This window comes from Pseudomonas sp. B28(2017) (assembly GCF_002113025.1).
Taxonomy (GTDB): domain Bacteria; phylum Pseudomonadota; class Gammaproteobacteria; order Pseudomonadales; family Pseudomonadaceae; genus Aquipseudomonas.
Window position 1 is genome coordinate 1 of the sequence record NZ_NEJH01000009.1, and the last position, 57017, is coordinate 57017.

Below are 57017 nucleotides of genomic sequence, written 5' to 3' on the forward strand. Positions count from 1 at the left end.
CTGCAGCGTCGCATCGGTGCTGCCATCGTCGACGACGATGATTTCGTAGGATTCATCGGCCAGCGCCACGCGGATTTCCTCAAGCAACGGCTTGAGGTTGTTCGCTTCGTTTTTGGCGGGAATCAGTACGGATACAAAAATGTCTTGGCTCATGGGGTCTCTCTCGCCTTTTTTGATTTTTTCGAGATCAGAGGCGAACGCTTCAAATCTGATAGAACTGCCGATACCACTTCACAAACTCGCCGACGCCGGTTTCGAGCGTCACCTGCGGGCTGAAGCCCACCCACTCGGCCAGTGCCGAGACATCGGCCCAGGTCTTGACCACATCACCGGCCTGCATCGGCAGGTAGTTGCGCCGGGCCTGCAGGCCCAGGGCGGACTCCAGGCAGTCGACGAAGTCCAGCAACGCCACCGGCATGCCACGCCCGATGTTGAAGAGCCGGTTGACCCCGGTGGCGGAGCCTTGCGGCACCGGCGGCTTCGGGCGCAGTCGGGCGATACCTTCGACAATGTCGTCGACGTAGGTAAAGTCCCGCGACATCTGCCCCTGGTTGTAAATGTCGATGGGCAGGTCTTTGAGGATGGCGTCGGTAAACTTGAACAGCGCCATGTCCGGGCGGCCCCATGGACCATAGACGGTAAAAAATCGCAGGCCACTGGCTTTCAGGCCGTACAGATGGCAGTAACTTTCGGCCAGCAGTTCATTGGCGCGCTTGCTGGCGGCGTACAGCGAAACGGGATGTTCGACAGGATCCTCGACACTGAACGGCATCTTGCTGTTGGTGCCGTACACCGAACTGCTCGAGGCGTAGATCAGATGCTCGGGGCGATGGTGGCGACAGGCTTCCAGCACGTTGAGGAAACCCACCAGGTTCGATTGCCCATAAACATCCGGGTTGTCCAGCGAGTAGCGCACGCCAGCCTGAGCGGCCAGGTGCACCACCTCGGTAAATCGGTGTTCCTGGAACAGGCTCATCAGGGCCGGTTTATCGACGATGTCCATTTTCCGGAAGCGAAAACCCGGCAAAGTCTGCAGCACTTCGAGGCGCGCATGCTTGAGTTCCACGTCGTAGTAGTCGTTGAGGTTGTCGATACCGACAACGTCCTGACCTTCGCGGCACAAGCGCTGGACCGTATGAAAACCGATGAAACCGGCCGCACCGGTGACCAGCACGGTCATTGGGCGCACGCCTGCGACTGCGCCGCGATCGGCGCGAGATTACTGATCCAGACACTTGTCAGCTTCATGTGTAGTTCCTGCTCCTGGCGTCATTCCACGCATGGTTACGTTATGAAGCTTATAAAACAGAAACATTTCAGTTTCGATAAGGCCGTGCATGACTTCAGCAAAAAAAAAGATATTTGGCCGAAATAGCCGCTACTACTTGGCCGATCCGTCATGAGGCTTGTAAAACCGAAACAAACCGATATCCACGGTCCTGATGTACTCCTTGGCCCAATCCGGCTTGACGGTACGGTCATGGAAATACAGGGCACCCTGCGTGCGATCCGGCAGTTCCTTGTTCAGGGCCTTGCGCGCGATTTCCTTGGCCATGGCGTAAGGCACCTCTTCCTGCACCGAATCGGATTTGCCGTCACACCACCAGGAGAATTGGCAACTCCTGGTCTCGGAACCCTGCTTGACCACTTTGCACACCGTGTCCGGAAAACCCTCGTGGCCCAGGCGATTCATGACCACGTTGGCCACCGCCTCCATGTCGGCGGGGTCCTCGCCCTTGGCTTCCCAGTAAATCGAGCGGGCCAGGCACGTGATCGCATCGTCCAGGGGCGCGGCCCCCTTCGGGTCAACGGCCTGGACTTCGGACGGGGTTATGGCTTCAGCCTTGGGTACCGGTGCGGGGTTGCTGTTCTCGGCGGCTTTTTGCTCAAGCACCTCGGCCTTGTTCTCGGCTGCTTGTTGTTTTTGTGCTTGATCCCCGGCGGCTACCGGGCCAGCAAGCAACGTGAGGACGAGGCAGGTGGCCCCCCAGTCGAGACGCATGATCGGTGTCACTCGGAGAGTGGTTCGACTCAGTGTAGTACTGAAATGATTTCACCCGCCCCACTACACTCTGGATAAATCCGTTGCCCTGGATGGGCCAACTTCGCGCATCATGGGCGCAAACTGCTCAAGGGGGACTTTCATGGGTGTCATCTCATCCGCAATGCGTTTTGCCGGTTTGTCACTGGGTCTGGTATTCGCCGCCAGCGCCTCGGCGGCGGACGAATCGCAATTGATCGAATCGATCAACGTCTACCGCAGCCAACTGCAGCGCTGTGCCGGCCAGGTTTCCTCGGAGCTGCCGCCGCTGTCGGCCGACCCGCGCCTGGTGCTGACCGCCCCGAGCATCGGCAATCTGCAACAGGCCATGGCCACGGCGGGTTATCCCATGAAAAATGTGCAGGTCATCAGCCTGTCCGGGCCTCGCGATGCGGCGTCGGCGATGAAGGCGATTCAGGAGAGTTTTTGCCAGATCGTCCTCGACCCGCAATTCGTGGATGTCGGCGTCAACCGCCAGGACCGTGAATGGCGCATCGTGGTCGCGCGGCCGTTGTTGAGCGCACGCCTGGGCGACGCGCAGGCCGAAGGCCAGAAGCTGCTGACCGAAGTCAACGCTGCACGCACCCGGCCACGCCAGTGCGGTACGCAATCCTTTGCCGCCGCGCCAGCGCTGGCCTGGAACGCCACACTGGCCACCGCCGCCGAAAGCAACTCGCGCTCCATGGCCAACCATAACTACTTCGATCACAAGGACCGCGACGGCCGCACACCGGGTGACCGCGCGGAACTGGCCGGCTACGACTTCCAGCAGATCGGCGAAAACATCGCCGCCGGGCAAGACACGCCACACAAGGTGGTCGAAGGCTGGCTGGCCAGCCCCGGCCATTGCGCCAACCTGATGAACCCGCAGTTCCGCGAACTGGGCGCGGCGTATGCGACCGACCCGAAGAGCGATGCCGGGATTTACTGGACGGCGATGTTTGGGGCGCAGTAAAGACAAGACTCTGAATGGGTCGCGGGCGTGCCATCCAACGGGGCACCTGTAGGAGCGAGCCTGCTCGCGAAAAACGTCTGAACAACACGATCATTCAGGCAGCCCGCGTTATCGTTGACGTCCATCGTCGGAACGTCGCCCGGAGCAAGCTCGCTCCTACAGGGAAACGCGTTCAATTACGATCAGGCCGGCCTGTAGGCCGCCTCGCTTTGGCTTTTGATCTGCTTGCCCCCTCGAGAGGCCGAGCGCAGGTTCTGCGCAGTGGGCAACCCGGCATGGATGCCGGGTTAGCCGCGTACGGCCATGGATGGCCGATCGCGGCGGGCCCACGGAGCAGGACCGGAGCGAGGGGATGCCGAGCCTTGGCGAGGCACCGAACGTCAGGGGCAAGAGCCCTTTGGTTACTTTGGGGCTTTTCCAAAGTGACCCGCCGTAAGGGCGGAACCGTCAGCGGCCATTACCGCAGGAATGGATATTCACCCACGCCTCAAACTGAACTGGCCCCCTCAATGACTTGCCATCAATGACTACTCATCCCCGCCGCATGCATCAACATCCGCATTCCCCCCGCCACCCCCCCCAACCCGGCCACACTGCCCAACCAGATCACCACCAGCCACCCTAGGCGCTGGTACCAGCGTGCGGGAGCCGTTCGATTCGAATCAATGATAGCCATCGCCAATCCTCACTTTGCCGCGGAAAACGTAATAGCTCCAGACCGTGTACATCAGGATGATCGGCAGAATGAACAGCGCCCCGATCAGGATGAACAACTGGCTGGTCGCCGGTGACGCCGCCGCCCACAGGCTGATGGAAGGCGGCACGATGTTCGGCCAGATGCTGAACGCCAGGCCGATGTAGCCCAGAAACACCAGCATCAGGGTGAAGGCGAACGGCCAATGGGTGTGGCGCTGGCGCAGGGTCCTGAGCAGGCCGAACATCGCCAGCAACGCCAGCACCGCAAGACCACCGAACACCGCCAGGTGCGCATGGGCAAACCAGCGCGTGGCGATTTCCGGATGGAGAATCGGCGTCCACACACAGATCACGCCAATCACCGCCAACAGCAGCCACGCCAGGGGCCGGGTGAACAGGCGCATCCGCGATTCGAGCATGCCTTCGGTCTTGACCAGCAACCAGGTGCTGCCCAACAGCGCGTAGGCGATGATCAGGCCGACACCGCAGAACAACGGAAACGGTGCCAGCCAGTCCAGCGAACCACCGGCGAACTGCCGATCGACCACCGGAATACCGGCAATGTAGGTACCGATCACCACGCCCTGGGAGAATGTCGCCAGCAGCGAACCGCCGATGAACGCCATGTCCCAGATATGTCGCTTTTCAGGACTGGCCTTGAAGCGAAACTCGAACGCCACGCCGCGGAAGATCAAGCCGCACAACATCAGGATCAACGGCAGGTACAACGCCTCCAGAATCACCGAATAGGCCAGCGGGAACGCGCCGTACAGCGCCGCGCCGCCCAGCACCAGCCAGGTCTCGTTGCCGTCCCAGACCGGTGCCACGGTGTTCATCATCACATCGCGCTCCTTCGCATCCGGGATCAGCGGGAACAGAATGCCCAGCCCCAGATCGAAGCCGTCCATGATCACGTACATCATCACGCCGAAGGCGATGATCACACCCCAGATCAGCGATAAATCGATACCTTGAATACCCATGATTCAACTCCCTTCCTTCAATTGACGCGGGCGTCGGTTTCGAGGATTTCGGCGTCGGCAGACAGCGGCCGGCGCGGTGTGATCACCTGGTCGGAATGCCCGCCTGCGGAATGCCCGTGATGCGGCTGCGGCCCTTTGCCGACCAGTTTCATCATGTAGCCGATGCCCACCGTGAACACCGAGAAATAGATCACCACGAACAGCGCCAGCGAAATGCTCAACTGCGCGACACTGTGATTCGACGCGGCATCGGCGGTGCGCAGCAGGCCATACACCACCCAAGGCTGACGCCCGACTTCGGTGGTGATCCACCCGGCCAGCATGGCGATCAGGCCGCTTGGGCCCATCCACAGCATCAGGCGCAGGAACCCGCGGTTGCGGTAGATGGCACCGCTGCGGCGCAGGGCCAGGCCGAGCACGCCGGCCAGCACCATCAGCATGCCCAGCCCGGCCATGACGCGGAAACTCCAGAAGATCACCGTCGCATTGGGACGATCCTCTTTCGGAAAGCTCTTGAGCGCCGGGATCTGCTTGTCGAGGCTGTGGGTCAGGATCAGGCTGCCCAGGTAGGGAATCTCGATGGCGTATCTGGTCTTCTCGGCCTGCATGTCGGGGATGCCGAACAGCACCAGTGGCGTCGCTTCGCTACCGTTGTTTTCCCAGTGCCCTTCAATCGCGGCGATTTTCGCCGGTTGATGCTCCAGAGTGTTCAAACCGTGGGCATCACCGACCACTGCCTGAATCGGGCAGACGATCAACGCCATCCACAATGCCATCGACAGCATCTTGCGCACTTGCCGGGTGTCATTGCCGCGCAGCAGATGCCACGCCGCCGACGAGCCGACAAAGAACGCCGTGGCCACGAACGCGGCAATCGCCATGTGCGCCAGGCGGTACGGGAACGACGGGTTGAACACGATGGCCAGCCAGTCCAGCGGCATCACGCGACCGTCGACGATCTCGAAACCCTGGGGCGTTTGCATCCAACTGTTGGATGCGAGAATCCAGAAGGTCGAGATCAAAGTGCCGATGGCGACCATGACCGTCGAGAAGAAGTGCAAGCCACGCCCTACCCGGTTCCAGCCGAACAGCATGACCCCAAGGAAACCGGCCTCGAGGAAGAACGCCGTGAGCACTTCATAGGTCAGTAACGGCCCGGTGATGCTGCCGGCAAAGTCGGAGAAGCGGCTCCAGTTGGTGCCGAACTCGTAGGCCATGACCAGCCCCGAGACCACGCCCATGCCGAAGTTGACGGCGAAGATCTTCGACCAGAAATGGTAGAGATCACGATAGGTGTCGTTGTGGGTCTTCAGCCAAAGGCCTTCGAGCACCGCCAGGAAACTGGCCAGCCCGATGGTGATGGCGGGAAAGATGATGTGGAACGAAACCGTGAACGCGAATTGAATCCGCGCCAGGTCCAGTGCCTCCAGGTTAAACATGTCGATATCCTCATCGCGGCTGAAAAACGGCGGCACACGGCCGGGCCACCGTCAGGCCGGAGGGCCTGCAGCCAACACAAGTCAAAAGGTTTGCTGTGAGCGGATGCGGCACCGGGCCGCCCCGCTGCTATGCGGCGGTAGTCGAAATCAGGCTGCTGGCTTTCGCCTGCTCCAGCCGGATGGCAACGAACTTGGAAGTCGGGGTGAAGGTACGGTCACCGTAACTTTCCAATGGCACCAGCGGATTGGTCTCCGGGTAGTACGCCGCCGCCTGACCGGCCGGAATGTCGTAGGCGATCAGGGTGAAACCGCTGACCCGACGCTCGCGGTCGTCGTCCCACAGCGCCACCAGGTCAACCTTCTGCCCCGGTTCGAAACCCAGCCGGCGAATGTCCTGCTCGTTGGCGAACACCACGTCGCGCATACCGTACACCCCGCGATAACGGTCATCCAGGCCGTACAGCGTGGTGTTGTACTGATCGTGGGAACGCATGGTCTGCAAAATCAGGTGCGGCTTGACCGCCAGGTTGCGCACGCCCTCGCTGATCAGGTGCTGCGGCAACACGCTCGGGGTGAATCGGGCTTTGCCGCTGGCGGTTTTCCAGATGCGTCGGGCCGCGTCGTTGGGCATGTGGAAACCGCCCGGATGCAGCAAGCGCCGATTGAAATCTTCGAAGCCGGGAATGGTGTCGGCAATCATGTTGCGGATGCGGCCATAGTCGCCGATGGCCCAGTTCCAGTCGATCGGGTGCTTGCCCAGTGTGGCGGCGGCGATGCCGGCGATTATCGCCGGTTCCGACATCAGGTGTTTCGACTTGGGTTTCAGTTGACCGTGAGAGATGTGGATCATGCTGAAGGTGTCCTCCACGGTTACGCCCTGCGGGCCTTCTGCCTGCATGTCGATGTCGGTGCGGCCCAGGCACGGCAGGATCAGCGCTTCACGGCCGGTGACCAAATGGCTGCGGTTGAGCTTGGTGGCGATGTGCACGGTGAGGTCGCATTTGCGCAACGCAGCGTGGGTGCGCGGCGTGTCGGGGGTGGCCTGGGCGAAGTTGCCACCCAGGGCGATAAACACTTTCGAACGCCCCTGCTCCATCGCGCCGATTGCCATCACGGTGTTGTGGCCGTGCTCACGCGGCGGCTTGAAGGAGAAGCGTTTTTCCAGAGCATTGAGCAAGTCGGTGGGCGCCAGCTCATTGATGCCCATGGTGCGGTCGCCCTGCACGTTACTGTGACCGCGAACCGGCGACAGGCCCGCACCCGGACGGCCGACGTTGCCGCGCAGCAACATCAGGTTGATGACTTCCTGCAGCGTCGGCACCGAGTGCGTGTGCTGGGTCAGGCCCATCGCCCAGCACATGATCACACGCTTGGCCCGGGCGTACATGCGTGCGGCGAGCTCGATGTCGGCGAGGGTCATGCCCGACTGCTGTTCGATGTGCTCCCAGCTGGTCGCGTCGACTTCGGCCAGGTAGGCATCCATGCCCGAGGTGTGTTCAGCGATGAACTCATGGTCGAACACCGGTTCGCCGCCAGTGGCCTGAGCTTCGCGCTCCCACTGCAACAGGAACTTGACCATGCCGCGCATGACCGCCATGTCACCGCCAAGTGCCGGGCGGAAGTACGCGGTGTTGGTGGGCTCAGAGCCATTCATCAGCATTTCGATCGGGTGCTGTGGATGCTGGAAGCGCTCCAGCCCACGCTCCTTGAGCGGATTGATGCAGATCACCTGGGCACCGCGCTTGACCGCTTCGCGCAACGGTTCAAGCATCCGCGGGTGGTTGGTGCCGGGGTTCTGGCCAATGACGAAGATCGCATCGGCATGCTCAAGATCGTCGAACACCACGGTGCCTTTGCCCACGCCGAGGCTTTCGATCATGCTCACCGCGCTGGCTTCGTGGCACATGTTGGAGCAGTCCGGAAAGTTGTTGGTACCGTAAGCCCGGACGAACAACTGATAGAGAAACGCCGCCTCGTTGCTGGCCCGGCCCGAGGTATAGAACTCAGCCTGGTGGGGCGATTCCAGCGCGTTGAGGTGCCGGGCGATCAGCGCGAACGCTTCGTCCCAGGTGGTTTCCACGTAACGATCGGTGGCAACGTCATAGCGCATCGGGTGAGTCAGGCGTCCCTGATACTCCAGCCAGTAATCGCTCTGTTCGGCCAGCGCCGAGACGCTGTATTTGTTGAAGAAGGCCGGGTCAACCAGACGGCCCGTGGCTTCCCAGTTAACGGCCTTGGCGCCGTTTTCGCAGAATTTGACCATGCCGTTTTCAGGCGACTCGCCCCAGGCACAACCGGGGCAGTCGAACCCGCCGTTCTGGTTGGTCTTGAGCATGGCGCGAATATTCTTCAGCGCGTTTTCACTGCCCAGCCAGTTCCTGGTAACAGCGATCAGCGCGCCCCAACCGGCGGCGGCACCTTTATAGGGTTTGTAGCGGTCGACTTGAGACATGGTACTTCTCCGTGACAATGGACACAGGCTTCGACCCGATTCAGGTCATTGATCGTTTGACGGAGAAAGCATATGAACAGGGATTAATTACTGTCTAATCGCTATTTATGACCATATGATCGAGGATATTTATTATCGATTTTTATTGTTATTTTTCAATTATTTATAAAATTTAAACACTCATTTACGCAGCAACTTAATCCATCATAGATGCAGTCGATCAACCGGTTACTAATAGTGATTGGACGGCCTCTCAAGTTGCTTTTAGCCTGCGCTCAACAAATCCGTTATCAGCGCAATATCTGTAGGAGCTCGCTCCTGCAAAGACCAGATCCGCTTAACGGGACATTCATTCAATGCGTGCCAAGCGAGGGTGTCATGTCAGAACGAGTCTTGATCGATGGGTTCTCCCGGCGCGTGGACTATCTGCGGATGTCGGTCACCGACCGCTGCGATTTCCGTTGCGTGTATTGCATGGCCGAGGACATGCAGTTTCTGCCACGCCAACGGGTGCTGACCCTGGAAGAGATTTATCAACTGGCCGAAAGCTTCGTGACGCTGGGCACCCGCAAGATCCGCCTGACCGGAGGCGAGCCGCTGATCCGCCCAGGCGTGGTGCAGCTGTGCCAGAAGATCGCCGCCCTGCCCGGCCTGCGTGAGCTGTGCATGACCACTAACGGCTCGCAGTTGGCCAGACTGGCCGAGCCGTTGTTCGAGGCCGGGGTCAAGCGCCTCAACATCAGCCTCGACTGCCTGGACCCGCAACGTTTTCGCGAACTGACCCGCACCGGTGATCTGGCGCAGGTCATCAAGGGCATCGACGCGGCCAACCAGGCCGGATTCCGTAACACCAAGCTCAATTGTGTGGTAATGAAAGGCCGCAACGACCACGAGATCAACGATCTGGTGAGCTTCGCCATCGACCGCAACCTCGACATCTCCTTCATCGAGGAAATGCCGTTGGGCACCATCGACGAGCACAGCCGCGCGGAATCGTTTTTCGCAAGCAGCCAGGTCCGCGAGCGCATCGCCGAACGCTACACTTTGATTGATTCCGCCGAGTCGACCCAGGGGCCGTCGCGCTACTGGCGCCTGGCCGAGGCACCACAGATTCGCCTGGGGTTCATCTCACCCCACAGCCACAACTTTTGCGGCACCTGCAATCGGGTGCGGCTGACCGTGGAAGGACGTCTGCTGCTGTGCCTGGGCAATGAGCACTCGGTGGATCTCAAGGCTGTGCTGCGCAGCCACCCCGGACAGCCAGAGCGCCTGGAAAAAGCCATTATCGAGGCGATGAAACTCAAGCCTTATCGACACAACTTCGAAGTGAACGACGATGTACAGGTCATTCGCTTCATGAACATGACGGGCGGCTGAACCCCATGATCGTGAGACCCAAACCCAACCTGATCGGCGTCCTGACGTCCCTCAAGGGTTCGATCGCCAAGCGCATTGCCTGGCGCAGCCTGATGGTGACGCTGCTCGCCTCGGCCATCGTGCTCATTGAAACCCTGCATCCCAGTTACTTTTCCAAGGTCAGTGCTACCCCCTTCACGCTGCTGGGGTTGTCGTTGTCGATCTTCATGAGCTTTCGCAACAACGCCTGCTATGACCGCTGGTATGAAGCGCGCAAGGCGTGGGGCGAGGTGATCGTGGAAGTGCGCTCGATGATTCGTGAAACCCTGGTCATCAAGGACACGAATGAACGACACACCCTCCTCAGCAACCTGTGCGGCTTTGCCCATGCCCTCAATGCGCGGCTTCGCCGGGAAAACGAACTGGCCGCCAGTGGCGACTGGCTGCACCCGATGCCCACGGGCGACACCACGGACATCAGCGGGCAGATACTGATGCAGGTTGGCCAGCAGTGTTCGACACTCAACGAGTCCGGGGCGATCAACGACTGGCGCTACACGCTCATGGCCAACCACCTGGCCAGCCTGACCCACGCCCAGGCGGTCTGTGAACGGATCAAGAACACCCCGCTACCGTTCCCCTACACCCTGTTGCTGCACCGCACCATCTACCTGTTCTGCATCCTCCTGCCGTTTGCCATGGCCGAACCCCTGGGCTGGCTGACCCCGATTTTCACCGCGATTGTCAGCTACACCTTTTTCGGCCTGGACGCGATTGCCGATGAACTGGAAGACCCCTTCGGCCGCGACGAAAATGACCTGCCCACCGACGCCATCGTGCGCAACATCGAGCGTGATGTACTGGCAGCGCTGGGCGTGACGGAACTGCCGCCACAATTGGAGCCGGTGGATTTTGTGTTGAACTGACGCTCCGGATACACGCAAAACCTGTAGGAGCGAGCGGGTTCGCGAAGGCGTCAGCAAAAACAATACCGAATAATCAGGCCGCAGCAGGCACGCCGCTGTGAAAGCGAAACTCCACGTCCGGCGACTCGATCAGTTCCTGCTCGGCAGCCCGCACCTTGTCGATCACCTGGGCAATATCCCTGGCGTCGCCGTACTGGTATGCCAGTTTCAGGTAACCCTGGAAATGCCGGGCCTCGCTCTTGAGCAGACCGAAATAGAACTTGCCGAGTTCTTCGTCCAGATGCGGTACCAGCGCTTCGAAACGCTCGCAACTGCGGGCCTCGATGAATGCCCCCACCACCAATGTGTCCACCAGTTTCACCGGCTCGTGGCTGCGTACCACCTTGCGCAGCCCCGACGCATAGCGCCCGGCGGACAGCTGGCGCAGCGCGATCTTGCGGCGTTTCATCAGGCGCATGACCTGTTCGTGGTGCACCAGCTCTTCCCGGGCCAGGCGCGACATCATGTTGATCAGGTCGACGTGGGAGTGATACTTGGCGATCAGGCTCAACGCGGTGCTCGCGGCCTTGAATTCGCAGTTCTTGTGGTCGATCAGCAGGGTTTCCTGATCGGCCAGCGCGGCTTGAACCCAGCCGTCGGGGGTGCGGCAGCCAAGGAACTCGTGAATTTCGGGAAGGATCATGGGGCTCACGGAAAAATAGGTTCAAAACGAAGGGCGCCGATTATACCGGCCTGCCCGCAGACCACCAGTCGCCAACCGTTGATATGCATCAAGTCCCCGAATCGCAGGCAGCAACTATAGTTGTGCAACGCCGTGCTTTTTTATTTTCAGGAGATCCCGATCATGCAAGCCGTACGCAGCATTCTGGTGGTCATCGACCCCGAACACTCCGAAAGCCTGGCGCTCAAACGGGCCAAATTGATTGCAGGCGTGACCCAGGCGCATCTGCATCTGCTGGTGTGCGACCCCAAGCATGATCACAATGGCATGTTGGGGGTGCTCAAGGCCGCTTTACTGGAGGACGGTTACAGCATCACCACTGAACAGGCCTGGAATCAGAGCCTGCATCAAACCATCGTCGATGTGCAGCAGGCGGAGGGCTGCGGTCTGGTGGTCAAGCAGCATTTCCCCGACAGCGCCTTGAAAAAGGCCTTGCTGACACCCGAGGACTGGAAATTGCTGCGCCAATGCCCATCCCCGGTACTGCTGGTAAAAACCGCCGGCTCATGGAAAGACAAAGTGATCCTGGCCGCTGTCGACGTCGGCAACACCGACCCCGAACACCGCCACCTGCACGACACCATCATTGATCATGGCTATGACATAGCAACCCTGGCCAAGGCCCACTTGCACGTGATCAGCGCCCATCCGTCACCGATGCTGTCGTCGGCCGACCCGACGCTTCAACTCAGCGAAACCATCGAGGCGCGTTACCGCGAGCAATGCAAGTCGTTCCAGATTGAATTCGACATCGACGATGAGCACCTGCACATCGAGGAGGGCCCGGCGGATGTGCTGATTCCGTTCATGGTGCATAAGCTGCAGGCGGCGGTGACGGTGATCGGTACCGTGGCCCGCAGCGGTTTGTCCGGAACCTTGATCGGCAATACGGCAGAAGTGGTGCTGGATGCGGTCGAGAGCGATGTGCTGGTGCTCAAGCCGCAGGAAATCGAGGATCATCTGGAGGAGATTGCCGGCAAGCATTGAGATCTGTGGCGTTTGGTAGATCGCCATCGCGGGCGAGTCCGCACAGTGATTGTGGCCGGCCGCAAGATTGGCATTCACTGAAGATCAAACTGTGGGAGCGAGCCTGCTCGCGAAGGCGGAGTGTCAGGCAATATCGCTGTTGGATGGCCGGCCTCTTCGCGAGCAGGCTCGCTCCCACAGGTATTTTGGCCGGTCGCAGGATTGGCATTCACAGGTTGTCCGGTGTATTCAGAACAGCTCGCGAAAGGGAATAAACCGCGCCGTGTCGCCCTCTGCCAAGGTGCAACCTTCCGGCACTTCCACCAACCCATCGGCCCAGGTTGCACTCAGCAACACGCCTGAGCTCTGGTTCGGATACAGCACCGCTTGACCGGCTTCGAGTTTTGCCCTGAGGTACTCGCGCCGACTCCCGGGTTTGGGCCAGGCAAAGCCGAGCCTGACCGGAAAGCTCAAGGGCTCCAGGTCTTCGACACCCTGAATCCGCAACAGGTAAACCCGGGCCAACAGGCCGAAAGTGACCAACGCCGATGTCGGATTACCCGGCAGGCCAATCACCGGCACGCGGCCGAAGCGGCCCACGGTCAATGGCTTTCCGGGTTTGATCGAGAGTTTCCACAGCAACGGCGTGCCGCACTCGCGCAGCACCTGACCGAGGCAGTCGGCGTCACCGGCGGACACGCCGCCAGTGCTGAGCATCAGGTCAGCGGCCTGTTGCAGCTGTTCGAGCTTGAGCCGCGTCTGGCGTGGCTCATCGGGGAGAATGCCGGCATCGATGACCTCGCAACCCAACGCACTCAACCAATGATTCAACAATGTTCGGTTGCTGTTGTAAATGCTGCCAGGCTTGAGTGGCGTGCCCGGATCGACCAGTTCATCGCCGGTGGACAGCAACGCCACCCGTGGTCGCCGCACGACCTGCACATGGGTGCAGCCCTGCGCCGCAGCGACCGCCAGTTCGAACGGACCAAGGCGCTTGCCGGCCCGCAGCAACACATCGCCGACGCGGTTTTCCTGGCCTTGTGGGCGAATGTTGCTGCCGGCGCTCAGTGGCTGCGTGAAGCGGATGCGTCCGTCATCCAGTACCTCGGTGTTTTCCTGCATCTCCACGCAGTTGGCACCCGGCGGAACAGGCGCGCCGGTAAAGATGCGCACGCAGGTTCCCAAAGCCAGGGCTTCGGGGGCATGCCCGGCAAACACCTGCTGCGACACGCTCAGTGGTTCCCCGTCCCAGCCGTCGACATTCAGGGCATACCCGTCCATGGCGCTGTTCGGCCACGGCGGCAGATCGAGGGTCGCCACCAGGTCATTGGCCAGCACCCGCTGCCTGGCGGCACTTAGCGGCACCGCTTCGCTGTCTTCGATCCTGTGTGCCTCGGCCATTGTCAGTAGCCGGTCGATGGCTTGCTCTACCGACATCAGCGCTGCAGCGCTCATCCCCGGGTCCCGCAGGTTTGCACAGGCTTGAGGTGCGGCACGAAATTGCACGGCCGGTGGCGAGCGTCGAGTTGCTCGGCGAGTATGCCTTCCCACGCGGTGCGGCAGGCGCCCGTGGATCCCGGCAGGCAGCAGACCAGCGTGCCATTGGCCAGCCCGGCCAGTGCCCGGCTCTGCACTGTGGAAGTACCAATGTCGAGGATCGAAATCGCCCGGAACAGCTCACCGAATCCATCGATCTGCTTGTCCAGCAAACAGGCCACCGCCTCGGGCGTACTGTCGCGGCCGGTGAACCCGGTACCGCCAGTGATCAACACCACCTGAATGCCGTCGTCGGCAATCCAGTTCGCCACCTGCGCGCGGATCTTGTACAGGTCATCCTTGAGCAGGTTGCGCTCACTGAGGGTGTGGCCGGCTTCAAGCAAACGACTGACGAGTAACTGGCCGGAAGTGTCATTGGCATATTCACGGGTATCGCTGACCGTCAGCACGGCAATATTCAAAGGGATAAACAACGCATCCGGTTTGACACTCATGGGATTCTCCGACAGATATTAATTAAATAACTTCCGGAGACTAAAGCGCCCCAGCAAACGCTGTCTAATCACTCTAACCAACCAGACTATCGAGCCGCTCTATCAATATAAACACAGGAAAAGACCATCGACGATAGAGCCCATCGATAACCCCTTAAATATCAGTGATTGGACGCACGCCAAAGACAGTGAGATCGTCCGCACCTCACGTTTGCGCCGCGCCTTGTGTCTTGCGTTCCTGAGTCAATACTTACCCTTCACTCCCCCGTCAGCAGGTGCCGTCATGGACATCAAACAACTCAAGTTCCTGATCGCCCTGGAACAGACCCGCCATTTCGGCCAGGCCGCCGCGCGATGCCACATCACCCAGCCCACCCTGTCCATGCGCCTGCGCAACCTCGAGGATGAACTGGACCTGGTGCTGGTCACCCGGGGTCAGCGCTTCGAGGGCTTTACCCAGGCCGGCGAGCGGGTACTGGCGTGGGCCAGAACCCTGCTGGCCGCCCACGACGGGCTCTTCGCCGAGGCCGCCGCGTGCCGGGGCCAGCTCGTTGGCAATTTGCGCCTGGGCCTGGTGCCGCTGAGCAGCTTCAACCCCGTCACCTACATTCAGGGCCTGTCCCGCAGCTTTCCCGAGCTCAAGTACAGCCTGTCCTCCCTGAGTTCCGACCAGATCATCGAGGGCCTGGGCAACAATCAGCTTGACCTGGGCGTGTGCTACCTCGATCACGTCAACCCGAGCTATTTCGAGTTTTTCGAGATTGGCGCAACCCGCGTCGGCCTGCTGTATGACACACGCCACTTCCATTTCGAGGGTGCGCAAATGAGCTGGGAGGATGCCGCCGAACTGCCGCTGGGGATGCTCAGCAACGGCATGCACTATCGCAAATCCATCGACCTGAGTTTTCGCAGCCGTGGACTGGACCCGCAACCAATCCTGGAAAGCGATTCGACTTACCAGTTGCTGCAGGCGATTCACGAAGGTTTCTGCTGCGCGATCATGCCGCTGGACAGCGGCCTGGAAGAACCCATCGAACACTTGTCGTTCATCGAATTGCCGGATGCCAGTGTGCTCGCCCCCCTGGGCCTGGTCATGCGCAAGACCGAACCGCGCTCGGCAATTGCCGAGAAGTGTTTCGCCGAAGCACGAACTTTATTCAACCGGACTTCCTGATCAAGTTTCGGTTTTTATACAAGACCATAAAGGATATGTTTTGCCAACCTGATAGACATCACCAATCGGCGCATCGGAACAAGCGATTGGACGCGTTGAAAAGTTACCCGTAGCCTGAATTTAATTCAGCGCTTCGAGGTTCTTTTCATGTTATGCCAAGTTGAACAAGCCGATATTCGAAGCGACACCAACGCCCCCGCACCCAAGCCGCTGAGTGTAAACTTTCGCGAATACGACAACACCGCGTCAGTCTGTCAGGCGGCCCTGGCTTCAGAGATTGCTCTGGCAATCACCTACAACGGTTTGAGTCAGGCCGTGATGATGGTGTCGCCGGGCAATCTCGAAGATTTCATCCGTGGCTTCAGCGTCAGCAACGACATAGTCGAAGACCAGAGCGAAATCTACGACCTGCGCCTCACCCGATTCGACCAGGCCGTTCAAGCAGACGTGCAGATCTCCAGCCGCGCGTTCTGGGCACTGAAGAACCATCGTCGGCAAATGGCGGGCACCAGTGGCTGCGGACTGTGCGGTGTGGAAGCGCTGGAGCAGGCCTTGCCGAAACTGCAGATCCTCGATCCGGTTCCCCTGCCGCCCGCCGAGCATTTCATCGACATTCGCGATCGCATCGAACAGGCACAACAGATGGCCCGCAGCAGCGGCGCGTTGCACGCGGCGCTGTACTTCGACCCCCAAGGCAACGCGCTGATCTGCCGCGAAGACATTGGCCGCCACAACGCGCTGGATAAATTGATCGGTGCCCTGCAACACGCCGGCATCGACAGCCGCAGCGGCTTCACCGTGGTCACCAGCCGTTGCAGCCTGGAGCTGATTCACAAAGCCGTCAGGGCCAGGCTGGGCACATTGGTCAGCCTGTCGGCGCCCACCGCCCTGACCGTGCAATGGGCAATCAAACATCGCCTCAACCTGATTCACGTACCCCACCGAAACGCACCACGCATTTACAGCCCGGCATGATGCCTTCACCTGATCACCGCGCTGGCAAGCGCAGGAACCTCACATGACAGACCTTTCAGATGCATCGCCCAATGGCCTGACCCACCTCGACCGGCAGGGTCGCGCCAACATGGTCGATGTCAGCGAAAAAACCTCGACGCAGCGTGAAGCCCAGGCTCAGGCCTGGGTGCGGATGCGCCCGGAAACCTTGAAGTTGATTCAAAGCGACGGCCACCCCAAGGGCGATGTGTTTGCCGTCGCGCGAATCGCCGGAATCATGGCGGCGAAGAAAACCCATGAGCTGATTCCGCTGTGCCACACCCTGCTGCTCAGTTCGATCCACGTCGAACTCAAGGCCTGCACACCGGACAGTGTGAAAATTGTCGGCACGTGCCGCGTAGAGGGCCAGACCGGGGTCGAGCTGGAAGCCCTGACCGCCGTCAGCGTGGCGGCGCTGACCCTCTACGACATGTGCAAAGCGGTGGACCGCGCCATGGTCATCGACGACATCCGCCTGCTGAGCAAACAAGGTGGCCGCTCCGGTCATTTCAAGTTCGAGGACGTACAATGATCCTGATCAACTACTTCGCCCGTTACCGCGAGCAGCTCAACCTGGGCGGTGAAAAACTGCCCCTGACCGACAGCCTCAAGACCATCGAAGACGTGCGCCAATTGCTGATGACTCGCGGAGAGGTGTGGAGCAACGTGCTGGGTGAAACCAACCTGATGTGTGCCCTGAACCAGGAGCTGTGCCATCCGGACCAGGTGATCGAGGACTATGACGAGATCGCCTTTTTTCCACCGGTCACCGGGGGTTGAGACATGTCGGTTAGGGTCCAGTGTGAAGCGTTCGACGTCGGCCGGTTGATCGACAGCCTGCAGGCGAACGATCCGGGTGTGGGTGCCGTGGTCAACTTCGTCGGCTACGTGCGCGACATCAATCAGGGTGAGACGGTCGCCGGGTTGTATCTGGAACACTACCCTGGCATGACGGAACGGTCGCTGCAGAACATCATCGACAACGCCAAGGCCCGTTGGCCGCTGCGGGCCGTGGAGATCGTGCATCGGATCGGCCCGTTGTCGATCAGCGAGCCGATCGTGTTTGTCGGCGTCAGCAGCGCCCATCGTCAAGCCGCTTTCGAAGCCTGTGCGTTCATCATGGACTACCTGAAAACCGACGCGCCGTTCTGGAAACGCGAAGACGTGGCATGCGGCGCACGCTGGGTCGATGCCCGTGACAGCGACCGATCAGCCGTCGCGCGCTGGGCAGATGCGCAGCATCAGGCGGTTATCCAACGCGCTCCGGCGTAGCTACAGTCATTGGCTCAAAGCGCCTGCGCACAAGGATTTTCCACTTGAGCCCCACGCCCTCCCCGATCACGGAACAGGATGCGCCACTACCCCCGATCCATCAGCCTGCGCGAAGCCTTTCTGTTCTGGCTCAAGCTCGGCTTCATCAGCTTTGGCGGGCCGGCCGGGCAGATTTGAATCATGCATCAGGAACTGGTCGAACGCCGGCGCTGGATCTCCGAGCGGCGCTTTCTGCATGCCCTCAACTACTGCATGTTGCTGCCCGGGCCGGAGGCTCGGCAGCTGGCGACCTATATCGGCTGGCTGATGCGCCGGACCTGGGGCGGCGTGATCGCTGGCGTGCTGATTGTGTTGCCGTCGTAGTTCATCCTGGTTGCACTGTCCTGGGTGTACATCGCCTTTGGTGAAGTGCCCGTGGTCATGCTCACCACACTGTTCGGCTGGGAAGGCACCTTGACTCAGATGGCCTGGTTCTTCACCAAGGCTGCGCTGCTGACCTTCGCCGGTGCCATTGCCGCCACGCTGGTGACCTGGTTCACCTTCCTGCCTTCGTTCCTGTTCATTCTCGCCGGCGGGCCGCAGGTGGAGTCGACACACAACGAACTGATCTTCACCGCGCCGCTGACGGCCATTACAGCTGCCGTGGTGGGCGTGATTCTCAATCTGGCGTGTTTCTTTGGCTATCACGTGCTTTGGCCCAAAGGCTTCGAAGGACGATTGGACTGGCCTTCGCTGCTGATCGCCCTGGTGGCGGGCATTGCGTTGCTGCGGTTCAAGCGCGGGGTGATCGAAGTGTTGACAGGCTGCGGGTTGATCGGCCTTGGTGTGCACCTGACGTCCTGAATCAGACATTTACACGCGGCACAATCCTCCCTAGTATCCAGCCATCCCCGGATGGCTTGTACTACTCGCCACCGACGATTTCCGCCGCCGGAAACCTGCGCCATGCGTACTTCGCCGTCAGAACAGCACCTGCTGAACATTTCGATCCAGGCCACCTCGCTGCTGGCCGTGGACGGCATTGCATGAAGCGCATCGTCAACCTGCCCATGGCCCTGCGCCGTTCCAAACTGCGTCATTCCGCACGTCCGCCGGATAGCGCCCTGCTCGCCTGATCGGCGAGCCCCTCCTTTCGCTATCCCTGCGTTTGCTCAGCGTATGCAATCTTTGTGGGAGCGAGCCTGCTCGCGAACGCGGTGTGACATTCGACATCAACAGTGAATGACATACCGCCTTCGCGAGCAGGCTCGCTCCCACAGGCTGCGCACGCTGACTGACCGGCATTGGCCTTTCCCCATTTTGCCTGGACACCGACATGACTCAACGTTGCAATTCCTACTACACCGCCACCCTGAACCAGGACACCGATTACCCGACACTGCAAGGCCGGCACCGGGTTGACGTGGTGATCATCGGCGGCGGTTTCACCGGCGTGGCCTCCGCCGTCGAACTGGCGGAAAAAGGCCTGAAGGTCGCCATCGTCGAAAGCCACAAGATTGGCTGGGGCGCCACCGGACGCAATGGCGGCCAGGTCACCGGCAGCCTCTCGGGCGATGAAGCCATGCGCAAACAAATGCGCCGCACCCTTGGCGACGAGGTCGACGACTTCATCTGGAACCTGCGCTGGCGCGGGCACCAGATCATCCGGCAGCGCGTGGAAAAGTACGGTATCGCCTGCGACCTCAAGCACGGCCACCTGCACGCGGCGTACAAGCCCGCGCACATGGATGGCTTACGCAGGGATTACGCTGAGGCCATGCGCCGCGGCATGGGCGATGAGGTCAGCCTGCTCGACCGCAGCCAGGTCCGCGATCTGCTGCAAAGCGACCTCTACCACGGCGCGATCAAGAACACCCGCAACATGCACCTGCACCCGCTCAACCTGTGCATCGGCGAGGCCCGCGCGGCAGAAAGCCTGGGCGCATTGATCTTCGAAAACAGCGAAGTGCTGGAGATCATACATGGCGACGGCCTTCACCTGAGCCCGGGCGTACGGACCGCCCACGGGCACATCGAGGCCAATCAGGTGCTGCTGGCCGGCGACGTCTATCACAAACTGGAACCGGGCAAGCTCAAGGGCAAGATTTTCCCGGCCATGGGCGGCATCGTCACTACCGCGCCGCTGGGCGATCTGGCCAGACAGATCAACCCCGAAGACTTGGCGGTCTATGACTGCCGTTTCGTGCTCGACTACTACCGCCTCACCGCTGACGGTCGCCTGTTGTTCGGTGGCGGCGCCAACTACAGCGGCAAGGATTCACGCGACATTGCCGCCGAGATGCGCCCTTGCATCGAGCAGACCTTCCCGGCGCTCAAAGGCGTGGCCATCGATTACCAGTGGAGCTGCGCGATGGGTATCGTGATCAACCGCATCCCGCAACTGGGCAAGCTGTCGGACAACGTCTGGTATTGCCAAGGCTACTCTGGTCACGGCATCGCCACCACCCACATCATGGGTGAAATCATGGGCCGGGCGATCACCGGGCAGCTGGAGCAGTTCGACACCTTCGCCGCCTGCCAGCACATCCGCGTGCCCATGGGCGACCTGCTCGGCAACCCGATGCTCGCTGCTGGCATGTGGTACTACCAGATGCTTGAGCGCCTGCGCTGAGGTTGTTGGCCGGCACATTCAGCATGGATGTTGTTTGTGCCCGCGAAGAGGCCGGTACAGTCAATACATCTGCCAGCAAAAAATACTCAAGCCTGCACCTGTACCACCTCAACCCCTAACGCCCGGTAGTCCTCGACACTGCCTGACGCCACATGCTGCTCGGTGATCAGCGTGTGCACGCGCTGACAAGGCGCGACGACAAAGGGTTCCACCGCGCCGAGTTTGTCCGCCGTGGTGACAGCAATCACGTGGGAGGCACAGTCGAGCATCGCCTGTTTCACCGGCACTTCATCGAAGTGCAGTGAACTGAGGCCAACCTGCGGGTGAATCGCGCAGACCCCGGTAAACAGCAGGTCGGCCTTGATGCCCGCCAGCAGCCGCAGGGTTTCGTGGCCGCTGGCCGACATCGTCGCCGGGTTGAGCTGGCCGCCAGCCAGGATCACCTTGATGCCTTTGTATTCGGACAAGGTGATGGCCGTCATCGGCGATGCCGTGATCGCGGTGATGGCGATGTCCGGCGGCAGCGAGCGCGCGATCTGCAAGGTGGTGGTGCCGGAATCGAACACCACGATCTGACCGTCCTGCACCCGTCGCGCCGCCAGTTGCGCCAAATGGGTTTTCACCTCATCGGTTTCGCTAATCCGGGTGAAATAGTCCTTGCCCGTGTCTTTGGGCCGCGGCAACGCCCCGCCATGCACCCGTTGCACCAGGCCGGCGCTGGCCAGCTCCGCCAAGTCGCGGCGGATGGTGTCTTCGGACACCGCGAAGTGCTGGCTCAACTCCGAGGCCATGACCTTGCCGTCACGTTCGAGGATCAACAGGATTTTTTGCCGGCGCACTGACGGCAGTTCGGTAGCAGAATGGTTGTCGTGCATGATTTTGCCTGTTTATGCGTACAACTGCGTGTTTATGCGAGATTAGCCAAAGCACGGGTTAAACACAAACGGGCAGTCTGGAAAACACTTCCCGGTATCATTTTTTTCGATCTTTCAAATCATTACACCGAATTTTTCATTTTCCTGTGACCTGTTCAAGATGGCGCCGTCACTCATGTTTTGGATGGAAACTTCATGAATATCAATTTTGCTTTTGCATGCATGATCGTAGTCTCGTTCACGATTGCACTGGTGAACGCCTGACCGCTATCGGGAGGCCATGGCCTCTCGTCCAGCAAATCGCTAAAAGCCTGACAGATCAGGAATATGCTCTATAACCAGTGGTGACATGATTTCCGATCAGGGGAACTGGAAGGCTCCCTCGGAAATTGCTCTCTAAAAAAGCTGCGGACAATTGAGTGCCCGCCAGGAGACACCACCCATGAAAGCTCTGAAAATCGCCGCCAGCGATGGCACACCCGAATGCTTCCTGAACGCCCGGGAGGTGGTCCCGCTCAGTCAAACCGATTTCACCGACGTCGCCGTGGCCGTGGTGTCGGTCGATGATGTGTTGGCTGGAGCGCTGGACGTCATTCAGCGTACCGGTTTTGATGTTCCGATTTTCCTGGTGCCCTCCCCCGGCACCAGCACCCGCCCCCGAGAGGTCTACAAACACCTCAATGACGTGCTGCTGCAAGTGAACGGCATCTTCGACCTGTCCCCCAGCAACGTCGAATACCATGGCAACCAACTGGAGACAGCGGCCAAGGCCTATGAAGAAAGCCTGCTGCCGCCCTTCTTCGATTCGCTCAAACGGTACACCGAGGCGGCCAACGCGACCTTTGCCTGTCCCGGTCACCAGGGCGGCCAGTTCTTTCGCAAGCACCCGGCCGGCCGGCAGTTCTTTGACTTCTTCGGCGAGACGCTGTTTCGCGCCGACATGTGCAACGCCGACGTCAAGCTCGGTGACCTGCTGATCCACGAAGGCCCGGCGCTGCTGGCACAGAAACACGCCGCGCAAGTGTTCAACGCCGACAAGACCTATTTCGTGCTCAACGGCACCTCGGCATCGAACAAGGTGGTGACCAACGCTCTGTTGACCCCGGGCGATCTGGTGCTGTTCGACCGCAACAACCACAAGTCCAACCACCAGGGCGCGCTGTTGCAGGCTGGAGCCACGCCGGTCTACCTGGAAACCGCGCGCAATCCCTATGGTTTCATCGGCGGGATCGACGCCCACTGTTTCGAAGAAGACTACCTGCGCGAACTGATTGCCGAAGTCGCCCCGGACAAGGCCCAACTGCCACGGCCATTCCGCCTGGCGATCATTCAACTGGGCACCTATGACGGCACTATCTACAACGCCCGGCAAGTGGTCGACCGCATCGGCAAGCTGTGTGACTACATCCTGTTCGACTCGGCGTGGGTCGGTTACGAGCAGTTCATCCCGATGATGAAAGACTGCTCGCCATTGTTGCTAGACCTGAACGAGAACGATCCGGGCATCTTCGTCACGCAATCGGTGCACAAACAGCAGGCCGGTTTTTCCCAGGCCTCCCAGGTGCACAAGAAAGACCGGCACATCAAGGGCCAGGCCCGCTATTGCAACCATCACCGGCTCAACAACGCCTTCATGTCCCAGGCGTCCACCAGCCCGTTCTACCCGCTGTTCGCCTCGCTGGATGTCAACGCACGCATTCACTCAGGCCGCAGCGGCCTGCGCCTGTGGGAGGACTGCGTGAAGTTCGGCATCGAAGCGCGCAAGCTGATTCTCGAAGCCTGCACCATGGTCCGGCCGTTCGTGCCGTACACCATCGAAGGGCGCGCGTGGGAAGACTACCCAACGGAAGAGATCGCCAATGACATCCGCTTCTTCGAATTTCATCCGAAGGACCGCTGGCATGCCTTCGGTGGCTATGCAGAGAAGCAGTACTTCATCGACCCGTGCAAGTTGTTGTTTACCACTCCGGGAATCGACCCGGTGGACGGCAGCTACACCGATTTCGGTATTCACGCCGGCATTCTCGCCAACTTCCTGAGGGAAAACGGCATCGTCCCGGAAAAATGCGACCTGAATTCGATTCTGTTCCTGCTCACCCCGGCTGAAGACTGGGCGAAGATGACCCACCTGGCCGCACAAATCGCCCGCTTCGAACGCTTCATCAGCGATGACGCGCCGATGAGCCGGGTGCTGCCGGCCATCTACGCGCAGCATCAGGAGCGCTATCGCAACTACACGATTCGCCAGCTCTGCCAGGAGATGCACGACCTGTATCGCAGCCACAATGTGCAGCAGTTGCAGAAGAACATGTTCCGCAAGGAACACTTCCCGAAAAAGGCCATGAACCCGCAGCAAGCGCAGATCGAATACATCCGTGGCAACGTCGAACTGGTGGCGCTGGCGGATGCGGACGGGCGTATCGCCGCCGAAGGTGCGCTGCCCTATCCGCCAGGTGTGCTCTGCGTGGTGCCGGGAGAGATCTGGGGCGGCGCGGTATTGAAATACTTCCTGGCCCTGGAAGAAGGCATCAACGCGTTGCCGGGGTTCACGCCGGAGCTACAGGGCGTCTACCTGAAACACGAAGGTGGTCGCACCCGGGCGTACGGGTACGTGATCAAGGCCTGATGACATGCAGCAGGAGCCGGCGTGGGCCGGCTCCTGCGCAATGTCTCGATCAGAATTTTTCCGCAATGTACTTGTACGGATAGACCGGCTCCCGATAGTTGCCGGGGGCTTGCCGCTTGGGCAGTTTGACTTTTTCCCGCGGTACCTCCTCGTAAGGAATGCTGCTTAGCACATCGCTGATGATGTTCAGTCGCGCCCGCCGCTTGTCGTTGGAGTTGGCGACCCGCCAAGGGGCGAATTTGGTGTCGGTGTACTTGAACATGTCGTCCCGGGCACGGGAGTAGTCGTACCAGCGGTTATAGGACTTGAGGTCCATGGGCGACAGCTTCCAGATCTTGCGCCCGTCGGTGATACGCGCCTTGAGGCGTCGGGTCTGTTCCTCCTCGCTCACTTCAAGCCAGTATTTGATCAGGATGATTCCGGATTCGACCAGCGCCTGCTCGACTCGCGGCGCCACGGTGAGAAAGGTGCGCACCTGCTCTTCGCTGCAAAAACCCATGACCCGCTCTACACCGGCGCGGTTGTACCAGCTGCGATCGAAGATCACCACTTCACCGGCTGCCGGCAAGTGCGGCAAATAACGTTGCAAGTACATCTGGCTTTTTTCCCGGTCGGTCGGTGCCGGCAAGGCCATCACCCGGAACACCCGCGGACTGACCCGTTCGGTCAGCGCCTTGATGGTCCCGCCCTTGCCGGCGCCATCACGGCCCTCGAAGACGATGCAAATCTTGGCGCCCGTGTGCTGCACCCACTCCTGCAGCTTGACCAGCTCGACGTGCAACCGCGCCAGTTCCTCGAGATAAACCTTGTTCTTGAGCTTGCCACCTTCGACCGGTTTGCTTTTCGATGCCGCCTTCTTCTTTGCCATGCCCGTTACCTCCTTCAATGCGTTACACAGCGCCCGGAGTGCACCCGGCCGCATTCATTCAACGTCGACTGCGCTGGTAATGTTCAACCGCCAGCTCCAGGTTCAAGAACATGCGGGCCTCGCCCAGCGTAAGGCCCAAGGGCGCCTTGATGACCATGTCCCATACGCCCGGACTCATGCCCACCAGCCACAATGAAATGCCTTTTTCCTGCATACGCTGTTCCGCCCCGGTGAGCATTTTCAGGGCCGTGTATTCCAGGTCGAACACGCTGCGCAGGTCCAGGATCACCACGGTGGGCCTTGCTTCTTCGATCAGGGGGTGCATCTTCATGCCGATGCGCTGGGCATTGGCGAAAAAGATCCGGCCTTCGGGTCGAAGCAACAGCAGCCCGTCAAAGTGTTCGTCCTCGGGGTGTTCGGCGGACTGCGGCCGATACACATTGGTGCCAGGCTTGCGCCCGAGGACGTACACGGGTGGGTCCGAGACTTGATAGGCCAGCGCCAGCAACGAAACGACAATCGCCACGACGATCCCTTGCAGCGTGCCCAACAGCATCACGCCGATCATGGCCACCACGGCCCAGGCAAATTCGGTGCGGCGAACCGACAGGATCTCGCGAAATTCAGCCGGCTCGATCAGGCCCACCGAATACACGATCACAACGGCGGCCAGCGTCGCATTGGGCATCAGGCCAATGAGCGGTGCCAACAGCAGGCACGTGCCCAATGCCAGTGCCGCGGTGACCAGTGCAGCCAGTTGCGAACGGGCGCCGGCCAAGCGGTTCACCGCCGTTTGGGTGGTCCCGCCACCCGCGACCATGGCCCCGAGAAACGCACCGCCGATGTTGGCAACGCCGGTGGCCACCAGCTCCCGGTTCGGTTGTGGCGCAGGCTCGTCACTGCGGGCGAACGCACGCCCCGCGGCGATGGTTTCGGTGAAACTCATCAGCGCGATGCCCATCGCCGAAGGCCAAAGGGTTTCGGCCAACGACCATAGCGGCAGGGTCGGCGCGGGTAGTCCGATCGGCACCACACCGACCGCGGACACACCAAAGCGCTCCAGGCCAAACAGGCTCATGCCGATGATGCCAAGCGCCACCGCAATCAAGGGTGCGGGCAGTCGCGGGGTAAAACGCTTCATGCCGACCAGCAGGAGCACCATGAACACACCGACCGCCACGGTCGGCAGCGAGGCATGCCCGATGCTCTGTACCGTGGCCAGCAGATTGTGCAGGAAGCCACCTTTGTCGATGTGAGTACCCAGCAGTTTGGGTAGCTGGTCGAGCACGATGACCACGCCGATGCCGGCCTTGAACCCCACCAGCACCGGTTCGGAGATGAAATTGGCGACGAAGCCCAGGCGCAGCACCCCCGCGACGATCAAAATCGCGCCCACCATCAGGGCCAGCGTGGCGGATCCCGCCAGCAAGGTCGCGGCATCGCCATCGGGACTGATCTGGCCCAGCGCGGAGCCGGCGAGAATCGCCAGGGTGGTTGTGGTGCTGACACTGAGCGGGCGCGAGGTACCGAGCACGGCATAGATCACCATCGGCACCAGCACCGTGTACAGCCCGACCTGCACCGGCAGGCCGGCAATGGTGGCGTACGCCAGCGCCTTGGGAATGACCACGGCCGCTGCCGTCAACCCGGCGACCACATCGCCTCGCAGCCAGTCGGGCCGGTAACTGCCGAGCCACTCCGGGATCAACAGGCTGCGCAAGGTACCCCGCTGTGGAGCGCCTGGACTCCGCTCTTGCGGATGGCTGCCTTGTTGATTCATGAGTCACTCCAGTCGCAATTCGTCCCGTGCGGATGATGAGTGGGCTCAACTGACCGCACAATCCTTTAACTGCACGCCTGACCACTGCAAACCTTCATCGACATCCAGGCGCATGTGCCAGTGGACAATCCGCGCAGGTTCGGCCAGTTACAAATGTAGCCGGTTTGCGCGGCCACGCCGTTCCATCGCTGGCGAAGGGGTCGACGCTCCACCATCACCGTTCAAAAAGGGAAAGCCTTATATGGACGACGTCAGAAAGCGATAAATGAGCTATACCCGCTAATTCTCCCATTGCAGTTCTTCAATTCAGGAGTTTGGCAATGAAGTTCAAAATTTCACTGGCAGCACTCATGGTCGCGGCTAGCCTTTTCGGCTGCGCCACCTCGTCGAACCATGGCGTGAACGTCAAGTTGGTTGCCACCCGGCAAAACGCCGGTCAGATCGGAAACGTCACCCTGACGGATTGGGACAACAAGACCGGACTCAGTTTCTTTATCAGCGGCGCTCCAACCTACGTTTCCCTGCCCTTGCGCCTTTACTCTTTCATCAATAATGGCAGCTGCCAGCAACCCGGGTCTGTCGCGTATGCGATGAACAACACCGTCAACACCGAACGCCAACCCATACGTGGCTGGTCGTTTTCCAGGACGGCACCTGTGCCCTTGCAAACCCTGCTTGCCGGCAACTACTCGGTGGTCGTGCGAACGGCTGCGACCGATGGCAACTACGATATTTTTTGCGGGGATATCAAGTCTGGAGAGCCGGTGAAATAGCCACGGCCATTTCAGGTCAGCCCACCTGCCGATACCGCTCGTGCCACCGGTTGTTCAGTGCGAGCGGCGACAGCGGTAAAAACCCGGGTCACAAACCTGTCATTACTCACTGATAACGTCTTGGCGCTTCCCCGAACCACATCCGCTCGATCTCCGATCGCCAGTTCCCTGTACCAGGGCTTTGCCCTCCGCTCAAGGTGACACTTCAGGTGTACTCAAGCACGACGCGCAAGCAAATCATCATCAGATCCAACGACATGAGCTGCGACGACTTTGGCGCGTTGTTCTCGAACCTGTTCGGCAACCTCTATTGCGACTCTCCGCCGCCGCCCAAAAACATCGTCATCGGCGGGGTCTACGGCAGGTACGAAGGTGTCAGTTTCCGTCGCATGCACTATCGCGGTGACTTCACGGTGGCTTTTCCTGCCCCCCTCGATGAAATCACCTTCGTCATTCCCACCGCCGGCAAGATCATCTTCAACCACGTCACCGAGTCGACAGGTTTTGCCCGGGTCGGCCTGGCCATCGACAAGGCCGAGGTCCACTCGGCACGCTTCGTCGACAATCATGCGCAGCACGGGATTTCGATCAGCCGGGCGCTGATCACCGAACGACTGTCGATGCTGCTGGGCAAGCCGATCCTGCAAAAAGTCTGTTTCGAACCCGCGGTGGACCTGAACGTACCTGCCTTGCAGGGCATCAAGGCACTGGTGGACCTGGCCACGGGCACCGAGTTCGACCTGTTGATCAACACCGGTTCGCTGATGCCTTCGCGCCTTCGCGAAATGCTGGTCGATGCGGTGCTGGAAGCCTGGCCGCACAACTTCACCGAAGCCCTTCAGCGTCCTTCCCCACTGATAGCGCCGCGGCATGTGAAACTGGCCGTCGAGTACATTCAGGCGCAGACCGACCACCTGGCCAGCGGCACGGAACTGGCGCAATTGAGCAACGTCAGCCTGCGTGCACTGCAGGAAGGTTTTCAGCGTTTCATGGGCACTTCGATCGTTGCCTATCAGCGCCAGGTACGCCTGGAGCGCGCCTTCGCCGCGCTGTCCCAGGGAGTGTCGCCTTCGGTAACTGACGTTGCCTTGCAACACGGCTTCAGCAATGTCGGGCGGTTTTGCCAGTATTTCCAGAGTGCCTACGGCATCAGTCCCGCAGACGTTAGAAAGGGATTGCGAACGCGGCCAATGCCGGTCAATTGAGCAATTGTGGGAGCGAGCCTGCTCGCGAAAAACGCCGGGACACCGCGGGGATTCAGACAGCCCGCGTTATCGTTGACGTCCATCGCGAGCAAGCCTGCTTGCGATGGACGGGTGTTGGGAGACGTGTCTTTTACCGGTGTACATATCCGTTTCTTCGGGCACGGCCACTAACGGTTCCGCCCTTACGGCGGGTTACTTGGAAAAGCCCCAAGTAACCAAGGGCTCTTGCCCCTGACGTTCGGTGCCTCGCCAAGGCTCGGCATTCCCTCGCTCCGGTCCTGCTCCGTGGGCCCGCCGCGATCGGCCATCCATGGCCGTACGCGGCTAACCCGGCATCCATGCCGAGTTGCCCACTGCGCAGAACCTGCGCTCGGCCTCTCGAGGGGGCAAGCAGATCAAAAGCCAAAGCAAAAGCAAGGCGGCCTACCGGCCGGCCTGATCGCAACTGAACGCCGTTCCCCTGTAGGAGCGAGCCTGCTCGCGAAAAACGCCGGGACACCGCGGGGATTCAGACAGCCCGCGTCATCGTTGACGACCATCGTCGGAGCGCCGCCCGGAGCAAGCTCGCTCCTACAGAAGAGCAAAGCAAAAGCAGATCGCCGTACCCCCACGCTCCTCACCACTCAACAGGCCGAGCGTTAGCTCGCCTGCCGCTCTTGATCTTGATCCACCCGCCCCCTCGGCAGGCTGAGTGGAGGCGTTCATCCGGGGATGGGCGCGCAGCGCCGTTCGACGCAGTCGAACCCATTGCATGTAGGTCGCGCGAAGCCGACCGGAGGGCAATGCCCCCGGATGAATGCCGGAGCGAAGGAACCCCGAGCCCAGGCGAGGGGCCGTACGTTCGGGGCGAGCGTTTTTTTGCTTACTTTTTTTAGGCGCTTGTAAAAAAAGTGAGTCGCCGTAAGGGCGAAACCCTAAGCCGCCATCACCGAAGCAACGGATATGTACTCAGTCAGGCCACCCTCGTCGGAACGCCGCCCGGAGCAGGCTCGCTCCCACAAGGATCCCCGTCAGAACAGATAACTGGCCTTCAGGCCGCCATTGAAGCCATGGCTGTCGCCGCCACCGCTGGCGCCGATTTCTGCACCCACGCTCCACGCCCCAAGGTTGGCCATGACATTGACGCCACCGGTGAACTGGTCACGGTTGTCGAAGGCCGCTTGCTGTTCAACGTCCAGGCCCAGCAGGTGCCCCGCGCTGTCGATTTCATGGTCGCCCAACACATGCTCGTAGCCCACTTGCACGCCCGGCACCACTTGCCAGGCGCCAAGGCCAACAGGTGCAAATGAGGCGTTGAGGTTGGCCACCGCGCTTTTGCGGGTCTCGTGGATGCCGTCGACGTCCAGGGCCAGTTCGCTGCCTTTTTCCTGGAAGCCCGACAGGTTGACGTGACTGATCCGCACACCGAGGCTTGGCTCGAGGGTTACGCCGTTCACCGGAACACGGTAACCGAGTGCCAGGGTCGCGCCGGTGAGGTTGCCATGACTGTCGCCCCTGGCCGTGCCCAGACCGCCGCCGAGTTCGCGCTTGCTCTCGTAATCCAGGTAGCCGGCGCTGGCATCGGCATCCACAAACAGGCCACGTTCCAGCCCGTTGGGTGCGAAACGTGCGCCGACACTGAAGAAAGTCAGGTCGGTATCGGCCTCGCCACCGGCGCCACCGACATTACCGCTGCTGTAGCCGAAACCGGCATGGGCGCTGAACTGTTCGGAAAAGCGCTGGGTCAGGCCAATCATCATGCCCTGGCTATGCTCGTTGCTGCTGGAGGCGTCAGATGAGCCGTCGGTGCCCAGATACCCCGCCAGGGCGGTGCTCCACAGGCGATATTGCCCGGTCTTGAGGTCGGTGCCACTGGTGAAGGGCGCTGCGGCCTGTTCGATCATTGCGCCCTGACGCAACAGATAGCTGGCAGCGTCGGCATGTACCTGACCGCCAACGGTGGACTCGGCGCCCCCGAGGCTGTGCGCATCGATAGCCGATTGCAGGTAATAGTTGTAGGCGCTGTAGGTCCCCGACAAGTTGCTGTTCTGCAGTTGTTGCAACAACTGCGCGCCGGCCGCGGCGTTGCCGGCCAGGTCCGCCGCGCCAGGCAAGGTGTTGTAGAACACCATCTTGCCGCGCAGCACGTAGAGGGTTTCCTGGGACAGGCCGAGGCCTTGCTTGAGGTAGTTATCCATCGTGCCGTATTGCGCGGTCACCTGGTCAAGGCCGGCTTGCAGGTAACTGGCCTCCACACCGATCAGCGGCGCATAGATGGTCGCCATGCCTGGTGGCATCGCCGCCAGGGTCGCCTTGATACGAGCAGCGGTGTAATCGTTGGTCGCCAGGTAGTTGCTCATGATGGTGGCATCGTCGACCCCGGCGATGCTTTGCAGCACAGCGGCGGTCCAGCCCGTACGGTCCTTGCCGGCGGTGCAATGGAACAGCGCGGCACCGTCGACCGCGGCCAGCTCATTGAACAGCTGGTTGAACTCGCTGCGCATTCCCGCGTTCCTGACGAAATCACGGTTGGTGTCCTGCATCATGGCGGTGGCTTCGGCGGCGCTGTGGAACGCGACGTTGGTGACGTTCGCGCCAGACGTGGAGCCGCCGATGATGTCGATGTTGGTGTACGTTGTGCCAGTGAGCATCGTGTCGGGCGTGGCGGCGATCTCGCTGGGCGTGCGCAGATCGTAGACAGCCTTGATGCCCAGGCCGTTCAGGGTCGCCAGATCCGCCGCCGACGGGGTCAGCGCGTTGGAGCGGTAAAACACCCCGCCACGCAGGGTGCCGTCATTGGCCGTGGTATAGGCAGTGGCAAGCCCGGCGACGTCACGAAAATTGTCGATGCTCTTCAGGCGTGGCGTGTTGAGGGGGATCGACTCGGCAGCCTGGGCGGCAGCGATGGACAGACTCAAAACGGACAGCGAACACACAAGTCGTTGATACACAGTGCAGCCTCATTGAAATCGCATTGGGCTGACTAATATCTACGTTGAAATGACGCTGAACATGACAAATCGCCCACGGACGCAAATCACTGCGCGATGTGTCCGGGCGGCTCGTTTTCTGTCCGTGCAACGCCTGTTGTGCAGCCAACCTGGGTGCTGGAAATGAATGATGTGCCTGAGGGGGAAGCGAGCGGCGCAATGGCCGGTGTTCAAATGGCAGTCGCAAAAAACCCGCCTTTCGGCGGGTTTTGGGCTTTTCCGAAACTGATTTCTACAACCGCGAACTCAATGGGATTTTTTCGAGGTCGACAGTCCGGCTTTACTCAAGCCTTTGGTGTTGTGATCACCTGGCTTCGAGGCCGAAATGGCCCTGGCCTTGGCGATACCGCGAGTATCCTTGGAATGGGCAATGCCTGAGGTCGTGGTGCCACGCCCGTTATCGTCATTGCGCTCACTGCCGAAATGGTTCCCACTGATGCCATGGTCGCGCACGGATTTGCCCGCATGGTCGCTGTCCAGCCCGTTGCCGCGGCCGTTACTGCCGGAATGGCCTGTCCCGGCGTGTCCGCCCCCCATGCCACCGCCGTGGCCAGCACCGTTTCCGCCACCGTTTCCGCCACCATGTCCGCCGCCGTTTCCGCCACCGCCACCGCCACCGTTTCCACCACCGCCCCCACCGCCGTCCTTCGCGTAGGCGGAACCCATGATCGACAGGCCATCAGGGAGTAACGGGGCGGCTGCAAGCATCATGGCGCATGACATTACAGCTACGAGACTCTTGTTTTTAAAAAGCATGATTGCTTCCGTAGGAGGTTGATATCGCGTGTCTTATGACGCGATATCCCTCAGACAGTTCAAGATGTCACGACAGACGGCTGCAGTACCTTGAATCAGCAGGAAGACGACCTTCCACAGGTCAATCAAACGCACCGTCGAGAATTTCATAAATGACTCCGGTGGCCAGCGCTACCAGGATCAAATCCGTACCGACTTGCTGCCACTCGTAACCCTCATAGTGGGGCAGCCTGCCAACCAGTCGGCCATCGAGTTTTTTGGCAATGCCGGGTGGAAGCGGCTTGCCTCGGGCAAGGTTCTTTTGAATACCCGGTGGCAAATCAGGCCCGGGGGTCCAATAGCCCGTATTCCCGCCAATGATCTCGAGCACGCTGCTGCGGTTGATGCTCGGGCCATTGCTCCAGTCCCCGCCGCCGGAATTCTTGTTTTTGTTGCCATGACTACCCTGGTTGCCATGGCTTGCCTTCCCGTTTCCCTGGCCGTTACCGGGATCGGCCAGCGCAGTCACCGGGCCGCTGACCAGAGTCAAACAGGTAATCGCTACAATCAATGATCGATACCTGAACATGAGTCGCTCCTTCTTGGCGGGAATATTCCCTGAAATTTAGACGCTGTTGACGAAGTTGGTTCCATTGAGGCACAGAGCCATAAACCGTCTACGCTCATCCGATCGAAGCCTGCTTTCACGTCCGGGCATTCGCCGTTTCTATCGTAGGCGATTACCAAAGGATTGGGCATGTCGATTCTGTGCATCCCACTGCGCACCCTCGTCGCCAGGTGAAGCGCACCTCAGCCCTTCCCTGGAGACAGCGCCATGATCCGCCCCCTGCTGACCGCCCTCACCCTGCTCGCCTCAAGTGTTGCGGCCCACGCCGATGTCACGCCGTTCCCTGCCTCCTTCCACACCCAGGACATCCCCGTCGATGGTGCCACGATGCACGTGCGCGTCGGCGGCAAGGATCCGGCGGTGGTGCTGTTACATGGCTTTGGCGACACCGGCGACATGTGGGCACCGCTGGCGGCCGATCTGGCACGGGACCATACCGTGGTGGTGCCGGACCTGCGCGGTATGGGCCTGTCATCGATTCCGGCGGCGGGCTACGACAAGAAGACTCAGGCCGGCGACATCCGCGGCGTGTTGCATGCGCTGAAGATCGAGCACTCGGTGGTCGTCGGCCACGACATCGGCACCATGGTCGCCTTCGCTTATGCCTCGCGCTACCCGGAGCACACCGATCGCCTTGTGGTGATGGACGCGCCGGTACCGGGCATTCCACCGTGGAACGACATCGTTCGCTCACCGATGCTGTGGCACTTCGACTTCGGCGGACCGGACATGGAGCGCCTGGTCGCCGGGCGTGAACGCCTATACCTCGACCGCTTCTGGAACGAGTTCGCCGGCAACCCGGCCAAGGTCGATGAAGGCATCCGCCAGCACTACGCCAGACTCTACGCCCGCCCCGGCGCCATGCACGCCGCCTTCGCCCAGTTCCGCAGCATTCGTCAGGATGCCGTGGACAACGAAGCGTCGATGGTGAAAAAGCTGAACATGCCGGTACTGGCGGTCGGGGGTGAGAAATCCTTCGGGGCCAATGAGGCCATTGTCATGCGCAATGCAGCGGACAAGGTCACGGAAGTGGTGATTCCGGGGGCCGGCCATTGGCTGATGGAGGAAGCGCCGACGCAGACCATCGCGGCGATTCGCGGGTTTATCGAGAAGTGACGTCGCGACCTGCGATTTCTTTCACCATAACTCTAAAATCTAGCGCGGAATTCCATTCGGTGAGTGCCCATTCGGCCCGGGATCCTCGCCGCAACCTTCTTCGATGTGAATCCACGCCTGATACGTCACAGATACGTCAATACATGGCGCTGTTTCCCTCTTGTTACCTCAGCGCCGCAGTTGTCACTTCTGCGTCGCCGAACTGGCCAATAGAGTATGGCCGTCGGTGTGGAACAGGGTCGTCGACTTGTCGGCCCGCGCCGGCACCGATCCCCCCCATCACGGAAGAGGTGAATCATGAATGTCGTCAGAGTGGAAAAAAACCAGAGCAGCGCCCCGTCGGATGCCGACATGAAAAAAGCCATGGTCGAATCGGGCGGCAAGCCGGGCGAGGTGACCGGGACCAATGCCGCCCGCACCCTGACCTACACCGGCGTGGTCAATCACACGACGTACGAGAACAAACTGATCGAGATCGCCAATGGCAAACGCACCAGCTGGAACTTCGTCTGGGCCGATGCCCAGGCCGCCTGAGGTCAAGGCGGGGCGGCCGATCGGCTGCCCCGCTGACTCAGCCCCTGATACAACCCCGATACCCGCTTGTAACACCAAGACACTTAGCCGCCCTGCCCCTCGACCCTAGAGTGAAGCCGTCAATGGACTGCAGCGCCAAACACCAGCAGCCCATTGATTGCCCAACACACCACCAAGGAAGAGGGAAACCATGAGCAAATCAATCGCTGTCAGCCAACAGAGCCAGCAGCTTCACAATGATGTGCAAGAAGCCGTCAAGTCGATCATGGGTGCAACGCCAACGCAACTGAAAGCGGCTGATTACGGCCGGGTACTGAGGTCAGCCCTGGCGGCTTCGCAAAAAACCGTCACCATCGAAATCGCCCCCGCCGACCTGTCGCTGCTGAAGCAGTCCGGCTACAAGCTGTGCTTTGCCAAGAAGGTGGGTGACGCCGACTACAACGTGGTCTGGCAGTCCTATAGCGCTTACCTGAGCAACAACGAGTTCAGTTGGACGCCGCAGTATCAGTTGTTCGCCTCCAACGTGTTCAAGGAAAACGTGCAAGTCAAAGTCTCGACCAACATCGTCAACATTGGCCTGGGGCAAACCTCGACACTCGATGAAAACGGCCTGCTGAGCCCGGCGGTAACCGGTGGCCCGGAAATTTCCCTGACTTTCGTGAACGACTACGCGCCGATTCATCCGGGGGTCAACCAGTTGTCCACCGGTATCGATGGCAACCAGGTCAGTACGCCGATCTACGTGGCCGTCAACCAGGTCGTCACCGGCAATACCGTGCTGACGCCAGTGGAAACCATCCTCGTGTGGTTCGAACAGAACGTACAGACCAGCACCATGTTCAGTACCTCACGCTCCAAGGCGATCGAAATCGACCTGACGTTCGATAACACCGCAGGTCGCCTTTACGAAGGCGGTCAGTGGAAAACCGTGTAACCGTCATGCCGGGGCAACCTTGTGGTTGCCCCTTTCACTCCTCGTTACCCGCTGTGGTGAAGTACCCCGTCAGCGAGCGACAGATCGACTGCGCGAGGTCCTCCTGGGTGGCGATGCCATAGGGTCGATCACGATCGAACTGCGCCGACCAGCGAATCCGCCCCTGCGCCACCTCCACCAGGCGCAATGACGCTCGCACCCGCGAAGGCTCGACCCGCACGCTGCCCTCCAGGCAATAGCTGCAACGCCCGCCACGCTTGAAGTCCGGTACCGGCTCGCTGTTGCGTGCCACCCGCATCAACACATGATTGGTCCCGGTCTGCGCCTGCTCGAACGACTCGAACAGTCGGCAGCTCAACTCCTCGCACAAGCCCCGGGTAAAGTCATCGCCATCGCGGGTGAGGCAGGTAAACGGCTGGATCTGGACCACAGGATGGCGAGTGCCGATACCCTTGGGCCGCAGCCGCTGATAGGTCAAGCGATAACACCCGGGTGGAATGCTCAAGCGCACCGGATCCTGCTGGCCGTTGCCGGCATAATGCGCTGCGAGCTTGCGCCGCAAGCGCCCCACCTGCACTCGCACCACCGGATCGTCGCCCGTGCAATACACCGCCGGGTCACGACGAAACACCGCGATGCCGATGGCGTGTTCGGTCAGCGGCGTATTACAAGCCTGAAGGTCGTGCTCGACCAGAAAGCGCAATAGACTGCCCATGCGCCTGGATTTGGCAAACAACGGGCTGGCCAGCAACAGCGCCAGCACCCGCTCGATTTCTTCCCGATCGAGCGGCACAGAAACCCCTGCCGCAGCCGAATCGGCCATGCTTTTGATCGCCATCGCCCGCCTCCGTGCAGGTTGCCGACAGGAATGGATGTCGCACTCCGTGATTACCCTTGCAGTGTGAGCAGGAATGGAGCTCGGGCACTGCAACGACCAAGCGTAGCATCCGTGTCGATATCGGCAGGCAATTGCGATGGTAGCAACCCGCCATCCGACGAACGTTCAATCTCAACGTTTGAAAAAGTTGCATAAAAAAATCCGATCCCTGAACAGGCATCGGATTTTTTGTTCTACAGGATAAAAGCGGTTTCAACCAACCCGCTGATTACCCTTGCGCACCATCAGAAGTTCGCCGGCGTGTTCGCACTGATAATCTCAGCCTCATCCGCCCCGATGTTGCGAAACCGATGCGGCAAGGTCGTCGGGAAGTAATAGCCATCCCCGGCATTCAGCACACTCACCTGCCCGTCCACGGTCAACTCCACAGTGCCACGGGTGACAAGCCCACACTCCTCGCCTTCGGAATGCACGATCGGCTCTTCACCCGAACTGGCACCCGGCGCGTATTGCTCGCGCAGCAGGCGCATCTGCCGACTCGGCACGGATGCGCCGATCAGCAACAGGCGCAGGCCATGGCGGCCAAGGTCAGGCTGTTCATTGGCGCGGAAGACGTACTGGTGTTCGCGTGGTGGCTGATCGAAGGTGAAGAAGTCGGCCAGGGACATGGGGATGCCCTCCAGCAACTTTTTCAGGGAGCTGACGGAAGGACTGACCCGATTCTGTTCGATCAGGGAGATGGTTGCATTGGTGACGCCGCTACGCCGGGCCAGCTCGCGCTGGGACAGTTTGTAGCTTTCGCGTACTAATTTGAGTCGTGAGCCCGTGTCCATGACAGCCTTATGCGCCAACCTGCAGGAGCGAGCAAGCTCGCTCCTGCAGGGATAATGGAGGGGTGGAGTGCAGGCGCGGATCACGCCGTTTTCCGCTCCCGGAAACGTGAAAGGCGGCTATTAAATCACGTTTATTCGTAATGCTCAGCAGGTTCGATAAACGGCTGGGAAAATAGCCATTTACAATGAAGTTGCACAATCTGTGGGAGCGAGCCTGCTCGCGAAAGCGGTGTGTCAGGCGCCATCTATTTTGACTGATATGACCTCTTCGCGAGCAGGCTCGCTCCCACAAGTAGACTGCGGTGTGTCAGATAAAAAACCGGCGGCACCTTTTTGGGGCAGCCGCCGGCGAGGTAAAGCCTAGATACCGAAACGGTCGCGCAGCGAGTAGTACACGGCACCGAGAGCGGTCAACGGTGCCGAGAAAGTGCGCCCGCCAATCATTGGCATGTGCGGCAGCGAGGCAAACGCGTCGAAACGCTCGGCGTCGCCACGGATCATTTCCGAGATCAGTTTGCCGGCCAGGTGCGAGCAGGTGACGCCGTGGCCGCTGTAGCCCTGCATGTAGTAGGCGTTTTTCTCGATACGGCCGAATTGCGGCATGCGCGACATGGTCAGCAGGAAGTTGCCGGTCCAGCGGTAGTCGATCTTCACGTCCTTCAATTGCGGGAAGGTCTTGAGGATTTTCGGGCGGATCAGTTGATCGATGTCGTCCGGTTCACGAGCACCGTAGACCACGCCACCGCCGTACAGCAGGCGGTTGTCAGCGGTCAGGCGGTAGTAGTCGAGCAGGTAGTTGCAGTCTTCGACGCAGTAGTTGTGCTTGATCAGGCTGCGGGCCTGTTTTTCCGACAACGGCTCGGTGACGACGATCTGCGAACCGCACGGCATGCTCTTGCTGGTCACGCGGTTGTCGAGCCCCTGTGGCAGGTAGGCGTTACCGGCGATCAACAGGTACTTGGCCCTCACCAGGCCTTTGGCGGTGCGCACGGTGATTGGCTCGCCGTAGTTGATTTCCACCGCCGCCGATTGCTCGTAGATCTTGCCGCCGAGGCCGATGATGGCCGAGGCTTCGCCGAGGGCCAGGTTCAGCGGGTGAATGTGGCCGCCCTGCATGTCCAGCAGACCGCCGACGTAGGCGTCGGAACCGATTTCGCGTTTGATGTCGGCTTCGCCGAGCAGTGTCAGGTTCTTGTTGCCGTAGCGTTCCCAGCTCTTCTTCTGCTCGGCCAGGCCCTTGAACTGCTTCTTGTTCATCGCCGCGAAGATGCCGCCGGGACGGTAATCGCACTGGATGTCGTAGTGCTGTATGCGCTGACGAATGATGTCGGCGCCTTCGAAAATCATGCTGCCGAGGACTTCGGCGGTCTTGTCGCCGTAACGCTCTTCGATGACATCGACGTCTCGGCTGTAAGAGTTGACCAGTTGGCCGCCGTTGCGACCGCTGGCGCCGAAACCGACCTTGGCCGCTTCCAGCACGGTCACGCTGTAGCCCGCTTCAGCGAGGAACAGCGCCGAGGACAGGCCGGTGTAGCCGGCGCCGATCACGCAGACGTCGCAGTCCACCGCCCCTTCCAGCACCGGGAAATCGCCGGTGAAGTTGCGGGTAGCGGCGTAGTAGCTGTTTACGTGCTTTTGTTTAACAGATTCTTGTTTCATAGGTTTCTCCGATGGCCGCCGGCAACGTGCAGGCGACCGCCGTTCAAAGGTGTTAGAGCTTGATCCAGGTCGCCTTGAGTTCGGTGTATTTGTCGAACGCGTGCAGCGATTTGTCCCGACCGTTCCCCGATTGCTTGAACCCGCCGAACGGCGCGGTCATGTCACCGCCGTCATACTGGTTGACCCAGACGCTGCCGGCACGCAGGCCACGGGCGAAGGTGTGGGCCTTGCTCAGGTTGCTGGTCCATACGCCGGCGGCCAGGCCGAAGATGCTGTCATTGGCAATCGCCAGGGCTTCTTCAGCGGTGTCGAAGGTGATGACCGACAGCACCGGGCCGAAGATTTCTTCCCGGGCGATGGTCATGGCGTTACTTACGCCGTCGAAAATCGTCGGTTCCACGTACTGGCCACCGGTGTCTTCGAGGGTGCGGCTGCCACCGGCGATCAGTTGGGCGCCCTGCTGCTTGCCGACTTCGATGTAGCGCAGCACGTTGTCCAGTTGACGCTGGTCGACGACTGCGCCGACGGTGGTTGCAGGATCGAGCGCGTGCCCCGGCTTCCAGGCTTGCAGGGCTTCCACCAGCAATGGCATGAATTGCTCGCGAATCGAACGCTCCACCAGCAAGCGCGAACCAGCGGTGCAGACTTCACCCTGGTTGAAGGCGATGCCACTGGCCGCAGCCTGTGCCGCCGCGCGCAGATCCGGTGCGTCGGCAAACACCACGTTCGGGCTCTTGCCCCCCGCTTCGGCCCAAACGCGCTTCATGTTGCTTTGCCCGGCGTAGATCATCAGCTGCTTGGCGATCGCCGTGGAGCCGGTGAAGGCCAGCACGTCGACGTCCATGTGCAACGCCAGCGCCTTGCCGACGGTGTGGCCGTAGCCCGGCAGCACGTTGAACACGCCTTTCGGGATGCCCGCTTCCAGCGCCAGTTGCGCGATGCGGATCGCGGTCAGTGGCGATTTTTCCGAAGGCTTGAGGATGAACGAGTTGCCCATGGCCAGGGCCGGGGCGAATTTCCAGCTGGCCATGATCAATGGGAAGTTCCACGGCACGATGGCCGCGACCACACCGGCCGCTTCGCGCGTCACCAGACCAAGCTGATCCTGGGGTGTGGCGGCGACTTCGTCGTAGATCTTGTCGATGGCTTCGGCTGTCCAGCGGATCGCGTTGGCGGTCGCCGGAATGTCGATGCTCATGGAATCGCTGATCGGCTTGCCCATGTCGAGGGTTTCGAGCAGGGCCAGCTCTTCACGGTTTGCCAGTATCAGGTCGGCGAAACGGATCAGGACACGCTTGCGCTCGGCCGGAGCCAGGTTGGCCCAGACGCCGGATTCGAACGTGCGGCGCGCCACGGCGACCGCGGCATTGGCGTCAGCTTCGTCGGTGCTGGCGACGTTTGCCAGGAAACGACCGTCTACCGGGCTGATGCATTCGAACGTGGCGCCACTGGCGGCCGCGCAGTATTGGCCGTCAATGAATGCGCGACCTTCAATAGAGAGGGACTGGAAGCGTTGCTCCCAATCGCTGCGAGTGTTTGTCATGGTTGTGACTCGACGCAGGGGAATAGGTAGTCGGACTGATCGGTCATTCAAGGATTTGAAAGACAGTTCCCTGTGGGAGCGAGCCTGCTCGCGAAAGCGGTGTGTCAGACAACATCAATGCTGACTGAACCGCCGCCTTCGTCGGAACGCCGCCCGGAGCCGGCTCGCTCCCACAGTTGATCGGTGTGATCCGTCTTAAACGGTATGCAGGTACCAGTTGTACTCAAGGTCGGAGATGGAGTTCTCGAACTCGGCCAGCTCGCTTTCCTTGCATGCCACGAACACGTCGATATATGTCGGGTCGATGTAGCGCGCCATGACTTCGCTGTCGTCCAGTTCGCGCAGGGCATCGCGCAGGTTGTTCGGCAGGCTCTGCTCGTTCTGCTCGTAGCTGTTGCCTTCCACCGGGGCGCCCGGTTCGATCTGGTTGGTCAGGCCGTGGTGCACGCCCGCCAATACCGAAGCCATCAGCAGGTACGGGTTGGCGTCGGCACCGGCTACACGGTGCTCGATGCGCACGGCGTCCTTTGAGCCGGTGGGTACACGGACAGCCACGGTGCGGTTGTCGATGCCCCAGCTCGGCGAGTTCGGCACGTAGAACTGCGCTCCGAAACGACGATACGAGTTGACGTTCGGGCAGAGGAACGCCATCTGCGCCGGCAGGGTCTCGAGCACACCGCCGATCGCGTGACGCAGTGCGGCGTTCTGCTCGGGATCCTCGCTGGCAAAGATGTTGTTGCCTTCTTTGTCGAGAACCGAAATGTGCACGTGCAGACCGTTACCTGCCTGGCCCGGATACGGCTTGGCCATGAAGGTGGTGTCCATCTCGTGGTCGTAGGCGATGTTCTTCACCAGACGCTTGAGCAGGATCGCGTAGTCGCAGGCCTTGATCGGGTCGGCCACGTGGTGCAGGTTCACTTCGAATTGCGCCGGGGCGCTTTCCTTGACGATGGCGTCAGCCGGGATGCCCTGCTCTTTCGCGCCTTCCAGAATGTCCTGGAGGCAGTCGACGTATTCGTCGAGGTCGTCGATCAGGTACACCTGGGTCGACATCGGACGCTTGCCGGATACCGGAGAACGTGGCGATTGCGGACGACCGTTCACGTTGTCCTGGTCGATCAGGTAGAACTCCAGTTCGAACGCGGCGCAGATGGTCAGGCCCATGTCGTCGAACTTGCGCACGATATTGGCCAGCACTTCCCGCGGATCGGCGAAGAATGGCTCGCCTTCGAGTTCGTGCATGGTCATCAGCAGTTGCGCAGTCGGGCGCTTCTGCCAGGGTTCGATACTCAGGGTGCCCGGGATTGGGTAGCAGATCCGGTCAGAGTCGCCGATGTCCAGACCCAAGCCGGTGCTTTCCACCGTGGAACCGTTGATGTCCAGAGCAAACAGAGACGCCGGCAGGTTGATGCCTTTCTCGTAAACCTTATGAAGACTGGTGCGCTCGATGCGCTTGCCGCGCACCACACCGTTCATATCCGCAATCAGAAGGTCGACGTACAAAACCTCAGGATGTTTCTTAAGGAATGCGTTTGCTTCGTTGAGTTGAACGGCACGCAGAGGGACCGACATGATGCACCTATTTTTTACTGTTAATTATTATGTTCACCGCTCTTTCACGAGCCCAGTCAATCCGAAAGGCAAAGTGAAGTCAATAGCGAACACTCAGCCATTCAACGTTTATTTTCGGGCCTTTCAGAACGCCGACAGTGCCAGAAAAGCCCTCGAGCACGCATAAACCCTGAAGATCGGACGTGTGGCGTTTAGAATTTTTTACATGGGAGTTGTTAATTAAAATCAACGAGGCTAAGCTCCGGAAAAGCTCGTTCAAGTGTGAAACTTCGAGGTGATAAAAATGGCATTCAAGCCATTGATCGGCGTTACTGCGTGCGTCAAACAGATTGGCCTGCACCCCTACCACATCAGCGGCGACAAGTACTTGCGTGCTGTCAGCGTTGCTGCGCTGGGGCTGCCCGTCGTCATTCCTTCCCTGGCTGAACTGACCGAAATCGATGACCTGCTGCCGCAGCTCGACGGTCTGTTGCTGACCGGCTCGCCGTCGAACGTGGAACCCTTCCACTATCAAGGCCCCGACAGCGCCCCCGGTACGGAGCACGATCCGCAACGGGACCGCACCACCCTGCCGCTGATCCGCGCAGCCATCGCTGCCGGCGTTCCGGTCCTCGGCATCTGCCGGGGTTTCCAGGAAATGAACGTGGCGTTTGGTGGCAGCCTGCATCAGAAAGTCCATGAACTCCCAGGCTTGCTTGATCACCGCGAAGCCAATCACCCGGATCTGGCCGTGCAATACGCGCCGGCCCATGCGGTGAATGTGCAGCCCGGTGGCGTGTTCGAAGCGCTGGACCTGCCGGCGGTGTTCCAGGTCAACTCGATTCACAGCCAGGGCATCGACCGCCTGGCGCCCGGCCTGCGCGCCGAAGCCGTCGCACCCGATGGCCTGATCGAGGCGGTGTCGGTGGAGAACAGCAAGGCCTTCGCCCTCGGCGTGCAATGGCACCCGGAATGGCAGGTCCTGAACAACCCTCCTTATTTGAGTATTTTCCAGGCGTTCGGCGAAGCCTGCCGGCAACGGGCGGTGCTGCGTCACTCGCGCTGACGTAAAAACACGAACAAACGATTTTCTGCCCCCGTGGGTCAGGCGGGCGTGCCTTTGCGCGTCCGTCACCCGCGACAACAACACACTGCAATAACAACAAGTACGAAAGGCAGCCAGGATGGCGGCGCCGAATAAACCCGAGCGGTACGGGTGAGCTCGATCAGGTAAACGCTCCCACAGGGTCTGCGTTCTGACCGAAGTCTCCGATACGGGTTTGCAATCCACTATTAAGCCAGGCCGTGTTGGCCTGGCGACTGAAACCTGTTGGGAGTTTCACATGGCAAACGCCTCCAGCATTTACAGGAAGGCAATTGAAGGTCACCAGGCACCGAAAAAGGTGTTGGTGAAAGTCGATCGCGTCACCAAGAAATTCGACGAAACCACCGCAGTGGACGATGTGTCCCTGGAAATCCACCAAGGTGAAATCTTCGCCCTGCTCGGCGGTTCCGGCTCCGGCAAATCGACCCTGCTGCGCATGCTCGCCGGTTTCGAGCGCCCGACCGAAGGGCGGATTCTGCTCGACGGTGTCGACATCACCGACATGCCGCCGTACGAACGACCGATCAACATGATGTTCCAGTCCTACGCGCTGTTCCCGCACATGACGGTCGCGCAGAACATTGCCTTCGGCCTCAAGCAGGACCGTTTGCCAGCGGACGAAATCGAAGCCCGCGTGCAGGAAATGCTGCGCCTGGTGCACATGACCCAGTACGCCAAGCGCAAGCCGCACCAACTGTCCGGCGGCCAGCGTCAGCGCGTGGCCCTGGCCCGTTCCCTGGCCAAGCGACCGAAGCTGCTGCTGCTCGACGAGCCAATGGGCGCCCTGGACAAGAAGCTGCGCTCGCAAATGCAGCTGGAGCTGGTGGAGATCATCGAGCGCGTGGGCGTGACCTGCGTGATGGTGACCCACGACCAGGAAGAGGCCATGACCATGGCCCAGCGCATCGCGATCATGCACCTGGGCTGGATCGCCCAGATCGGCAGCCCGGTCGACATCTATGAAGCCCCCGTCAGCCGCATGGTCTGCGAATTCATCGGCAGCGTGAACGCCTTCGAAGGCACCGTGGTCGAAGACCTGGAAGGTCACGCGATCATCCACAGCCCGGACCTGGAGCAGAAGATCTACGTCGGCCACGGCGTCAGCACGTCGGTGCAGGACAAATCGGTCACCTACGCGATCCGCCCGGAAAAACTGCTGGTCAGCACCCTCAAGCCCGAGAACCGCTACAACTGGTCCAGCGGCAAGGTGCATGACATCGCCTACCTCGGCGGCCACTCGGTGTTCTACGTCGAGCTGCCTGGCGGCAAGATCGTCCAGTCGTTCATGGCCAACGCCGAACGCCGTGGCGCGCGTCCGACCTGGGACGATCAGGTCTACGTGTGGTGGGAAGACGACAGCGGCGTGGTACTGCGCGCATGAAAACCTTCAATCAGCAATTTCTCAGATTGGTTCCCAGCGGGCGCAAGTTCGTCATCGGGATTCCGTTCCTGTGGCTGTGTCTGTTCTTCCTGTTGCCGTTCTTCCTGGTGATGAAGATCAGCTTCTCGGAAGCGGCCCTGGCCATTCCGCCCTACTCGGAGATCTACACTTACGCCGAGCAGAAATTCCAGCTGTTGCTCAACATCGGCAACTATTCCCTGCTGGGCGAAGATGAGCTGTATCTCTCCGCCTACCTGGGTTCGTTGAAGGTCGCGCTGTTCAGCACCCTGATGTGCCTGGTGATCGGCTTCCCGATGGCCTACGCCATCACCAAGGCCAGCAAGGAAGCGCAGAACGTCCTGATGCTGCTGATCATGATGCCGACCTGGACCGCGATCCTGATCCGCGTCTACGCGTGGATGGGCATCCTCAGCAACAACGGTCTGCTCAACGCATTCCTGATGTGGACCGGCCTGACGTCGCACCCGATCGAGATCCTCAACACCAACACCGCCGTTTACATCGGCGTGGTGTATGCGTACCTGCCGTTCATGGTGCTGCCGCTGTACGCCAACCTGGTCAAGCATGACCCGAGTCTGCTGGAAGCCGCATCGGATCTGGGTTCGAGCACCTTCAACAGCTTCTGGAAAATCACCGTGCCGTTGGCCAGGAACGGCATCATCGCCGGCTGCATGCTGGTGTTCATCCCGGTGGTCGGTGAGTTCGTGATTCCGGAACTGCTCGGCGGTCCGGAAACCCTGATGATCGGCCGTGTGTTGTGGCAAGAGTTCTTCAACAACCGCGACTGGCCGGTGGCGTCTGCCCTGGCGGTGGTGATGCTGTTGATCCTGATTGTGCCGATTCTGCTGTTCAACCGCAGCCAGGCCAAAGAGATGGAGGCACGGGGATGAAACGCTTCGGATTTTCAAAGTTCATGCTGATTTTCGGCCTGTCGTTTATCTACCTGCCGATGCTGATTCTGGTGATCTACTCGTTCAACGCCTCGAAGCTGGTAACGGTGTGGGGCGGTTGGTCGATCAAGTGGTACGTCGGCCTGCTCGACAACTCGCAACTGATGGGCTCGGTGGTGCGCTCGCTGGAAATCGCCTGCTACACGGCGGTGGCGGCGGTGGCACTGGGTACATTGGCTGCGTTCGTGCTGACGCGCATCACCCGCTTCAAGGGCCGCACCCTGTTCGGTGGCCTGGTGACTGCGCCGCTGGTAATGCCTGAGGTGATCACCGGTCTGTCGCTGTTGCTGCTGTTCGTGGCCATGGCGCAGTTGATCGGCTGGCCGCAGGAACGCGGCATCGTCACCATCTGGATCGCCCACACCACGTTTTGTGCGGCCTACGTGGCGGTGGTGGTCTCCGCCCGCCTTCGCGAGCTGGACCTGTCCATCGAAGAAGCGGCCATGGACCTGGGTGCGAAGCCGTTCAAGGTGTTTTTCCTGATCACCATCCCGATGATCGCGCCGTCACTGGCGGCCGGCGGCATGATGTCATTCGCTCTGTCGCTGGATGACCTGGTGCTGGCGAGCTTCGTGTCCGGCCCGGGTTCCACGACCCTGCCGATGGAAGTGTTCTCGGCGGTGCGTCTGGGCGTGAAGCCCGAGATCAACGCCGTGGCCAGCCTGATTCTGCTGGCGGTGTCGATCGTGACCTTCATGGTCTGGTTCTTCAGCCGTCGTGCCGAAGAGAGCCGCAAGCGTGCGATCCAGGAAGCCATGGACCAGACCGCCAGCGAATCCTGGCAACAACCGAAAAAGCAAATGGCAGAAGCGACGGCCTGAGGCCACCCCTGTAGGAGCGAGCTTGCTCGCGATGGACGTCAACGAAGGCGTGGGCTATCTGAATGAACGCGTCGTCCTTGAGTTTTCGCGAGCAGGCTCGCTCCTACAAGGAGCGTGAAAGCTTATTTACTGCGTGATTTGAATAAGAAAAGAAATGGAGTTGTACCGATGAAAATGTTTGGCAGGACTCTGCTGACACTGTCCTTATTGGGCGCAATCGCCACTGGCGCCCAGGCCAATGACAAGGTTCTGCGCGTCTACAACTGGTCGGATTACATTGGCCCGGATACCGTCAGGAAGTTCGAAGACGAGACCGGCATCCAGGTGACCTATGATGTGTTCGACAGCAACGAAACCCTTGAAGCACGCCTGCTGGCGGGCAAATCCGGCTACGACATCGTCGTGCCATCCAACAGTTTCCTGGCCAAGCAGATCAAGGCCGGCGTCTACCAGACGCTGGACAAGTCGAAGCTTGCGAACTGGAAAAACCTCAACCCGGTGCTGCTGAAGAACGCCTCCGCGAGCGATCCTGAAAACGCCCACGCGATCCCGTACATGTGGGGTTCGATCGGCATCGGCTTCAACCCGCAGAAGGTCAGGGAAGTACTCGGCAGCAACGCCCCGACCAACTCCTGGGACCTGCTGTTCAAACCGGAAAACGCCGAGAAGCTAAAAGCCTGCGGCATCAGCTTCCTCGACTCGCCGACAGAAATGATCCCGACCGCCCTGCACTACCTGGGCTACCCGGTGAACGATCAGAATAAACAGCACATCGCCGAAGCCGAGGCGCTGTTCATGAAGATTCGCCCGAACGTGGCGTACTTCCACTCGTCGAAATACATCTCGGACCTGGCCAACGGCAACATCTGCGTGGCCGTGGGTTACTCCGGCGACGTGCTGCAGGCCAAGGCCCGCGCCCAGGAAGCCGGGGACAAGGTGAAGATCGACTACAGCATCCCGAAAGAAGGCGCCGCCAGTTTCTACGACATGCTCGCCATCCCCCGCGATGCCGCCAACGTCGAGAACGCCTACCTGTTCATGAACTTCCTGATGCGCCCCGACGTGATCGCCGACGTCACCAACAACATCGGCTACAGCAACGCTAACGCGGCGGCCACGCCGTTGGTCGATGAAGCGATCCGCAACGATCCGGGCTCCTACCCGCCGGAAGCGGTAATGGCCACGCTCTATGCCGTGCCGGACCAGCCGATCGCCATCCAGCGGATCATGACCCGTGGCTGGACCAAGGTGAAACTCGGCCAGTAATCCAGAACACCGCCGATCAAGTGTGGGAGCGGGCTTGCTCGCGAAGAGGCCATCAGATTCAACATCAATGCTGGCTGACACACCGCTTTCGCGAGCAAGCCCGCTCCCACATTAGATAGTGAGTGCTTCAACCTTTTCCGTTCACGCAGCGCCTTACCACCGCTGCCTCTCCTGCAGTAGAACGGCCTCACCTGGGCTCCCTCGGTCAAGGTGAAGTTTGGCGCCCTCGGGCGCCTTTTTTATGGTTCATCACGGATTACCGGGGAAGATTGGCGTTGGCGTTGGCGTTGGCGTTGGTTTTGTGAGTTGTGAGTTGTGAGTTGTGAGTTGTGAGTTGTGAGTTGTGAGTTGTGAGCTTATCCATTTGCCGAGGTGATTCAGCGCCACACTGGCAAATGGATAAGCTCGCAGCACTCACAGCTACAGAGCAAAAAAACTTTCCCGACAATCCGAGAAGAACCTTTTTTTATTGGGGATCAATCAAAGGCCATTGGGCCAGCGCCCGATAGCGGCCCTTGTGGGATTCGAACAGGACGAACCGGTCGGCACGCAGGAAGAATTGCGGCGCGGTCGCGGACTCCGGCACCGGCGCCCGATACTGCCGCGCCAGGGTCAGGTGCGGACGGTATTCCCTGGGGGCTTCCTCCAGACCGAACGGCAACATCGCCTGTTCCAGCGCATACACCAATCGCAGCAATGCCGGGGGCGCCTGCTCCGGCGCGAGCACCAGCGCCCCTGCCCTGCGCCACACATCCAGCCGGTCCAGCACCACCGTCAAGCGCTCGCCAGGTGTGCGGATGGACGCCGCTGCGGTGCAGATGTCGGCAATCTGCGCCACACCCACCGCCCCCAGAAACTTCAGCGTCAGGTGAAAGTTTTCCGCCGGCACCGGCCGCCCGTTGCGCAGTTGCAGCGCACTGCGCCACTGGGCGATGTCCCGGCGCTGGGCAGGAGCGCAATCGAGCGCAAAGAACAGACGCTTGAACGGTTCGCGGGACTCTTCGTTCATGCCGGACACCTCTTGGGAAGACTGCCTGAGTGTACTCAACCCTTGCGTACCGGCCAGCGCATTTCTGGCACCGTCCGGCAGGCGCGTTATAGTTCCAGGGAGCGTTTTCAATTGGTTTTCACGCCGCGAAAACCAATTGAGAACGCCCCCTAGCATCCCGAGAAAGCGGAGGGGGCCATGCGACAGATCCTCAGCAAAGAGCCATGGTGGGCCAGACCGCCCGAGCCAGGTCAGGATGAACTCAAGCTGGAATGGGGCTGGCTGGTGCATTACAGCGAAGGTGAGCCGCGCTTCGAGTTCATCCACGAGCGGCCGACGGACGAGGAAATCCGGCAGCGCAAGAGTTGCAGGATCACCCCGACGCCGGAGTGATCCCGCGTGCAGCGTCAGGCCTGGAGGAGCACTTCGAACCCGCCGTAGACCATGCGCTGGCCATCGAAGGGCATTGGATTGACGTCCGGTTTCATGCGCGGGTCCTGCATCATCCTGCCCATTCCGGCATTGCGGGTGGCCTTGTCAGGCCAAATGATCCAGCCAAAGGCAACGGTTTCGCCTTCCTTGAGCTTCACCGACATTGGAAACGAGGTGACCTTGCCTTCCGGGACATCCTCGCCCCAGCATTCGACCACGTTCAAGGCACCGTTTTCCTTGAAGACCAAGGCGGCGACTTTGGCGTGCATGATGTATTGCTCACGGTTGGCGGTGGGTACGGCAGCGATAAAACCATCGACGTAAGACATGAGTGTTTCTCCTGGGGTCATGGGGTGTTCTGCCGGGTAGTCGCTTGCGCCGGCGTCCGATCGACAGTGCCGGTGCCCAAACCGACCGGCGGTGTAGTGCGGTCCGCCAGGCTGCCTTCGATCTGCGCCGCCATGTACAGCGTGGCGGCCATGACGCCGCTGGTCGGGCTCTGCACCAGTTTGGTCCAGGCCTTGTCGAAGGTATTGCCCAGGCTACGGCGAATCAGCGCCTCGCTATCGGGCCGGTCAAAGGCCTGGATGAATGCGCGAATGCCAGCCACCCCTAGCGTGATCAAGCCACCGGCCAGTTTCCCCGTCGCTGCGGCCACGGCGCTGGCGGCCCCGCGCGGGGCCATCTCGGCTTCCATGCGCCGGCTGGCGCGCCTGGCCACCGGCGCCATCGCGGTGTCGGTCGAGCCCACCCCCTTGTCGCCACCGGCCTTATGGACTTTGTCGATCAGCGCGGCGAAGGCCGGCAAGGAGTTCAGCGGTTCGGTATGCGCGACCTGGTACAACGAGGCGTCCCTCGTCGGCGGAGGCCCGAGGGCGATGGCCGGGACTTTCTGGATGCGCCCGTTGAGCTGGGCCATCGGCACGCCGTGGCGGTTGGAGATTTTCTGCAGCTCTTCCTTGAGGATATCGACATAGAACGCCGCTGCCAGGCCGAGAATCGCATCGGGATCGACTTCCACGGCCGCCGGGGCCAGGACCTTCTCCTGATAGGCTTCGAGCAGGTACGCCGCCAGGTGTTTTTCCACGACGTCCTGCTCACCCTTGGCGCTGATGGTGTACCAGCTGACCTTCATCGACAGCCATTCCTGGGTCCAGTAACTGCTGAACCACGGAATGAAATTCTGTTCGGTCAATTCATAGACCCGTGTGCGCCAGTATTCCATGGCGCCGCGGGCGTAGATTTTGGTCTCCTCGGTCGCCGCCTGCGACGCGGCGACGATCTCCCGGTCCACTTGTTGCCAGGTGCTGGCAGGAATAACGATGACCGGTGCCACTTCCACTGGTGCGCGCACAGGCGTAGCACACCCCGCCAACACCACCAGCACGGCAATGATCAGCGAACGCAGGTTCAAGATGGCGGCTTCCTGGAGTTTGCACCGGGCGAAATACCCGACACGCGTAACCCACGGTTTAAGTATAGGTGGCGGTGCTCCCGAAGCCGCCTTCGCGGACCCGCATCAACAGCACAAAAACCACCATCACTTGCGTCGATAATCACCATCGCCGCGATTGCCTTCCGCTTGATGGCCGTCAGCGTAGGATCGATCCCAAGCCAACACGAAACCCCGAATCGGAGGGGAACATCATGCTGATCCATCTGCTGACCTGCCTGGCCCTGACGGCGCTCACATTGGGTGTGTTTTCCTGGTACGTCCTGAGCGAGGAGCAAACGTCATGATTCACACCGTCACCCTCGCCGTGCATTTTCCGGTGTTCGGCAACAATTTCTACGCGCAGGAATTCGAGTCACGTAAAGAGTTGACTCTGATGTTCGACAAAAATTTCGAGGCGTTGCTGATTCCGGCAGCCGATCATCACTTCAGCAACGAAGTGGTCGGGCTCAATGATCAGTTCCGTTTTTTGAATGACGTGCTGGTCGAGCATCTACTGGATGTCGAGCTGGCAAAAGGCTTGGCTCGTTCGTTCGGGTTCTGACGGCGACCGTCGGTCGCCCGGGTACGGACGGGAACCGCTCACAACGTTCGCTGGCTGTTGCCAATCCCCTTGGCAATATCGATCCCCCAATCCATCGCCGCCTCCATGTCCATCATGTGCGGCCGTGGATCGTGGTTCTCATTGATGACGGTGCCGTCCGGCCAATAGACACCAATGAACATGCCCAATGACCCGTCCTTCAAGATCTCGGCCTTGACTTCAATCCGGCATCCGTTCGACAGCGTTTCCTTGTGAATCTCATGGCGCTCAGTCATTGCTGCTTTCCTCTCGCCTATGGATTGCGAGCCTATCGGCAATGCTAGCTCAGCCCCCGCAAATGCGTAGACCCGCTGGACCGGAGGCCTGCCCTGGCAACGGCGCAAGGCCACCTATACTCAAGACCACCTCCCCCCAGGGGATCTGCACGTCCAACAATAAAAGCAGAGGTGGAACATGGTCTGGCAGCAAGTCTACGATCCGTTCGGCAACCCGGTGCTGTCAACGCTCATGGCCGCCATACCGGTGGTGGTGATGCTGGCGTCCCTCGCGTTTTTCCATGTCAAGGCGCACCTGGCGGCGTTGCTCGCCCTGGCCTCGGCCTTGCTGATCGCGATCTTCGCCTTCGGCATGCCGGCGAACATGGCAGGCTCCGCAGCGCTGTTCGGTGCAGCCAACGGTTTGCTGCCAATTGGCTGGATTGTGTTGAACATCATCTTCCTGCACCGCCTGACCACCGAGAACGGCTCGTTCAAGGTGCTGCAAGACTCCCTGGCACGCATCACCGATGACCGGCGCCTGCAATTGCTCCTGATCGCCTTCTGCTTCGGTGCGTTTTTCGAAGGTGCGGCCGGTTTCGGTACGCCGGTGGCAGTGACTGGCGCGATTCTGATCGGGCTGGGATTTTCGCCGCTCGCCGCTTCAGGGCTGGCGCTGATCGCCAACACCGCCCCCGTGGCGTTCGGCGCCCTCGGCACGCCGATCATCACCCTGGCCAAGGTCACCGGGCTGGATGAAATGGAGCTGTCGATGATGGTCGGCCGGCAGTTGCCTTTCTTCTCGGTGCTGGTGCCGTTCTGGCTGATCTGGGCCTTTGCCGGCTGGCGCAAGATGCTGGAAATCTGGCCGGCGATCCTGGTGACCGGGGTCAGTTTTGCCGTGCCGCAGTTCCTGGTGTCCAACTATCACGGACCAATGCTGGTGGATGTGATTGCCGCACTGATTTCCATGGCCTGCCTGGCCGGGTTCCTCAGGGTGTGGAAACCGGCCACGGTACACACTTCCGCCGCCCTGTCCGGCCGGGTCGACAACTCGAAGATCGATGCCGAGCACGACGAAAAGCCTGTACCGACTGCAACCTTTGCCAATGAGGCAAAGCCGGCAGTGATGCGTGCGTGGATGCCGTGGATCATCCTCACGATCTTCGTGTTCATCTGGGGCACCCAGGGCTTCAAGAACACCTTCGACACCCGCCTCGCCATCGACCCGCAAACCAGCGCCGCCAAACTCGACCCCCAGGGCAAACCGCTGCGCGAGGCGAACCCGGTGTTTGCGCCGGTCGTGACCTTCACCACCCTGCACCTGCAGGTCGAGAAAGTCCCACCCGTGGTGCCCGCGCCGAAAACCGAAGAAGCGGTGTACAAGTTCACCTGGTTCACCGCGACCGGCAGCGGCATTCTGCTGGCGGCGATTGTCGGCGGCTTGCTGATGGGTTACTCGATCCCGCAACTGATCCACCAGTACCTGCGCACCCTGTGGGTTGTGCGTTTCTCGCTGATCACCATTGCGGCAATGCTTGCCCTGGGCTTCCTCACGCGCTACTCCGGCCTGGACGCAACCATGGGCCTGGCCTTCGCCGCGACGGGCATCTTCTATCCGATGTTCGGCACCCTGCTCGGCTGGCTCGGCGTGGCGTTGACCGGCTCGGACACGGCGTCCAACGTGCTGTTCGGCGGCTTGCAACGGGTGACGTCCGAGCAGTTGGGCATCAGCCCGGTGCTGATGGCCGCCGCCAACAGCTCCGGCGGGGTCATGGGCAAGATGGTCGACGCCCAGTCGATCGTGGTCGCCTCCACCGCCACCCGCTGGTACGGCCATGAAGGGGAAATCCTGCGCTACGTGTTCTTCCACTCAATCGTGCTGGCGATTCTGGTCGGTGGACTGGTGACGTTGCAGGCCTACGTCGCGCCGTTCAGCCATATGGTGGTAGGCGGGCATTGAGTCTGCGCGCCCTGCTTACAACGCTTGCAACGCCCGGGCCCAGTCGCCCGTGCGTTGGCATTTTCCGCGCACATTCATCGAATGAATGCCCGCTTCAGGCTGACAAATACCCCATGGACAGTCGGCTGCATCAGGCCAATGATGAAGGTCTGTGGCCTCCAGCGAGAATCGTCACCCCATGAACATTCTCTACGATGAACGCGTTGACGGCGCCCTGCCCGACGTCGACAAAGAGGCGCTGTTGCACGCCCTGAAAACCCGCTTGCCGAATCTGGAAATCCTCCATCAGCAGGAGGAACTCAAGCCCTACGAATGCGACGGGCTCTCGGCCTATCGCACCACCCCGATGCTGGTGGTGCTGCCCCGATACATCGACGAAGTGCAAGGGGTACTGCGCGTCTGCCATGAACGGCACGTCCCCGTCGTGGCCCGTGGCGCGGGCACCGGTTTGTCCGGTGGCGCCTTGCCTTTGGAGAAAGGCGTGCTGCTGGTGATGGCGCGCTTCAACAACATCCTGCACATCGACCCCGCCGCCCGTACTGCGCGGGTTCAGCCCGGCGTACGCAATCTGGCGATTTCCCAGGCGGCGGCACCGTTCGGCCTGTATTACGCGCCGGATCCGTCCTCGCAAATCGCCTGCTCCATCGGCGGCAACGTGGCGGAAAATGCCGGTGGCGTACACTGCCTGAAGTACGGCCTGACCGTGCACAACGTGCTGAAGGTCGACATCCTCACCGTCGATGGCGAGCACCTGAGCCTGGGCTCCAACGCCCTCGATGCCCCCGGTTTCGACCTGCTGGCGCTGTTCACCGGCTCCGAAGGCCTGCTCGGGGTCATCACCGAAGTCACGGTCAAGCTGCTGCCCAAACCGCAGACCGCCAAAGTGCTGCTGGCAGCATTCGACTCCGTGGAAAAAGCCGGCCGTGCCGTCGGCGACATCATCGCCGCCGGCATCATCCCCGGTGGCCTGGAAATGATGGACAACCTGGCCATCCGCGCCGCCGAGGACTTCATCCACGCCGGTTATCCGGTGGACGCCCAGGCCATTCTGCTGTGCGAGCTCGATGGTGTCGAAGCCGATGTCCAGGATGACTGCGAGCGGGTGCGCCAGGTACTGCAACAGGCCGGCGCAATCGAGTTGCGTCAGGCGAAAGACGAAGCCGAACGCGTACGTTTCTGGGCCGGGCGCAAGAATGCCTTCCCGGCAGTGGGCCGCCTCTCGCCGGACTATTACTGCATGGACGGCACCATCCCCCGTCGCGAACTGCCCGGCGTGCTGCAGGCCATCGCCGAGCTCTCGAACGAATACGGCCTGCGGGTGGCGAACGTGTTCCACGCCGGCGACGGCAACATGCATCCGTTGATTCTGTTCGACGCCAATCAACCCGGTGAACTTGCTCGAGCCGAAGACCTGGGCGGCAGGATTCTGGAGCTGTGCGTGAAAGTCGGTGGCAGCATCACCGGTGAACATGGCGTGGGTCGCGAGAAGATCAACCAGATGTGCGCGCAGTTCAACAGCGATGAGCTGACCCTGTTCCATGCCATCAAAGCCGCCTTCGACCCGAGCGGCCTGCTCAACCCCGGCAAGAACATTCCGACCCTGCACCGCTGCGCCGAATTCGGTGCCATGCACGTGCACGGCGGGCAATTGCCCTTCCCTGAGCTGGAGCGTTTCTGATGCGCAGCCCTGAAGAGTTCGATGACAGCCAGTCGCTGCTGGAACAGGTCAACCGGGCGCTGGAAAACGCCACGCCGTTACGCATCCAGGGATCCAACAGCAAGGGCTTCCTCGGCCGTACCACGGCCGGGGAAATACTCGATACCCGCTCGCACCGGGGCATCGTCAGTTACGACCCGACCGAACTGGTGATCACAGCTCGTTGCGGTACGCCGTTGGCGCAGCTGGAACAAGTGCTGGATGCCGCGCAACAGATGCTGCCCTGCGAACCGCCGGCCTTTGGCGACAGTGCCACGGTCGGCGGCATGATCGCCTGCGGGCTGTCCGGGCCACGGCGCCCTTGGGCTGGCTCGGTGCGCGATTTCGTACTCGGCACGCGGGTCATCACAGGGCAAGGCAAGCTGTTGCGCTTCGGTGGCGAGGTGATGAAAAACGTCGCCGGCTACGACCTGTCGCGCCTGATGGCCGGCAGTTACGGCTGCCTTGGACTGATCGCTGAAGTCTCGCTCAAAGTCCTGCCCAAACCCCGGCAGTGCCTCAGTATCAGCCTGGAAATGGACACCTCACAGGCCTTGCTCCGCCTGGCGGAATGGGGCCAGCAGCCGTTGCCGATCAGTGCCGCCTGTCACGACGGTTCACGCCTGCACCTGCGGCTCGAGGGCGGTGAAGGTTCGGTGGCGGCGGCCCATGATCGCCTCGGTGGCGAACGGCTGGACGCTTCATACTGGGACGATCTGAACGAGCAGCGCTTGAGTTTCTTCGATGAAGACCAGCCGCTTTGGCGCCTTTCACTGCCGCACAACACGCCAAGCCTGACACTGCCGGGCCGCCAGCTGGTCGACTGGGGGGGCGCCCAGCGCTGGTTGAAATCCGATGCCGAGGCAGCGTTCATCCGCCAGGTCGTCGAAGAGGTCGGCGGCCATGCCACCTGTTTCAGCCACGGTCTGACTGACACTCCGTTCCAGCCGCTAGCCCCGGCACTGATGCGTTATCACCGCAACCTGAAACAACAGCTCGATCCACGGGGCATCTTCAACCCCGGACGCCTGTACGCGGAGCTTTGAACCATGCAGACGACCTTGAGTGAACCCGCCAGCCATCTGCCCCGCGCCGCAGAAGCCGAAAGCATCCTGCGCACCTGCGTGCATTGCGGGTTCTGCAATGCCACGTGCCCGACCTATCAATTGCTCGGCGATGAACTGGACGGACCGCGGGGCCGCATCTATCTGATCAAGCAAGTGCTGGAAGGCAACGACGTCACACAAAAGACCCAACAGCACCTGGACCGCTGCCTCTCGTGCCGCAACTGTGAAACCACCTGCCCGTCGGGCGTCGATTACCACAACCTGCTGGACATAGGGCGGGCGGTGGTCGATGCGGCGGTGCCGCGCCCGCTCGGTCAGCGCCTGTTGCGCGAGGGGTTGCGTCAGACCGTGCCACATCCCGATGTGTTCAAAAGCCTGGTCAGTAGCGGTCAGGTATTTCGCGCTCTGCTGCCCGGTCCCCTGCAAGGCAAGTTGCCGCGCAGAATCTACCCGGCCAAACCACGGCCCATGACCCTGCGTGAGCGTCAGGTGCTGATGCTCGAAGGATGCGTGCAGCCCAGCCTCTCGCCCAACACCAATGCCGCGGCGGCGCGGGTGCTCGACCGGCTGGGGATCAGCGTCATCGCGACCCGCGAAGCCGGTTGCTGTGGTGCCGTGGACTATCACCTGAACGCCCAGGCCGCCGGCCTCGATCGCGCCCGGCGCAACATCGATGCGTGGTGGCCGAGCATCGAAAAAGGCGCCGAAGCGATTGTGCAGACGGCCAGCGGTTGCGGCGCCTTCATCAAGGATTACGGCCACCTGCTCGCCAGCGACCCGGCCTATGCCGACAAGGCGAACAAGGTCAGTGCGCTGGCCCGGGACCTGGTGGAAGTGTTGCGCGACGAACCACTGGAGCAACTTGGCATCCACGCCTCGCAACGCCTGGCCTTCCATTGCCCCTGCACCTTGCAGCACGGGCAGAAACTCGGCGGCGCCGTGGAAGCACTGCTGACCGGGTTCGGTTTCAACCTGACGTCCGTTCCCGACGGGCACCTGTGCTGCGGTTCGGCGGGCACCTATTCGCTGACCC

52 protein-coding genes and 1 pseudogene (1 of these 53 running past the window's edge) are annotated in these 57017 nt (G+C 60.7%); 28 read left to right on the top strand and 25 right to left on the bottom strand.

The window, feature by feature from the left end:
• From CAF65_RS20475 to CAF65_RS20485, 3 genes are all read right to left on the bottom strand, one after another.
• Window positions 1–153 (bottom strand): glycosyltransferase (locus CAF65_RS20475; protein ID WP_143492140.1); only part of this gene is annotated, 153 nt, incomplete at its 3' end.
• A gap of 49 nt (window positions 154–202) precedes the next feature.
• Window positions 203–1180: an NAD-dependent epimerase gene (locus CAF65_RS20480; protein ID WP_085717918.1), complete on the bottom strand. Its 978-nt coding sequence runs from the start codon at window positions 1178–1180 to the stop codon at window positions 203–205.
• Window positions 1181–1381: 201 nt separating this feature from the next.
• Window positions 1382–2002 (bottom strand): cell wall hydrolase, encoded by a 621-nt coding sequence (locus CAF65_RS20485; protein ID WP_085717919.1) that lies wholly within the window; start codon window positions 2000–2002, stop codon window positions 1382–1384.
• 142 nt (window positions 2003–2144) lie between these two features.
• Here CAF65_RS20485 and CAF65_RS20490 point away from each other — a divergent pair, with 142 nt between their 5' ends.
• Window positions 2145–2996: a CAP domain-containing protein gene (locus CAF65_RS20490; RefSeq protein ID WP_085717920.1), complete on the top strand. Its 852-nt coding sequence runs from the start codon at window positions 2145–2147 to the stop codon at window positions 2994–2996.
• A 520-nt stretch (window positions 2997–3516) separates the two neighbouring features.
• Here the strand turns inward: CAF65_RS20490 and CAF65_RS20495 are convergent.
• From CAF65_RS20495 to CAF65_RS20510, 4 genes are all read right to left on the bottom strand, one after another.
• Window positions 3517–3672 carry a DUF2474 domain-containing protein gene (locus CAF65_RS20495; protein WP_085717921.1) on the bottom strand — a complete coding sequence of 52 codons (156 nt, stop codon included), beginning with the start codon at window positions 3670–3672 and terminating at the stop codon, window positions 3517–3519.
• A complete protein-coding gene (cydB, locus tag CAF65_RS20500; protein ID WP_085717922.1) occupies window positions 3659–4675 on the bottom strand; it encodes a cytochrome d ubiquinol oxidase subunit II in 1017 nt (338 codons plus the stop codon). The genes CAF65_RS20495 and cydB overlap by 14 nt, the downstream gene beginning before the upstream one ends.
• A 17-nt stretch (window positions 4676–4692) precedes the next feature.
• Entirely contained in the window at window positions 4693–6114 is a 1422-nt protein-coding gene (locus tag CAF65_RS20505) for a cytochrome ubiquinol oxidase subunit I (RefSeq protein ID WP_085718106.1), read from the bottom strand.
• Window positions 6115–6241: 127 nt separating this feature from the next.
• The gene (locus CAF65_RS20510) at window positions 6242–8566 is read right to left on the bottom strand and encodes an FdhF/YdeP family oxidoreductase (RefSeq protein WP_085717923.1); all 2325 of its coding nucleotides are present in this window, start codon (window positions 8564–8566) and stop codon (window positions 6242–6244) included.
• Between the two features lie 378 nt (window positions 8567–8944).
• Here CAF65_RS20510 and moaA point away from each other — a divergent pair, with 378 nt between their 5' ends.
• Window positions 8945–9943: a GTP 3',8-cyclase MoaA gene (gene moaA, locus CAF65_RS20515; protein WP_085717924.1), complete on the top strand. Its 999-nt coding sequence runs from the start codon at window positions 8945–8947 to the stop codon at window positions 9941–9943.
• 5 nt (window positions 9944–9948) lie between these two features.
• Complete coding sequence (locus CAF65_RS20520; RefSeq protein ID WP_085717925.1) at window positions 9949–10848, top strand: bestrophin family protein; 900 nt, start codon at window positions 9949–9951, stop codon at window positions 10846–10848.
• Between the two features lie 73 nt (window positions 10849–10921).
• Here the strand turns inward: CAF65_RS20520 and CAF65_RS20525 are convergent, their stop codons facing one another.
• Window positions 10922–11530 carry a tRNA-(ms[2]io[6]A)-hydroxylase gene (locus tag CAF65_RS20525; protein ID WP_007976299.1) on the bottom strand — a complete coding sequence of 203 codons (609 nt, stop codon included), beginning with the start codon at window positions 11528–11530 and terminating at the stop codon, window positions 10922–10924.
• 162 nt (window positions 11531–11692) lie between these two features.
• Between CAF65_RS20525 and CAF65_RS20530 the strand changes: the two genes are divergently transcribed.
• Entirely contained in the window at window positions 11693–12556 is an 864-nt protein-coding gene (locus CAF65_RS20530) for a universal stress protein (protein WP_085717926.1), read from the top strand.
• Window positions 12557–12784: 228 nt separating this feature from the next.
• Here the strand turns inward: CAF65_RS20530 and glp are convergent, their stop codons facing one another.
• Window positions 12785–13990, bottom strand: a complete 1206-nt coding sequence (gene glp / locus CAF65_RS20535) for a gephyrin-like molybdotransferase Glp (protein ID WP_085717927.1) — start codon at window positions 13988–13990, stop codon at window positions 12785–12787.
• A complete protein-coding gene (moaB, locus tag CAF65_RS20540; RefSeq protein WP_085717928.1) occupies window positions 13987–14526 on the bottom strand; it encodes a molybdenum cofactor biosynthesis protein B in 540 nt (179 codons plus the stop codon). The genes glp and moaB overlap by 4 nt, the downstream gene beginning before the upstream one ends.
• Before the next feature lie 283 nt (window positions 14527–14809).
• Here moaB and CAF65_RS20545 point away from each other — a divergent pair, with 283 nt between their 5' ends.
• From CAF65_RS20545 to CAF65_RS20575, 7 genes and pseudogenes are all read left to right on the top strand, one after another.
• Complete coding sequence (locus tag CAF65_RS20545) at window positions 14810–15700, top strand: LysR family transcriptional regulator (RefSeq protein WP_085717929.1); 891 nt, start codon at window positions 14810–14812, stop codon at window positions 15698–15700.
• Between the two features lie 147 nt (window positions 15701–15847).
• Window positions 15848–16675: a formate dehydrogenase accessory sulfurtransferase FdhD gene (gene fdhD / locus CAF65_RS20550; RefSeq protein ID WP_085717930.1), complete on the top strand. Its 828-nt coding sequence runs from the start codon at window positions 15848–15850 to the stop codon at window positions 16673–16675.
• 43 nt (window positions 16676–16718) lie between these two features.
• On the top strand, window positions 16719–17225 hold the full coding sequence (gene moaC, locus CAF65_RS20555) for a cyclic pyranopterin monophosphate synthase MoaC (protein WP_085717931.1): 507 nt from the start codon (window positions 16719–16721) through the stop codon (window positions 17223–17225).
• Window positions 17222–17473: a molybdopterin converting factor subunit 1 gene (gene moaD, locus CAF65_RS20560; RefSeq protein ID WP_085717932.1), complete on the top strand. Its 252-nt coding sequence runs from the start codon at window positions 17222–17224 to the stop codon at window positions 17471–17473. Before moaC ends, moaD begins: the two co-directional genes overlap by 4 nt.
• A 3-nt stretch (window positions 17474–17476) precedes the next feature.
• Window positions 17477–17965 carry a molybdopterin synthase catalytic subunit MoaE gene (moaE, locus tag CAF65_RS20565; RefSeq protein WP_085717933.1) on the top strand — a complete coding sequence of 163 codons (489 nt, stop codon included), beginning with the start codon at window positions 17477–17479 and terminating at the stop codon, window positions 17963–17965.
• Window positions 17966–18009: 44 nt separating this feature from the next.
• Window positions 18010–18808, top strand: a pseudogene (locus CAF65_RS20570) (chromate transporter).
• Window positions 18809–19280: 472 nt separating this feature from the next.
• Entirely contained in the window at window positions 19281–20576 is a 1296-nt protein-coding gene (locus tag CAF65_RS20575; protein WP_085717934.1) for an FAD-binding oxidoreductase, read from the top strand.
• A gap of 86 nt (window positions 20577–20662) precedes the next feature.
• On the opposite strand, the gene CAF65_RS20580 is transcribed toward CAF65_RS20575, so the two are convergent.
• On the bottom strand, window positions 20663–21451 hold the full coding sequence (locus CAF65_RS20580; RefSeq protein WP_085717935.1) for a DeoR/GlpR family DNA-binding transcription regulator: 789 nt from the start codon (window positions 21449–21451) through the stop codon (window positions 20663–20665).
• A gap of 442 nt (window positions 21452–21893) precedes the next feature.
• On the opposite strand from CAF65_RS20580, the gene speF reads away from it, so the two are divergent.
• Window positions 21894–24077 (top strand): ornithine decarboxylase SpeF, encoded by a 2184-nt coding sequence (speF, locus tag CAF65_RS20585; protein WP_085717936.1) that lies wholly within the window; start codon window positions 21894–21896, stop codon window positions 24075–24077.
• Window positions 24078–24126: 49 nt separating this feature from the next.
• Here speF and ppk2 read toward each other — a convergent pair whose 3' ends face one another.
• Together ppk2 and CAF65_RS20595 are read right to left on the bottom strand one after the other, a co-directional pair.
• The gene (gene ppk2, locus CAF65_RS20590; RefSeq protein ID WP_085717937.1) at window positions 24127–24945 is read right to left on the bottom strand and encodes a polyphosphate kinase 2; all 819 of its coding nucleotides are present in this window, start codon (window positions 24943–24945) and stop codon (window positions 24127–24129) included.
• Window positions 24946–25003: 58 nt separating this feature from the next.
• Window positions 25004–26725, bottom strand: coding sequence for a SulP family inorganic anion transporter (locus CAF65_RS20595; protein WP_085717938.1), 1722 nt, complete (start codon window positions 26723–26725; stop codon window positions 25004–25006).
• Window positions 26726–27045: 320 nt separating this feature from the next.
• Between CAF65_RS20595 and CAF65_RS20600 the strand changes: the two genes are divergently transcribed.
• Window positions 27046–27498: a hypothetical protein gene (locus CAF65_RS20600; protein WP_085717939.1), complete on the top strand. Its 453-nt coding sequence runs from the start codon at window positions 27046–27048 to the stop codon at window positions 27496–27498.
• 257 nt (window positions 27499–27755) lie between these two features.
• Entirely contained in the window at window positions 27756–28703 is a 948-nt protein-coding gene (locus CAF65_RS20605) for an AraC family transcriptional regulator (RefSeq protein WP_256578682.1), read from the top strand.
• A 1010-nt stretch (window positions 28704–29713) separates the two neighbouring features.
• Here the strand turns inward: CAF65_RS20605 and CAF65_RS20610 are convergent.
• The 3 genes from CAF65_RS20610 to CAF65_RS20620 all read right to left on the bottom strand — a co-directional run bounded on the left by CAF65_RS20610 (window position 29714) and on the right by CAF65_RS20620 (window position 32996).
• On the bottom strand, window positions 29714–31633 hold the full coding sequence (locus CAF65_RS20610) for a tyrosine-protein phosphatase (RefSeq protein ID WP_085717941.1): 1920 nt from the start codon (window positions 31631–31633) through the stop codon (window positions 29714–29716).
• A gap of 285 nt (window positions 31634–31918) precedes the next feature.
• Entirely contained in the window at window positions 31919–32428 is a 510-nt protein-coding gene (locus tag CAF65_RS28510; RefSeq protein ID WP_085717942.1) for a hypothetical protein, read from the bottom strand.
• Window positions 32429–32549: 121 nt separating this feature from the next.
• Window positions 32550–32996 carry an anti-virulence regulator CigR family protein gene (locus CAF65_RS20620; RefSeq protein ID WP_085717943.1) on the bottom strand — a complete coding sequence of 149 codons (447 nt, stop codon included), beginning with the start codon at window positions 32994–32996 and terminating at the stop codon, window positions 32550–32552.
• 246 nt (window positions 32997–33242) lie between these two features.
• Between CAF65_RS20620 and CAF65_RS20625 the strand changes: the two genes are divergently transcribed.
• The 3 genes from CAF65_RS20625 (at window position 33243) to CAF65_RS20635 (ending at window position 35619) form a co-directional block, all read left to right on the top strand.
• On the top strand, window positions 33243–34151 hold the full coding sequence (locus CAF65_RS20625) for an alpha/beta fold hydrolase (protein WP_085717944.1): 909 nt from the start codon (window positions 33243–33245) through the stop codon (window positions 34149–34151).
• A 297-nt stretch (window positions 34152–34448) separates the two neighbouring features.
• Window positions 34449–34685, top strand: coding sequence for a hypothetical protein (locus CAF65_RS20630; RefSeq protein ID WP_085717945.1), 237 nt, complete (start codon window positions 34449–34451; stop codon window positions 34683–34685).
• A 190-nt stretch (window positions 34686–34875) separates the two neighbouring features.
• Window positions 34876–35619: a hypothetical protein gene (locus tag CAF65_RS20635; protein WP_085717946.1), complete on the top strand. Its 744-nt coding sequence runs from the start codon at window positions 34876–34878 to the stop codon at window positions 35617–35619.
• Between the two features lie 34 nt (window positions 35620–35653).
• On the opposite strand, the gene CAF65_RS20640 is transcribed toward CAF65_RS20635, so the two are convergent.
• The 5 genes from CAF65_RS20640 to CAF65_RS20660 all read right to left on the bottom strand — a co-directional run bounded on the left by CAF65_RS20640 (window position 35654) and on the right by CAF65_RS20660 (window position 42064).
• On the bottom strand, window positions 35654–36457 hold the full coding sequence (locus CAF65_RS20640; protein ID WP_085717947.1) for a hypothetical protein: 804 nt from the start codon (window positions 36455–36457) through the stop codon (window positions 35654–35656).
• A 284-nt stretch (window positions 36458–36741) separates the two neighbouring features.
• On the bottom strand, window positions 36742–37290 hold the full coding sequence (locus tag CAF65_RS20645; protein ID WP_007975263.1) for a cupin domain-containing protein: 549 nt from the start codon (window positions 37288–37290) through the stop codon (window positions 36742–36744).
• 360 nt (window positions 37291–37650) lie between these two features.
• Complete coding sequence (locus CAF65_RS20650) at window positions 37651–38949, bottom strand: FAD-binding oxidoreductase (protein ID WP_085717948.1); 1299 nt, start codon at window positions 38947–38949, stop codon at window positions 37651–37653.
• Window positions 38950–39001: 52 nt separating this feature from the next.
• On the bottom strand, window positions 39002–40492 hold the full coding sequence (locus CAF65_RS20655) for an aldehyde dehydrogenase (RefSeq protein WP_085717949.1): 1491 nt from the start codon (window positions 40490–40492) through the stop codon (window positions 39002–39004).
• A gap of 195 nt (window positions 40493–40687) precedes the next feature.
• Window positions 40688–42064: a glutamine synthetase family protein gene (locus tag CAF65_RS20660; protein ID WP_085717950.1), complete on the bottom strand. Its 1377-nt coding sequence runs from the start codon at window positions 42062–42064 to the stop codon at window positions 40688–40690.
• 283 nt (window positions 42065–42347) lie between these two features.
• Here CAF65_RS20660 and CAF65_RS20665 point away from each other — a divergent pair, with 283 nt between their 5' ends.
• The 5 genes from CAF65_RS20665 (at window position 42348) to CAF65_RS20685 (ending at window position 47587) form a co-directional block, all read left to right on the top strand.
• Window positions 42348–43109, top strand: coding sequence for a gamma-glutamyl-gamma-aminobutyrate hydrolase family protein (locus tag CAF65_RS20665; RefSeq protein WP_085717951.1), 762 nt, complete (start codon window positions 42348–42350; stop codon window positions 43107–43109).
• 277 nt (window positions 43110–43386) lie between these two features.
• Entirely contained in the window at window positions 43387–44529 is a 1143-nt protein-coding gene (gene potA, locus CAF65_RS20670) for a polyamine ABC transporter ATP-binding protein (RefSeq protein ID WP_085717952.1), read from the top strand.
• The gene (locus CAF65_RS20675) at window positions 44526–45440 is read left to right on the top strand and encodes an ABC transporter permease subunit (protein ID WP_085717953.1); all 915 of its coding nucleotides are present in this window, start codon (window positions 44526–44528) and stop codon (window positions 45438–45440) included. Before potA ends, CAF65_RS20675 begins: the two co-directional genes overlap by 4 nt.
• A complete protein-coding gene (locus CAF65_RS20680; RefSeq protein WP_085717954.1) occupies window positions 45437–46321 on the top strand; it encodes an ABC transporter permease subunit in 885 nt (294 codons plus the stop codon). Before CAF65_RS20675 ends, CAF65_RS20680 begins: the two co-directional genes overlap by 4 nt.
• A gap of 168 nt (window positions 46322–46489) precedes the next feature.
• Entirely contained in the window at window positions 46490–47587 is a 1098-nt protein-coding gene (locus CAF65_RS20685; RefSeq protein WP_085717955.1) for a polyamine ABC transporter substrate-binding protein, read from the top strand.
• 466 nt (window positions 47588–48053) lie between these two features.
• Here the strand turns inward: CAF65_RS20685 and thpR are convergent, their stop codons facing one another.
• Window positions 48054–48596: an RNA 2',3'-cyclic phosphodiesterase gene (gene thpR / locus CAF65_RS20690; protein ID WP_085717956.1), complete on the bottom strand. Its 543-nt coding sequence runs from the start codon at window positions 48594–48596 to the stop codon at window positions 48054–48056.
• Window positions 48597–48773: 177 nt separating this feature from the next.
• Here thpR and CAF65_RS20695 point away from each other — a divergent pair, with 177 nt between their 5' ends.
• On the top strand, window positions 48774–48968 hold the full coding sequence (locus CAF65_RS20695) for a hypothetical protein (RefSeq protein ID WP_085717957.1): 195 nt from the start codon (window positions 48774–48776) through the stop codon (window positions 48966–48968).
• Between the two features lie 14 nt (window positions 48969–48982).
• Here the strand turns inward: CAF65_RS20695 and CAF65_RS20700 are convergent, their stop codons facing one another.
• Both CAF65_RS20700 and CAF65_RS20705 read right to left on the bottom strand, forming a co-directional pair.
• Window positions 48983–49336, bottom strand: coding sequence for a DUF1428 domain-containing protein (locus CAF65_RS20700; protein WP_085717958.1), 354 nt, complete (start codon window positions 49334–49336; stop codon window positions 48983–48985).
• A 17-nt stretch (window positions 49337–49353) separates the two neighbouring features.
• The gene (locus CAF65_RS20705) at window positions 49354–50421 is read right to left on the bottom strand and encodes a hypothetical protein (protein WP_085717959.1); all 1068 of its coding nucleotides are present in this window, start codon (window positions 50419–50421) and stop codon (window positions 49354–49356) included.
• A gap of 322 nt (window positions 50422–50743) precedes the next feature.
• On the opposite strand from CAF65_RS20705, the gene CAF65_RS20710 reads away from it, so the two are divergent.
• Complete coding sequence (locus tag CAF65_RS20710) at window positions 50744–51004, top strand: hypothetical protein (RefSeq protein WP_085717960.1); 261 nt, start codon at window positions 50744–50746, stop codon at window positions 51002–51004.
• A gap of 38 nt (window positions 51005–51042) precedes the next feature.
• Here CAF65_RS20710 and CAF65_RS20715 read toward each other — a convergent pair whose 3' ends face one another.
• Window positions 51043–51279 carry a hypothetical protein gene (locus CAF65_RS20715; protein ID WP_085717961.1) on the bottom strand — a complete coding sequence of 79 codons (237 nt, stop codon included), beginning with the start codon at window positions 51277–51279 and terminating at the stop codon, window positions 51043–51045.
• 178 nt (window positions 51280–51457) lie between these two features.
• Between CAF65_RS20715 and CAF65_RS20720 the strand changes: the two genes are divergently transcribed.
• The 4 genes from CAF65_RS20720 to glcF form a co-directional block, all read left to right on the top strand.
• Entirely contained in the window at window positions 51458–53221 is a 1764-nt protein-coding gene (locus tag CAF65_RS20720; RefSeq protein ID WP_085717962.1) for an L-lactate permease, read from the top strand.
• A gap of 178 nt (window positions 53222–53399) precedes the next feature.
• The gene (gene glcD / locus CAF65_RS20725; RefSeq protein ID WP_085717963.1) at window positions 53400–54899 is read left to right on the top strand and encodes a glycolate oxidase subunit GlcD; all 1500 of its coding nucleotides are present in this window, start codon (window positions 53400–53402) and stop codon (window positions 54897–54899) included.
• Window positions 54899–55963, top strand: coding sequence for a glycolate oxidase subunit GlcE (gene glcE / locus CAF65_RS20730; protein WP_085717964.1), 1065 nt, complete (start codon window positions 54899–54901; stop codon window positions 55961–55963). The genes glcD and glcE overlap by 1 nt, the downstream gene beginning before the upstream one ends.
• Before the next feature lie 3 nt (window positions 55964–55966).
• Window positions 55967–57017: the 5' portion of a glycolate oxidase subunit GlcF gene (gene glcF / locus CAF65_RS20735; protein WP_085717965.1), read on the top strand. 167 nt of this gene lie beyond the right edge of the window; the window shows 1051 of its 1218 coding nt (coding positions 1–1051); it begins with the start codon at window positions 55967–55969; its stop codon lies off the right edge, out of view.

Coding starts and splice junctions, on each gene's coding strand:
- CAF65_RS20480 (WP_085717918.1), bottom strand. CDS start 1,180: ATGACCGTGCTGGTCACCGGTGCGGCCGGTTTCATCGGTTTTCATACG.
- CAF65_RS20485 (WP_085717919.1), bottom strand. CDS start 2,002: ATGCGTCTCGACTGGGGGGCCACCTGCCTCGTCCTCACGTTGCTTGCT.
- CAF65_RS20490 (WP_085717920.1), top strand. CDS start 2,145: ATGGGTGTCATCTCATCCGCAATGCGTTTTGCCGGTTTGTCACTGGGT.
- CAF65_RS20495 (WP_085717921.1), bottom strand. CDS start 3,672: ATGGCTATCATTGATTCGAATCGAACGGCTCCCGCACGCTGGTACCAG.
- cydB (WP_085717922.1), bottom strand. CDS start 4,675: ATGGGTATTCAAGGTATCGATTTATCGCTGATCTGGGGTGTGATCATC.
- CAF65_RS20505 (WP_085718106.1), bottom strand. CDS start 6,114: ATGTTTAACCTGGAGGCACTGGACCTGGCGCGGATTCAATTCGCGTTC.
- CAF65_RS20510 (WP_085717923.1), bottom strand. CDS start 8,566: ATGTCTCAAGTCGACCGCTACAAACCCTATAAAGGTGCCGCCGCCGGT.
- moaA (WP_085717924.1), top strand. CDS start 8,945: ATGTCAGAACGAGTCTTGATCGATGGGTTCTCCCGGCGCGTGGACTAT.
- CAF65_RS20520 (WP_085717925.1), top strand. CDS start 9,949: ATGATCGTGAGACCCAAACCCAACCTGATCGGCGTCCTGACGTCCCTC.
- CAF65_RS20525 (WP_007976299.1), bottom strand. CDS start 11,530: ATGATCCTTCCCGAAATTCACGAGTTCCTTGGCTGCCGCACCCCCGAC.
- CAF65_RS20530 (WP_085717926.1), top strand. CDS start 11,693: ATGCAAGCCGTACGCAGCATTCTGGTGGTCATCGACCCCGAACACTCC.
- glp (WP_085717927.1), bottom strand. CDS start 13,990: ATGAGCGCTGCAGCGCTGATGTCGGTAGAGCAAGCCATCGACCGGCTA.
- moaB (WP_085717928.1), bottom strand. CDS start 14,526: ATGAGTGTCAAACCGGATGCGTTGTTTATCCCTTTGAATATTGCCGTG.
- CAF65_RS20545 (WP_085717929.1), top strand. CDS start 14,810: ATGGACATCAAACAACTCAAGTTCCTGATCGCCCTGGAACAGACCCGC.
- fdhD (WP_085717930.1), top strand. CDS start 15,848: ATGTTATGCCAAGTTGAACAAGCCGATATTCGAAGCGACACCAACGCC.
- moaC (WP_085717931.1), top strand. CDS start 16,719: ATGACAGACCTTTCAGATGCATCGCCCAATGGCCTGACCCACCTCGAC.
- moaD (WP_085717932.1), top strand. CDS start 17,222: ATGATCCTGATCAACTACTTCGCCCGTTACCGCGAGCAGCTCAACCTG.
- moaE (WP_085717933.1), top strand. CDS start 17,477: ATGTCGGTTAGGGTCCAGTGTGAAGCGTTCGACGTCGGCCGGTTGATC.
- CAF65_RS20575 (WP_085717934.1), top strand. CDS start 19,281: ATGACTCAACGTTGCAATTCCTACTACACCGCCACCCTGAACCAGGAC.
- CAF65_RS20580 (WP_085717935.1), bottom strand. CDS start 21,451: ATGCACGACAACCATTCTGCTACCGAACTGCCGTCAGTGCGCCGGCAA.
- speF (WP_085717936.1), top strand. CDS start 21,894: ATGAAAGCTCTGAAAATCGCCGCCAGCGATGGCACACCCGAATGCTTC.
- ppk2 (WP_085717937.1), bottom strand. CDS start 24,945: ATGGCAAAGAAGAAGGCGGCATCGAAAAGCAAACCGGTCGAAGGTGGC.
- CAF65_RS20595 (WP_085717938.1), bottom strand. CDS start 26,725: ATGAATCAACAAGGCAGCCATCCGCAAGAGCGGAGTCCAGGCGCTCCA.
- CAF65_RS20600 (WP_085717939.1), top strand. CDS start 27,046: ATGAAGTTCAAAATTTCACTGGCAGCACTCATGGTCGCGGCTAGCCTT.
- CAF65_RS20605 (WP_256578682.1), top strand. CDS start 27,756: ATGAGCTGCGACGACTTTGGCGCGTTGTTCTCGAACCTGTTCGGCAAC.
- CAF65_RS28510 (WP_085717942.1), bottom strand. CDS start 32,428: ATGCTTTTTAAAAACAAGAGTCTCGTAGCTGTAATGTCATGCGCCATG.
- CAF65_RS20620 (WP_085717943.1), bottom strand. CDS start 32,996: ATGTTCAGGTATCGATCATTGATTGTAGCGATTACCTGTTTGACTCTG.
- CAF65_RS20625 (WP_085717944.1), top strand. CDS start 33,243: ATGATCCGCCCCCTGCTGACCGCCCTCACCCTGCTCGCCTCAAGTGTT.
- CAF65_RS20630 (WP_085717945.1), top strand. CDS start 34,449: ATGAATGTCGTCAGAGTGGAAAAAAACCAGAGCAGCGCCCCGTCGGAT.
- CAF65_RS20635 (WP_085717946.1), top strand. CDS start 34,876: ATGAGCAAATCAATCGCTGTCAGCCAACAGAGCCAGCAGCTTCACAAT.
- CAF65_RS20640 (WP_085717947.1), bottom strand. CDS start 36,457: ATGGCGATCAAAAGCATGGCCGATTCGGCTGCGGCAGGGGTTTCTGTG.
- CAF65_RS20645 (WP_007975263.1), bottom strand. CDS start 37,290: ATGGACACGGGCTCACGACTCAAATTAGTACGCGAAAGCTACAAACTG.
- CAF65_RS20650 (WP_085717948.1), bottom strand. CDS start 38,949: ATGAAACAAGAATCTGTTAAACAAAAGCACGTAAACAGCTACTACGCC.
- CAF65_RS20655 (WP_085717949.1), bottom strand. CDS start 40,492: ATGACAAACACTCGCAGCGATTGGGAGCAACGCTTCCAGTCCCTCTCT.
- CAF65_RS20660 (WP_085717950.1), bottom strand. CDS start 42,064: ATGTCGGTCCCTCTGCGTGCCGTTCAACTCAACGAAGCAAACGCATTC.
- CAF65_RS20665 (WP_085717951.1), top strand. CDS start 42,348: ATGGCATTCAAGCCATTGATCGGCGTTACTGCGTGCGTCAAACAGATT.
- potA (WP_085717952.1), top strand. CDS start 43,387: ATGGCAAACGCCTCCAGCATTTACAGGAAGGCAATTGAAGGTCACCAG.
- CAF65_RS20675 (WP_085717953.1), top strand. CDS start 44,526: ATGAAAACCTTCAATCAGCAATTTCTCAGATTGGTTCCCAGCGGGCGC.
- CAF65_RS20680 (WP_085717954.1), top strand. CDS start 45,437: ATGAAACGCTTCGGATTTTCAAAGTTCATGCTGATTTTCGGCCTGTCG.
- CAF65_RS20685 (WP_085717955.1), top strand. CDS start 46,490: ATGAAAATGTTTGGCAGGACTCTGCTGACACTGTCCTTATTGGGCGCA.
- thpR (WP_085717956.1), bottom strand. CDS start 48,596: ATGAACGAAGAGTCCCGCGAACCGTTCAAGCGTCTGTTCTTTGCGCTC.
- CAF65_RS20695 (WP_085717957.1), top strand. CDS start 48,774: ATGCGACAGATCCTCAGCAAAGAGCCATGGTGGGCCAGACCGCCCGAG.
- CAF65_RS20700 (WP_085717958.1), bottom strand. CDS start 49,336: ATGTCTTACGTCGATGGTTTTATCGCTGCCGTACCCACCGCCAACCGT.
- CAF65_RS20710 (WP_085717960.1), top strand. CDS start 50,744: ATGATTCACACCGTCACCCTCGCCGTGCATTTTCCGGTGTTCGGCAAC.
- CAF65_RS20715 (WP_085717961.1), bottom strand. CDS start 51,279: ATGACTGAGCGCCATGAGATTCACAAGGAAACGCTGTCGAACGGATGC.
- CAF65_RS20720 (WP_085717962.1), top strand. CDS start 51,458: ATGGTCTGGCAGCAAGTCTACGATCCGTTCGGCAACCCGGTGCTGTCA.
- glcD (WP_085717963.1), top strand. CDS start 53,400: ATGAACATTCTCTACGATGAACGCGTTGACGGCGCCCTGCCCGACGTC.
- glcE (WP_085717964.1), top strand. CDS start 54,899: ATGCGCAGCCCTGAAGAGTTCGATGACAGCCAGTCGCTGCTGGAACAG.